Source organism: Paracoccus pacificus (assembly GCF_042680785.1).
GTDB classification, from domain to species: Bacteria; Pseudomonadota; Alphaproteobacteria; order Rhodobacterales; family Rhodobacteraceae; genus Paracoccus; species Paracoccus pacificus.
On record NZ_JBHUEN010000053.1, the window covers coordinates 1 to 56657 of the forward strand.

Annotated in this window: 53 protein-coding genes and 2 tRNA genes (1 of these 55 running past the window's edge); 21 read left to right on the top strand and 34 right to left on the bottom strand. The window is 64.4% G+C overall.

What is annotated here, in order from left to right; genetic code table 11:
• Window positions 1-61: 61 nt before the first annotated feature.
• Window positions 62-937, bottom strand: coding sequence for a hypothetical protein (locus ACFSCT_RS18180; protein WP_379145140.1), 876 nt, complete (start codon window positions 935-937; stop codon window positions 62-64).
• A 57-nt stretch (window positions 938-994) separates the two neighbouring features.
• A tRNA-Gln gene (locus tag ACFSCT_RS18185) sits at window positions 995-1069 on the bottom strand.
• Window positions 1070-1169: 100 nt separating this feature from the next.
• On the opposite strand from ACFSCT_RS18185, the gene ACFSCT_RS18190 reads away from it, so the two are divergent.
• The gene (locus ACFSCT_RS18190; RefSeq protein WP_379145143.1) at window positions 1170-2345 is read left to right on the top strand and encodes a BaiN/RdsA family NAD(P)/FAD-dependent oxidoreductase; all 1176 of its coding nucleotides are present in this window, start codon (window positions 1170-1172) and stop codon (window positions 2343-2345) included.
• Window positions 2346-2361: 16 nt separating this feature from the next.
• Here the strand turns inward: ACFSCT_RS18190 and kdsA are convergent, their stop codons facing one another.
• From kdsA to ACFSCT_RS18205, 3 genes are read right to left on the bottom strand one after another with little or no spacing between them, the layout of a single operon-like run.
• On the bottom strand, window positions 2362-3216 hold the full coding sequence (gene kdsA / locus ACFSCT_RS18195; protein ID WP_379145144.1) for a 3-deoxy-8-phosphooctulonate synthase: 855 nt from the start codon (window positions 3214-3216) through the stop codon (window positions 2362-2364).
• Window positions 3213-5087 (bottom strand): KpsE/RkpR family capsule polysaccharide export protein, encoded by a 1875-nt coding sequence (locus ACFSCT_RS18200; protein ID WP_379145146.1) that lies wholly within the window; start codon window positions 5085-5087, stop codon window positions 3213-3215. The genes kdsA and ACFSCT_RS18200 overlap by 4 nt, the downstream gene beginning before the upstream one ends.
• Window positions 5071-5724, bottom strand: a complete 654-nt coding sequence (locus ACFSCT_RS18205; RefSeq protein WP_379145148.1) for an ABC transporter ATP-binding protein — start codon at window positions 5722-5724, stop codon at window positions 5071-5073. Before ACFSCT_RS18205 ends, ACFSCT_RS18200 begins: the two co-directional genes overlap by 17 nt.
• Window positions 5725-5931: 207 nt before the next feature.
• Between ACFSCT_RS18205 and ACFSCT_RS18210 the strand changes: the two genes are divergently transcribed.
• Window positions 5932-6519, top strand: coding sequence for a uracil-DNA glycosylase family protein (locus tag ACFSCT_RS18210; RefSeq protein WP_379145151.1), 588 nt, complete (start codon window positions 5932-5934; stop codon window positions 6517-6519).
• Window positions 6516-7289 (top strand): SseB family protein, encoded by a 774-nt coding sequence (locus ACFSCT_RS18215; RefSeq protein WP_379145153.1) that lies wholly within the window; start codon window positions 6516-6518, stop codon window positions 7287-7289. The genes ACFSCT_RS18210 and ACFSCT_RS18215 overlap by 4 nt, the downstream gene beginning before the upstream one ends.
• 24 nt (window positions 7290-7313) lie before the next feature.
• Here the strand turns inward: ACFSCT_RS18215 and ACFSCT_RS18220 are convergent, their stop codons facing one another.
• The 8 genes from ACFSCT_RS18220 to ACFSCT_RS18255 all read right to left on the bottom strand — a co-directional run bounded on the left by ACFSCT_RS18220 (window position 7314) and on the right by ACFSCT_RS18255 (window position 16284).
• Window positions 7314-8273, bottom strand: coding sequence for a 2-hydroxyacid dehydrogenase (locus ACFSCT_RS18220; RefSeq protein WP_379145155.1), 960 nt, complete (start codon window positions 8271-8273; stop codon window positions 7314-7316).
• A complete protein-coding gene (gene rodA / locus ACFSCT_RS18225) occupies window positions 8254-9393 on the bottom strand; it encodes a rod shape-determining protein RodA (RefSeq protein ID WP_379145156.1) in 1140 nt (379 codons plus the stop codon). Before rodA ends, ACFSCT_RS18220 begins: the two co-directional genes overlap by 20 nt.
• Window positions 9394-9407: 14 nt before the next feature.
• The gene (mrdA, locus tag ACFSCT_RS18230) at window positions 9408-11354 is read right to left on the bottom strand and encodes a penicillin-binding protein 2 (RefSeq protein WP_379145158.1); all 1947 of its coding nucleotides are present in this window, start codon (window positions 11352-11354) and stop codon (window positions 9408-9410) included.
• Window positions 11351-11890 carry a rod shape-determining protein MreD gene (locus ACFSCT_RS18235; RefSeq protein ID WP_379145160.1) on the bottom strand — a complete coding sequence of 180 codons (540 nt, stop codon included), beginning with the start codon at window positions 11888-11890 and terminating at the stop codon, window positions 11351-11353. The genes mrdA and ACFSCT_RS18235 overlap by 4 nt, the downstream gene beginning before the upstream one ends.
• A complete protein-coding gene (gene mreC / locus ACFSCT_RS18240; RefSeq protein WP_379145162.1) occupies window positions 11883-12872 on the bottom strand; it encodes a rod shape-determining protein MreC in 990 nt (329 codons plus the stop codon). The genes ACFSCT_RS18235 and mreC overlap by 8 nt, the downstream gene beginning before the upstream one ends.
• Before the next feature lie 57 nt (window positions 12873-12929).
• Window positions 12930-13961 carry a rod shape-determining protein gene (locus ACFSCT_RS18245; protein ID WP_379145164.1) on the bottom strand — a complete coding sequence of 344 codons (1032 nt, stop codon included), beginning with the start codon at window positions 13959-13961 and terminating at the stop codon, window positions 12930-12932.
• Between the two features lie 269 nt (window positions 13962-14230).
• Window positions 14231-15793, bottom strand: a complete 1563-nt coding sequence (locus ACFSCT_RS18250; RefSeq protein WP_379145167.1) for a 2-isopropylmalate synthase — start codon at window positions 15791-15793, stop codon at window positions 14231-14233.
• A gap of 224 nt (window positions 15794-16017) precedes the next feature.
• The gene (locus tag ACFSCT_RS18255; RefSeq protein ID WP_379145168.1) at window positions 16018-16284 is read right to left on the bottom strand and encodes a hypothetical protein; all 267 of its coding nucleotides are present in this window, start codon (window positions 16282-16284) and stop codon (window positions 16018-16020) included.
• A gap of 148 nt (window positions 16285-16432) precedes the next feature.
• Between ACFSCT_RS18255 and ACFSCT_RS18260 the strand changes: the two genes are divergently transcribed.
• The 3 genes from ACFSCT_RS18260 to ACFSCT_RS18270 all read left to right on the top strand — a co-directional run bounded on the left by ACFSCT_RS18260 (window position 16433) and on the right by ACFSCT_RS18270 (window position 18147).
• Window positions 16433-17212 (top strand): M48 family metalloprotease, encoded by a 780-nt coding sequence (locus tag ACFSCT_RS18260; RefSeq protein ID WP_379145170.1) that lies wholly within the window; start codon window positions 16433-16435, stop codon window positions 17210-17212.
• A gap of 46 nt (window positions 17213-17258) precedes the next feature.
• Window positions 17259-17597, top strand: coding sequence for a YigZ family protein (locus ACFSCT_RS18265; protein ID WP_379145172.1), 339 nt, complete (start codon window positions 17259-17261; stop codon window positions 17595-17597).
• A 187-nt stretch (window positions 17598-17784) separates the two neighbouring features.
• Window positions 17785-18147: a hypothetical protein gene (locus tag ACFSCT_RS18270; protein WP_379145175.1), complete on the top strand. Its 363-nt coding sequence runs from the start codon at window positions 17785-17787 to the stop codon at window positions 18145-18147.
• Window positions 18148-18153: 6 nt separating this feature from the next.
• Here the strand turns inward: ACFSCT_RS18270 and ilvN are convergent, their stop codons facing one another.
• The 3 genes from ilvN to ACFSCT_RS18285 all read right to left on the bottom strand — a co-directional run bounded on the left by ilvN (window position 18154) and on the right by ACFSCT_RS18285 (window position 21539).
• A complete protein-coding gene (ilvN, locus tag ACFSCT_RS18275; protein ID WP_379145176.1) occupies window positions 18154-18714 on the bottom strand; it encodes an acetolactate synthase small subunit in 561 nt (186 codons plus the stop codon).
• A 63-nt stretch (window positions 18715-18777) separates the two neighbouring features.
• Window positions 18778-20529 carry an acetolactate synthase 3 large subunit gene (locus ACFSCT_RS18280; RefSeq protein ID WP_379145177.1) on the bottom strand — a complete coding sequence of 584 codons (1752 nt, stop codon included), beginning with the start codon at window positions 20527-20529 and terminating at the stop codon, window positions 18778-18780.
• Window positions 20530-20714: 185 nt separating this feature from the next.
• On the bottom strand, window positions 20715-21539 hold the full coding sequence (locus ACFSCT_RS18285; protein WP_379145178.1) for an arginyltransferase: 825 nt from the start codon (window positions 21537-21539) through the stop codon (window positions 20715-20717).
• A gap of 181 nt (window positions 21540-21720) precedes the next feature.
• Between ACFSCT_RS18285 and ACFSCT_RS18290 the strand changes: the two genes are divergently transcribed.
• Both ACFSCT_RS18290 and ACFSCT_RS18295 read left to right on the top strand, forming a co-directional pair.
• The gene (locus tag ACFSCT_RS18290) at window positions 21721-24525 is read left to right on the top strand and encodes a [protein-PII] uridylyltransferase family protein (protein WP_379145179.1); all 2805 of its coding nucleotides are present in this window, start codon (window positions 21721-21723) and stop codon (window positions 24523-24525) included.
• A gap of 114 nt (window positions 24526-24639) precedes the next feature.
• Window positions 24640-25875 carry a PQQ-dependent sugar dehydrogenase gene (locus ACFSCT_RS18295; protein WP_379145181.1) on the top strand — a complete coding sequence of 412 codons (1236 nt, stop codon included), beginning with the start codon at window positions 24640-24642 and terminating at the stop codon, window positions 25873-25875.
• A gap of 371 nt (window positions 25876-26246) precedes the next feature.
• Here the strand turns inward: ACFSCT_RS18295 and ACFSCT_RS18300 are convergent, their stop codons facing one another.
• Complete coding sequence (locus ACFSCT_RS18300; protein WP_379145183.1) at window positions 26247-28442, bottom strand: glycosyltransferase; 2196 nt, start codon at window positions 28440-28442, stop codon at window positions 26247-26249.
• A gap of 70 nt (window positions 28443-28512) precedes the next feature.
• Window positions 28513-29703 carry a glutamine-hydrolyzing carbamoyl-phosphate synthase small subunit gene (gene carA / locus ACFSCT_RS18305; protein ID WP_379145583.1) on the bottom strand — a complete coding sequence of 397 codons (1191 nt, stop codon included), beginning with the start codon at window positions 29701-29703 and terminating at the stop codon, window positions 28513-28515.
• Window positions 29704-29890: 187 nt separating this feature from the next.
• Between carA and ACFSCT_RS18310 the strand changes: the two genes are divergently transcribed.
• Window positions 29891-30349, top strand: coding sequence for a GatB/YqeY domain-containing protein (locus ACFSCT_RS18310; protein WP_379145185.1), 459 nt, complete (start codon window positions 29891-29893; stop codon window positions 30347-30349).
• A 46-nt stretch (window positions 30350-30395) separates the two neighbouring features.
• Window positions 30396-30605 (top strand): DUF3008 family protein, encoded by a 210-nt coding sequence (locus ACFSCT_RS18315; RefSeq protein ID WP_379145187.1) that lies wholly within the window; start codon window positions 30396-30398, stop codon window positions 30603-30605.
• A 38-nt stretch (window positions 30606-30643) separates the two neighbouring features.
• Here ACFSCT_RS18315 and ACFSCT_RS18320 read toward each other — a convergent pair whose 3' ends face one another.
• From ACFSCT_RS18320 to ACFSCT_RS18350, 7 genes are all read right to left on the bottom strand, one after another.
• Window positions 30644-31135, bottom strand: a complete 492-nt coding sequence (locus tag ACFSCT_RS18320) for a DUF2244 domain-containing protein (protein ID WP_379145188.1) — start codon at window positions 31133-31135, stop codon at window positions 30644-30646.
• Entirely contained in the window at window positions 31125-31562 is a 438-nt protein-coding gene (locus tag ACFSCT_RS18325; protein ID WP_379145190.1) for a bleomycin resistance protein, read from the bottom strand. Before ACFSCT_RS18325 ends, ACFSCT_RS18320 begins: the two co-directional genes overlap by 11 nt.
• Before the next feature lie 61 nt (window positions 31563-31623).
• On the bottom strand, window positions 31624-33300 hold the full coding sequence (locus ACFSCT_RS18330) for a cytochrome c oxidase subunit I (protein ID WP_379145192.1): 1677 nt from the start codon (window positions 33298-33300) through the stop codon (window positions 31624-31626).
• 345 nt (window positions 33301-33645) lie between these two features.
• Window positions 33646-34206 (bottom strand): c-type cytochrome, encoded by a 561-nt coding sequence (locus ACFSCT_RS18335; protein WP_379145194.1) that lies wholly within the window; start codon window positions 34204-34206, stop codon window positions 33646-33648.
• Between the two features lie 60 nt (window positions 34207-34266).
• Window positions 34267-34911, bottom strand: coding sequence for a lipoyl(octanoyl) transferase LipB (gene lipB, locus ACFSCT_RS18340; RefSeq protein WP_379145585.1), 645 nt, complete (start codon window positions 34909-34911; stop codon window positions 34267-34269).
• A 31-nt stretch (window positions 34912-34942) separates the two neighbouring features.
• Window positions 34943-35782, bottom strand: coding sequence for an isocitrate lyase/PEP mutase family protein (locus ACFSCT_RS18345; protein WP_379145196.1), 840 nt, complete (start codon window positions 35780-35782; stop codon window positions 34943-34945).
• Window positions 35779-37722, bottom strand: a complete 1944-nt coding sequence (locus tag ACFSCT_RS18350) for a metallopeptidase domain-containing protein (RefSeq protein WP_379145198.1) — start codon at window positions 37720-37722, stop codon at window positions 35779-35781. The genes ACFSCT_RS18345 and ACFSCT_RS18350 overlap by 4 nt, the downstream gene beginning before the upstream one ends.
• Before the next feature lie 252 nt (window positions 37723-37974).
• Between ACFSCT_RS18350 and ACFSCT_RS18355 the strand changes: the two genes are divergently transcribed.
• From ACFSCT_RS18355 to ACFSCT_RS18390, 8 genes are all read left to right on the top strand, one after another.
• A tRNA-Leu gene (locus ACFSCT_RS18355) sits at window positions 37975-38061 on the top strand.
• Between the two features lie 206 nt (window positions 38062-38267).
• Window positions 38268-39371 carry an ABC transporter ATP-binding protein gene (locus ACFSCT_RS18360; protein WP_379145201.1) on the top strand — a complete coding sequence of 368 codons (1104 nt, stop codon included), beginning with the start codon at window positions 38268-38270 and terminating at the stop codon, window positions 39369-39371.
• A 16-nt stretch (window positions 39372-39387) separates the two neighbouring features.
• Complete coding sequence (locus ACFSCT_RS18365; protein ID WP_379145202.1) at window positions 39388-40470, top strand: ABC transporter substrate-binding protein; 1083 nt, start codon at window positions 39388-39390, stop codon at window positions 40468-40470.
• Between the two features lie 113 nt (window positions 40471-40583).
• Window positions 40584-41702 (top strand): ABC transporter substrate-binding protein, encoded by a 1119-nt coding sequence (locus ACFSCT_RS18370; RefSeq protein WP_379145203.1) that lies wholly within the window; start codon window positions 40584-40586, stop codon window positions 41700-41702.
• Window positions 41703-41795: 93 nt separating this feature from the next.
• The gene (locus ACFSCT_RS18375) at window positions 41796-42875 is read left to right on the top strand and encodes an ABC transporter substrate-binding protein (RefSeq protein ID WP_379145205.1); all 1080 of its coding nucleotides are present in this window, start codon (window positions 41796-41798) and stop codon (window positions 42873-42875) included.
• 84 nt (window positions 42876-42959) lie between these two features.
• Window positions 42960-44255, top strand: a complete 1296-nt coding sequence (locus ACFSCT_RS18380; RefSeq protein ID WP_379145206.1) for an ABC transporter permease — start codon at window positions 42960-42962, stop codon at window positions 44253-44255.
• Window positions 44256-44261: 6 nt separating this feature from the next.
• Window positions 44262-45221: an ABC transporter permease gene (locus ACFSCT_RS18385; protein WP_379145207.1), complete on the top strand. Its 960-nt coding sequence runs from the start codon at window positions 44262-44264 to the stop codon at window positions 45219-45221.
• Complete coding sequence (locus tag ACFSCT_RS18390; RefSeq protein WP_379145209.1) at window positions 45218-45649, top strand: hypothetical protein; 432 nt, start codon at window positions 45218-45220, stop codon at window positions 45647-45649. The genes ACFSCT_RS18385 and ACFSCT_RS18390 overlap by 4 nt, the downstream gene beginning before the upstream one ends.
• A gap of 1 nt (window position 45650) precedes the next feature.
• Here ACFSCT_RS18390 and ACFSCT_RS18395 read toward each other — a convergent pair whose 3' ends face one another.
• Genes ACFSCT_RS18395 through ACFSCT_RS18420 form a run of 6 tightly spaced genes read right to left on the bottom strand, consistent with a single transcriptional unit; the run spans window position 45651 to window position 51095 of the window.
• Window positions 45651-46595, bottom strand: coding sequence for an AEC family transporter (locus ACFSCT_RS18395; RefSeq protein ID WP_379145211.1), 945 nt, complete (start codon window positions 46593-46595; stop codon window positions 45651-45653).
• Complete coding sequence (locus ACFSCT_RS18400; RefSeq protein WP_379145212.1) at window positions 46592-47383, bottom strand: MBL fold metallo-hydrolase; 792 nt, start codon at window positions 47381-47383, stop codon at window positions 46592-46594. The genes ACFSCT_RS18395 and ACFSCT_RS18400 overlap by 4 nt, the downstream gene beginning before the upstream one ends.
• A complete protein-coding gene (locus tag ACFSCT_RS18405; RefSeq protein ID WP_379145213.1) occupies window positions 47383-48201 on the bottom strand; it encodes a TatD family hydrolase in 819 nt (272 codons plus the stop codon). The genes ACFSCT_RS18400 and ACFSCT_RS18405 overlap by 1 nt, the downstream gene beginning before the upstream one ends.
• A gap of 13 nt (window positions 48202-48214) precedes the next feature.
• Window positions 48215-49315, bottom strand: a complete 1101-nt coding sequence (locus ACFSCT_RS18410) for a DNA polymerase III subunit delta' (protein ID WP_379145215.1) — start codon at window positions 49313-49315, stop codon at window positions 48215-48217.
• Window positions 49312-49914, bottom strand: coding sequence for a dTMP kinase (gene tmk, locus ACFSCT_RS18415; RefSeq protein ID WP_379145217.1), 603 nt, complete (start codon window positions 49912-49914; stop codon window positions 49312-49314). The genes ACFSCT_RS18410 and tmk overlap by 4 nt, the downstream gene beginning before the upstream one ends.
• Window positions 49915-49925: 11 nt before the next feature.
• The gene (locus tag ACFSCT_RS18420; RefSeq protein WP_379145219.1) at window positions 49926-51095 is read right to left on the bottom strand and encodes a D-alanyl-D-alanine carboxypeptidase family protein; all 1170 of its coding nucleotides are present in this window, start codon (window positions 51093-51095) and stop codon (window positions 49926-49928) included.
• 197 nt (window positions 51096-51292) lie between these two features.
• On the opposite strand from ACFSCT_RS18420, the gene ACFSCT_RS18425 reads away from it, so the two are divergent.
• The 3 genes from ACFSCT_RS18425 (at window position 51293) to ACFSCT_RS18435 (ending at window position 52811) form a co-directional block, all read left to right on the top strand.
• Window positions 51293-51754, top strand: a complete 462-nt coding sequence (locus tag ACFSCT_RS18425; RefSeq protein ID WP_379145221.1) for an SRPBCC domain-containing protein — start codon at window positions 51293-51295, stop codon at window positions 51752-51754.
• A 108-nt stretch (window positions 51755-51862) separates the two neighbouring features.
• Window positions 51863-52636 (top strand): DMT family transporter, encoded by a 774-nt coding sequence (locus tag ACFSCT_RS18430; RefSeq protein ID WP_379145223.1) that lies wholly within the window; start codon window positions 51863-51865, stop codon window positions 52634-52636.
• Entirely contained in the window at window positions 52629-52811 is a 183-nt protein-coding gene (locus tag ACFSCT_RS18435) for a hypothetical protein (RefSeq protein ID WP_379145225.1), read from the top strand. Before ACFSCT_RS18430 ends, ACFSCT_RS18435 begins: the two co-directional genes overlap by 8 nt.
• A 76-nt stretch (window positions 52812-52887) precedes the next feature.
• Here ACFSCT_RS18435 and ACFSCT_RS18440 read toward each other — a convergent pair whose 3' ends face one another.
• The 3 genes in view from ACFSCT_RS18440 to ACFSCT_RS18450 are tightly spaced (at most 13 nt apart) and all read right to left on the bottom strand, a layout consistent with a single transcriptional unit that may run on beyond the window.
• Window positions 52888-55077, bottom strand: a complete 2190-nt coding sequence (locus ACFSCT_RS18440; protein ID WP_379145226.1) for a 3-hydroxyacyl-CoA dehydrogenase NAD-binding domain-containing protein — start codon at window positions 55075-55077, stop codon at window positions 52888-52890.
• 13 nt (window positions 55078-55090) lie between these two features.
• Window positions 55091-56302, bottom strand: coding sequence for an acetyl-CoA C-acetyltransferase (locus tag ACFSCT_RS18445; RefSeq protein WP_379145228.1), 1212 nt, complete (start codon window positions 56300-56302; stop codon window positions 55091-55093).
• Between the two features lie 11 nt (window positions 56303-56313).
• Window positions 56314-56657, bottom strand: partial view of a glutathione S-transferase family protein gene (locus tag ACFSCT_RS18450; protein WP_379145230.1) — the 3' portion only. 283 nt of this gene lie beyond the right edge of the window; 344 of the gene's 627 nt are visible here — the last part of the coding sequence; its start codon lies off the right edge, out of view; its stop codon occupies window positions 56314-56316.

A 56657-nucleotide genomic window follows, 5' to 3' on the forward strand; every position in this document is an offset into this window, starting at 1 on the left:
CCATGCCCCTACCGTCGAACGCCTCCCGCGTCATACCCCGACCGCCGCATTGCTGCAATTTTTAGAGGCGCCCAAGTATTGAAAGCAGGATCGCCAAGGTCTGCCGTGAGGGCTCTAGTTCGAGCGATCGGCGAAGTTCCGTGATCGCTGCGACCGGGTTGGACTGACGCAGCAGGCGTCCACGCGTTCTGTGATAAATGGGATCCCCCTCTTTCAAAGGTTCGATGGGGATTACGGCGTCATCCCTGATCAGCGATAGAATAAGGGGCTTGAGCTGTCGGCTTTGCTGGAGGGTTATCAAGACCGAGTGCCCGGAACCATCATATCTGACCTGGCGCAGATTGGGATATGCAGGCAGCAGCATTTCTTCAACCATTCGCAGGTCGCGCGGCAGGGTGGGGTCAAATATCGCAACTGGAGATTTGGATGATTTTGGGACTGCAGCCAAATCTTCGTGGGAAATTTGCAAACCGGCATAGGCTTTGTTGGCGAATGCCGGCCATGCGGGAAACATCGGCGCGCCACCGATGATGCGCGCATTGATCGACCCGCCATAGTAAAACGCGGCATACCCGCCCAAGGATGGGCCATAACAGACCACATTACGTCGCCGGATGATCGGGGCAACCGCCGCCTTGAACGCGTCGATGGACAGCCCCTGATACTGCGTGCCGTAACGTTGCGCCACATAGATACTATCCCAGCCGTTCTTCGCGGCGAATTCAGTCCCGAAGCCGCTTGGTGTTAGATCTGATGGCTGGCCTCCAAACGTCACCAGACAGACCTTCGAGCGTCGTGCGCCGGCCTGATGGAACGTGATGAGATAGTCGGGATGCGATGCGAGCGTTACGGACGTCGTCAACAGCTGAAAAGCCCCTTCAATGCCCCCAAAACGGGCGATCTTCGAAAAATCGTTTGCTGCAAAAATGGTTGTCACGCACTGCAAAAACGGCTGTCATGCTACACCTCGTTTTTCCAGTATTGAAAAGGAATTTGGCTGGGGCGGTAGGATTCGAACCTACGGTACACGGTACCAAAAACCGATGCCTTACCACTTGGCCACGCCCCAACCGTGCGCGAGTGTTTAGCCAAGCCATCTTGGGGGTGCAAGCCCAAAAAGCAACGATCCGGGCGTTGCCGTGGCCCGGTCCGCCGGCTAATCCGGTGCGATGAAAAACTGTGATGTCGTCATTCTGGGCGCCGGTGCGGCGGGGTTGTTTTGCGCGGGGACCGCCGTGCAGCGGGGGCGGCGCGTCGTGGTGCTGGACCACGCACAGAAGCTGGGCGAGAAAATCAGGATCTCCGGCGGCGGGCGATGCAATTTCACCAATCTGGCAAGCGGGACGGATCGGTTCATTTCGAAAAATCCGCGCTTTGCGGCCTCGGCGCTGGCGCGGTTCACGCCGGCCGATTTCGTGGCGCTGGTCGATCGCGCCGGGATTGCCTGGCACGAAAAGACGCTGGGGCAGTTGTTCTGCGACGGCTCGGCCCGCCAGATCATCGACCTTTTGCTTCAGCGCATGGCCGGTGCCGATCTGATGCTCGAGACCGGTTTTTCCACAGTCGAACGGCTGGACGAGGGGTTTCGGATCGAAACAACGGCCGGTCGGCTGACCGCCCGCTCGGTCGTCGTGGCGACGGGTGGCAAGTCGATCCCGAAGATCGGCGCGACGGGCGTCGGCTATCGTCTGGCCGAGCAGTTCGGGCTGCGGCTGGTCGCGACCCGGCCGGCGCTGGTGCCGCTGACCTTTGCCGAGCAGGATCTGCACATGGTGCGGCCCCTGTCCGGCATAGGGCTGCCGGCGCGCGTCTCCTGCCGTGGGGCGGCGTTCGAGGATGCGCTTTTATTCACCCATCGCGGCCTGTCCGGCCCCGCGATCCTGCAGATTTCCAGCTACTGGCGCGAGGGGGACGATCTGCGCGTCGATCTTTGCCCGGTGCAGAATATCGGGACCGCGCTGCGGCAGGCGCGCGACGGGGCGGGGCGGCAGACGGTGGCGACCGTGCTGCGGCAGTTCCTGCCGGGGCGGCTTGCCGAGGCGATCGTCGATGAACAGGGGCTGGACGGTGCGCGGCTTGCGGATATGTCGAACGCGCGTCTTGCCGCGCTGGCGCAACGCGTGAATCGCTGGAGCGTCCGGCCGGTTGGCTCCGAAGGGTATCGGACCGCCGAGGTCACCCTTGGCGGGGTCGATACCCGTGATCTCGATGCCCGGACCATGCAGGCGCTGAACGTGCCGGGCCTTTATTTCATCGGCGAGGTGGTGGACGTCACCGGCTGGCTGGGCGGGTATAATTTTCAATGGGCCTGGGCGTCAGGGGATGCCGCAGGCAGGGCTGTCTAGCCCGCTAACCAGCTAACTAACCCATGACCGGATCGGATTTCGCCAGCCGGTCGAATTGCATCAATGATTCGATCAGTTTCGGCATCCGGTCCAGATAGATCATGTTCGGGCCGTCCGAGGGCGCGTTGTCGGGGTCCTGGTGGGTTTCGATGAATACCCCCGCGACGCCGACCGAAACGGCCGCCCGCGCCATGACCGGCGCGAATTCGCGCTGACCGCCCGAGGAGCCGCCCTGACCGCCCGGCTGCTGCACCGCATGGGTCGCGTCCATGATGACGGGAAAGCCGGTGCGTTCCATGATCGGCAGGCTGCGCATGTCGGTGACCAGCGTGTTATAGCCGAATGAAGCGCCGCGTTCGGTCAGCAGAATATTGGAATTGCCGGTGCTGGTGATCTTGTCGACGACATTCGACATGTCCCAGGGGGCCAGAAACTGGCCCTTCTTCACATTGACCACGGCGCCGGTTTCGCCGGCCGCCAGCAGAAGATCGGTCTGGCGGCAGAGAAACGCGGGGATCTGGATCACATCCACGACCTCGGCGGCTTTGCGGGCCTGTTCGACGTCATGGATGTCGGTCAACACCGGGCAGCCGATGCGCGCGCGCACCTGGGCCAGCATCTCGAGCCCCTCGTCGATGCCGACACCCCGGCGTCCGCCAAGGCTGGTGCGATTGGCCTTGTCATAGCTCGCCTTGAACACGAACCCCGCGCCGCTGGCCGCGCAGGCCTTGGCCAGCGTCTCGGCGATCATCAGCGCGTGGTCCAGCGTTTCAAGCTGGCACGGGCCCGCGATCAGCACCAGCGGCAGGTCATTTCCGATGCTGACCGGACCGATGGCGACGTCGCGGGCGACGGTTTCCGGCGCCGTCATGCCGAAACCTGTTCGCGCAGGATCGAGACGGTCAGTGACAGCATCAGGTAAATCCCCGAGAAGATCAGAAAGGCCACGATACTGTTCTGGAACGCCTTCGGATAGGTCGGCTCATCCGGCGGTACCGGGGTCACGTTGATCGACAGGTAACGCACCTGCTTCTGCGCCTCGACCCGGGCCAGTTCCAGCTGTTCCGCCGCCGAGGCGAGGAGCGTCTGGCGCACGGTCAGATCGGCCTCGGCGATCTTCAGCGCGCCCGCCATCGCGGCGATCGAGTTGCGGCCCTCGGCATCGGCGGTCAACTGGGAACGCGTGTCCTGCAACATCTCTTCCAGCCGCACGATATCGCCGCGCACCCCGGCGACCCGGCTTTGGTTGGGCCGCGCGTTGCTAAGCAACTGGCCCAGTTCCAGCCGCTTGCTTTGCAGGTCGGCCTCCAACGTGCTGATCCGGCTCATCACGATGCCGCCTTCGGCCGTCGGGTCCAGAACGCCCTGCTGCTTTTGCAGCTCCAGCACCTTTTCCTGCGCCTGCGCGACCCTTGTCTCGGCATCGTTGTAATTGTCCTGCGCGCCCTTCATCTGGTCGCCGCGCAGCCGCAGCGTCAGCTTGTCGACCTGTTCCTCGGCATAGCCGATCAGCGCCAGCGAGAATTGCTCGGACAGTTTGGGATCGGGGGCCTGAACCTCCATCTTGATGATCCCTTCCGAGGGATCAAAGCCGATTTTGACCATCTTCTGGTAAAGCTTGTAGGTTTCCTCATTCGTCGCGTTTTCCGGCAGACGCAGGATCGGGTCGATCGCGGCGTCCGAGAAGGTGCGGCGGAAACCCATGTCCGCATCAAGCCGCAGCATCGCATCGCGCGAGCTCAGATAGTTCTGCACGCTGATCGGATCGGTCATCGCGGCACCCGCCGCGCCCCGCGACAATATGCCGGCGCCTTCGCTGCCCGCGCCGCCCATGTCGGCCGACTGGATCGTATATTGCGATTCCGTGGCGTAAAGCGGCGTTGCGACGTTGAAATAGTAATAAACTGCCAGCGCCGTCGGAATGAACACGAAAAAAGTCACGCGTAACAGCAGCATGGCCAGACGCCACCGCCGGCGTTTGGCGATGTCGCGCTGAATTTTCAGGATTTCCGCCGCCCGACGTTCCTCGGTCAGCGTTTCGCGGGGCGGCAGTTGCGGCGCGCGCTGCGGCGCGATCTGGCCGATGGGCCGGCTTTCGGCGGGCAGCGTTTCGGTACGCCGGGCGACCTGATTGCCTTTGGTCGTAACCAGTTGATTCGATTCCGGTTTCTTGCCGGATCTTTCCGCCTCAGCCGCGACCAGTTGATGAATCGCGTCGCGGTGGAACGGGTCGATGCCGCGGCGGCGCAACAGAACCACGGCCTCAAGCTCGGATTCCGTGTCGATGCCGTTCTGCGCGGCGATCCGCAGCGCCATGCGCAGTTGCCGCGCGGTCAGGTTTTCGGCACGGACGGCGGCGATCGCCTCTTCGGTGACGGTGCTCTGGGGGGGCTGACCGGGCGATCCGCCGGCGTCGCGGGTCGGGAAATGCATATCGGCAAAGCCGTCTTCTTCGCCGGTCTGATTGAAATAATCCGCGCCTTGCTCGGCCGAGGCGGGGGGGCCGCCGGGTTGGCCGCCCTGTTGTCCGCCGTGCTGTCCGGCCGGATTCTCCGGCGCTGCGCGATCCTCGGGCCGCTGCTGCGCCTCGGGCCGCTGCTGATCGGGTGCCTGCGACGCCTGTTCGGGGGTGTTGGCCGCGTCGGCAGACGCCGCCGGCGCTGTTTCGCCGTCGCGTTGCGGGTTGGCGGGCGCGTCGCTGCGCCGGATACGGAATACGCGGGCCTTAGGCGGTATAGTCATAATATTGCTTGGCCTCGTCGAGCGTTTCGAACTGATACAGCCTGCCATCGCGCAGAACCGCGGCGGAGCGGCAGAATTTTTCCAGCGTGCTGGGTTGATGCGAGACGATGATCACCGTCGCGTTCTTGAGCCGCTCAAACAGAACGCCGCCTGCCTTGCGGTTGAATTCGGCATCCGTCGATTGCGGCATGCCCTCGTCAATAAGATATATGTCGAATTCCAGCGCGAGCAGCAGCGAAAACGTGAACCGGGCCCGCATCCCGGCGCTGTAGATGCCCAGCGGCTGGTCGAAATATTCGCCGATATCGGTCAGCCAGCGGCAGAAGGATTCGACGTAATCGGGCTCCAACCCGTACAGCTTGGCGATAAAGCGCGCGTTTTCGGTGGCCGAGTGGCGGCTGACGATGCCACCCATGAACCCGAGGGGAAACGACACCCGGCAGGTCGAGCGGATCGAGCCTTCATCGGGCTTTTCCAGACCGCACATCATGTTGATGATCGTGGTCTTGCCGGTGCCGTTCGGCGCCAGAATGCCCAGCGAGTTCCCGAGATTCACCCGGAAAGAGGCGCGGTCAAGGATCACCTTGCGTTGCGTGCCCGTCCAGAACGACTTGGAAACATTGTCGAATTCAAGCATGACACCATGCCCCCGCCATCTGCGGAGCCCGTGCGGCCTGTGCCAGGCGAAACACCAGACTGATCAACGAAAATCCATGATCGCAACCCAAAACCAAGCGCCTACATAGGATTTCGGCGCAGTACTGTCCACTCTATCGCGCAAATGCTTTAGATTCTGTTACTCGAGAACTGTTGATCGCCCTCAAACCGGCACTAATTGCAAAGCATGCCCAATCTGCCCGACCAGATACGTGCCTGCCGGCTTTGCGCACCGCGGTTTGCCGTGACCGCCACCCGCCACAGCCCCGCGCCGGTGGTGTGGTATCGGACCGGGGCACGCATCCTGATCGTGGGGCAGGCGCCGGGCATGCGGGTGCATCTGGCCCAAAAGCCCTTTGCGGACCGCTCGGGCGAGCGGTTGCGGGCATGGATGGGGGTGGACGAAAAGGTATTTTATGACCGCGACCGGGTGGCGATCGTGCCCATGGCCTTCTGTTTTCCGGGCTATGATGCAAAGGGCGCAGACCTGCCGCCGCCGCCGATCTGCGCGCAGACCTGGCGGGCGCGGGTCATGCAGGATCTGGGGCAGGTATCGCTGACCCTGCTGGTCGGGGGTGCGGCCCAACATTGGCATCTGGGCGCGCGCGCGCCGGTCTCGAAGGCCGTGGCCGGCTGGCGCGACCATGCGCCCGACGTCTTTCCCTTGCCTCACCCGTCGTGGCGGAATACCGGATGGCTGAAGCGAAACCCGTGGTTCGAAGACGAGGTTCTTCCGGCGCTGCGGGCACGGGTTGCAGAGGTGCTTGAGCAATGACAGAGACGACCGCGCTGGATGCGCTTTGTTCGCAGCCCTTCGCCACGGCCTCGGATTCCGATCGCGCGCGGATCCTATCGCGGCTTGCGGATACGCCGCTGTTCGCCGCGCTCGGCGAAGAACCGGCGGGCGACACCGTCACGTTCCGCATCTTTGATCTGGCCGATGGGCCGTTCGCGCTGGCCTTCGATGTCGAGGAACGCCTGTCGACTTTCCTCGGCGGCCCGGCGGATTTCGTCGAGTTGCCCGGGCGCGTGCTGGCCGGGCGTCTGGGCGCGGCGGATACCGGCATTCTGATCAACCCCGGCCATCCGTCCGAGATGATGCTGCCCGCCGAGACCCTGCGCTGGCTGGCGCAGACCCTTTCGCAGGCGCCGCTTGCAGCAGAGGGGCAAGCCACGCAATATCGCCGGCCGGTGGCGCCCGCGCTGGTCGAGCCGCTTTCGGTCCGGCTGGCGGATATGGCGGGGCTGGCGCGTGCCGTCTGGCTGGTGGGGTCGCGGTTTCAGAATGACACCGGCGCCGGGCATCTGCTTCTTGTCGAGGGCGCCGCACCCGCCCAGCAGGACCGCATCGCTAAAGCGCTGGCCGAAACATTGGCGTTCCTGCCCGAGGTGCCGGGTGGTGTCGACATCGCGTTCACCGACCGGGTGCCGGCAGCGGTGGCGAAACTGGGGCTGTGCTTTGAATTGCCCCGACACGAAGTCCCGAGCCCCGTGGCTTCCATGCCACCCGGCAGCGACCCCGACCGGCCGCCACGGCTGCGCTGAACGCGTGGGGCGGCGCCCGTCGCCTCAATACCCCCGGTCGCGATCGACCAGATGCAGGAACGGTTGGCCGTCGCGCAGCCGGACGAGGTTTTCGGCCACCACCGTCGATGCGGTCGAAGGCTTGGTTTCGGCCGCGATATGGGGGGTGACGGTGACGGCGGGATGGTGCCAGAACGGATGCTCGGGCGGCAGGGGCTCGGTGCGGAAAACGTCCAGAACGGCATGCCGGACATGGCCGCTGTCCAACGCCGCCAGCAGCGCGTCATCGCTGATCAGCGGACCGCGTCCGGGGTTCAGGATCACCGCGCCCTTGGGCAGCATCGCAAGCGTGCTTTCGTTCAGCAGGCCGCGCGTGCCCGGCGTGTCGGGCAGCAGGGTGATCAGGAAATCCGCGCGCGACAGCGCCAAAGGCAGGGCATCACCCGCCAGCATCTCGACCCCGTCAACGCTGCCGCCGCCGCCGCGCCCCGAGGCCGACCAGCCGGTGACGCGGAACCCGACCGAGGCCAGCATGCCCGCCACCGCGCCGCCCAACTCACCCATTCCGGCGATGACGACATGCCGGTCAGACGCAAGGGGCGGCACGACGCGGTGCCGCCAGACGCCGTCCTGCCGATAATTGTCCATGCCCAGATGAAAGCGCAGCACCCAGCCCAGGCACCATTCGACCATGCTTTGCCGCAGCCCCGGATCGACCATCCGCGCCAAGGGTTGGGTCAGGGTGCGGTCGCCCACGATCCGCTCGACCCCGGCCCACAGGCTTTGCACCAGACCGACGTTCACATAGGGGGTGAAATCCTTCACCGGGCCGGTCGGGGCATAGATGATCGCGTCGACCTCGGCCGGATCGGCGAAGCTGCGCGACAGATCGACCTTCAGCCCGCGGGCCGCAAAGGCCGCGGAAAGGGCGCTTCGCCATTCCTCCCAATCATCGTCCCGGGCGGAAAAAAGCGCGCGCAGCGTTCTATCTTGGTCTGTTGACATGAGCGGATTGTACCATTCCAAAGGCCATGAGCAGGATCATCATCGCCGTACCACCATAGCTGACCAAGGGCAGCGGCACGCCGACGACAGGCATCAGCCCCATCACCATGGACATGTTCACCGCGAAATACAGAAAGAAGGTGGCGGCGACACCGATGGTCATCAGGCTGGCAAAACGGTCGCGGTTGGTCAGGGCCGAATAAAGGCAGAAACCGACGATAAGGGCGTAAAGCATCAAAAGCGAGAAGGCGCCGACAAAGCCGAATTCTTCGGCCAGCGTGGTGAAGATGAAATCCGTGTGCTTTTCGGGCAGGAAGTTCAGCCGGGACTGGGTGCCCTGCATGAAGCCCCGGCCGGCCCAGCCACCGGAACCCAAGGCGATCTGCGCCTGGGTAATGTTATATCCCGCGCCCAGCGGATCGCTTGACGGGTCAAGAAAGGTGTCGATGCGGCGGAACTGATATTCGTGCAACAGCGCCCAGTCGGTGCCGCGGCTTTCCATCACCGTGAACACCAGCCCCACGACCAGCGCGATGACGGCGGCGAAATACCACAGGCTGACACCGGCGGCGAACATCACGATGCCGCCGCCCGCGATCAGCATGATCGCCGTGCCAAGGTCGGGTTGCGTGACCACAAGCCCGGTCGGGATCAGGATCAGCAGGACCGGGATCAGCACCCAAAGCGGCCGCGATACCTTGGAAATATCAAGCCAGTCGTAATAGGCGGCCAGCGTCAGAACCAGCGCGATCTTGGTCAGTTCAGAGGGTTGCAGCCGGAGCGGCCCCAGTTCAAGCCAGCGTTGCGCCCCCATGCCGATGTCGCCGATCAAGTCCACCGCGACCAAAAGCAGCACGCAGACCACCCATGACACGACCGAGATCGAGCGCCAGAACCAGATCGGAACGAAAGCCAGCGCGAACATCGCGACCATCCCGGCGCCGAAGCGTTCCATCTGCGGTTCGGCCCAGATCGAGGCGCGGCCGCCAGCGACCGAATACAGCATCAGAAAACCGGTGCAGGCGACGGCGGTCAGCAGAAAGACCAGCGGCCAGTTCAGATACAGGATCTTGCGGAACCCGGTCGGCGTCGTGGTGACCTTGTAATCAAGATAGCTCATCCGCGACGCCCCCCTCAGGCCCGGTTCCGGGCGACCGGCTTCGGCGCCTCGGGCGCGCGCAGGTTCATGGTGGCGCGCTGCGCCTCGATCTGACCGCGCTGGCCGGCCGGATAGGCCGACAGCGGCGGCAGACCACCCGCCAGCGCAAACAACAGGATGTCGCGGGCGATGGGCGCGGCCACCGCCGAGCCGCCGCCGCCATGTTCGACCACGACCGAAACCGCATAGCGCGGCGCCTCGACCGGCGCATAGCAGACGAAAAGCGCGTGGTCACGCCGGTTCCACGGCAGTTGATCGTTCGAGATGACGCCGCGCGCGCGTTCGGCGGCGGTGATGTTGCGCACCTGACTGGTCCCGGTCTTGCCGGCCATGCTCCATTCCGGCGCGACGATCCGGGCGCCCCGCGCCGTGCCGCGCGATCCGTTCATCACCAGATCCATGCCCTGACGCGCCAATGCCAGATGCTGGGGTTTCAGGCCCAGTTCGGGCGCCTCGGCCACGGGAACCGGAACGCCGTCGATGGACCGTACCAACCTTGGCGCGACCGCACGGCCGGTCGCCACGCGCGCGGTCATGATCGCAAGCTGAAGGGGCGAGGCCAGCACATAGCCCTGACCGATGCTGGCGTTGAGCGAATCCCCGATCACCCAGTCCTGATCGTAACGCTGTTTCTTCCACGCCTTCGAGGGCGCGATCCCCTCGGCGATGGCGGACATGGGCAGATCATGGCGCACGCCGATGCCCAGCCGCTTGGCCATGTCGCCGATGGCGTCGATACCGACCCGTTGCGCCAGTTCGTAATAGAAAACGTCGCAGGACAGTTCCAGACTGTTGGGTACCGCGACACGACCATGGCCGCCGCGCCGCCAGCAGTGGAATTTGCGCCCGCCAAGGTCCAGCGATCCCGAGCAATAAAAGCTGTCGCCCGGCTTCACCGCGCCTGATTCCAGCCCGGCCAGCAAGGTCACCATCTTGAAGGTCGAGCCGGGCGGATAGACGCCCTGCACGGTCTTGTCGGCCAGCGGCCGATGGTCGTGGTTCATCAGCGCGCGATATTCGGGCCCCGAGATGCCGCGGACGAACATGTTCGGGTCAAAAGTGGGCGCCGAGGAAATCGCCAGAATGTCACCGTTCTGCACATCCATCACCACCGCCGCGGCGCTTTCGATGCCAAGGCGCTGAGCGGTGTAGTTCTGAAGCGCCGCGTCCAGCGTCATCTGAACCGTCGCGCCCTGCTGGCCCTCTTGCCGGCTCAGTTCGCGCATTTCGCGGCCGGCGCTGTTCACCTCGACCCGGCGGTTGCCGGCCTTGCCGCGCAACTGTTCCTCAAGCTTGGCTTCGACGCCCACCTTGCCAAGCTGAAACTTCGGAAGCCGCAGCAGTGGATCGGGGTTTTCCATCTTGGACAGGTCATAATCCGAGACCGGTCCGACATAGCCCAGCACATGGGCGAAATCGCCGCCGCGCGGATAGATGCGCGACAGCCCGACCTCCGGCGTGATGCCGGGCAGCGCCGGGGTGTTGACCGCGATGGAGGAAAATTGCCGCCAGGTCAGCCGGTCGGCGATGGAAATCGGCGTGGTCGGGCTGCGGCGCTTGATCTCGGCCAGAATCTGCGCGGTCTGATAATCCGTCATCGGGATGATCCGGCGCAGGCGCGCGATCACGGCTGATACGTCGCCGGCCTCTTCCTCGGTCAGGGTGACGCGGTAATTCTGCTCATTGCCGGCGATCAGCGTGCCGTTGCGGTCAAGGATCAGTCCGCGCGCGGGTGGCAAAAGCCGGATCTTGATCGAATTGCCGTCGGCCAGCAGGCGGTATTCATCGGCGTGCTGCAATTGCATCGAGCGCAGGCGAAAGCCCAGAATGCCGACGACACTGCCCATGATCGCGCCCAGCATCAGCCCCCGGCGCGAGATGCTGCGCGTGCTTTCGACGATGTCCTTGGGCGACTTCTTCATCCCCTGACCCTCTGCATTTCAGCCTCGGCCGGGGTGATCCGCCGCAAGCCGATCAGCCAATGCGCCGCAAGTACCACCACCGGATAAGCCCCGACCGTCGCCAGATATTGTAGCAGGCTTTCGCCCAAAGATCCCTGCGGCGTAAGCGAAACGGCCAGCGCGAAACGCCGGGCCAGCAGCATCACAGCAAGGATCAGCGCGATCCTCGGCCACTCCAGCATGAAAGGCAAATCACGCCAGCGCGGTTCGCGCCCCCGCAGATATTCCGTCGCCACCACGACGATCGCCGCCCAAAGCCCGATGGGCTGCAACAGGATGATGTCGGCGACCAGAAAGGTCGCGGCGATCAGAAGCACGGGCACCTGCTGGGGGCGGCGCAGCACCCAGGCCATGGTCAGACACAGGAAAATATCCGGGCCGGGCCACGAGATCCGGCCGGGGGCCAGCGGGATCAGCCGGAAGAACAGGCAGATGAGGAACAGCAGGACGAACAGGATCTGGCCGGCAAGGCGGCCGCCGCCCTGTCCGTCAATCATTCTCCTGCCCTCCGCGCTCGGTGGTGCCGGGGACGGGAACGGGCGGCGGCGCAAGCTCGGCCGCGGCGGAATCGTTCTGCACCGGGGCCGCGCCCGCCATCGGCAGGACCGGGCCGATGAAATCGGGCGCCAAGGGCGGGATCAGCGCGCCGGTATCCTGCAGGACCTCGGCCGGATGGGTGCGCAGCACGCGCAGGAATTCCAATTGCCCATAATCCGCCGCCATCCGCACCCGCAGGCGCCCGTCGCTGCCCTCGGCCACCTGACCGACCAGCAGCCCGGGCGGAAACACGCCGCCATCGCCGGAACTGACCACGCGGTCGCCGGCGCGTACGTTTTCCGGCGATTCGAGAAAATCAAGCAGCGGAAGCTCGGTATTGTCCCCGGTCAGGAACGCCCGCTGCCCCGAGGGCTGGATGTTGACCGGCGTCCGGCTGGACGGGTCGGTCAGCAGCATGACCCGGCTGGTCCGTTCACCCACGCCCGCGATGCGGCCGACCAGCCCGATCCCGTCCATCGTCGCCCAGCCGTCGACGATTCCGTCCCGCGCGCCGACGTTCAGCAACACCGATTGCCGAAAGGCGGTGCCGCTGTCGGTCATCACGACGCCCGTAACCGAGGTCAGTTTCGGATCAATCCGCACCTTGTTCTGGGCCAGCAGCTTGGCGTTTTCCTGTTCAAGCTGGACGGCGGCCTCTTTCCACGCCGACATTTTCTGAAGCTCACGCCGAAGCTCTTGATTCTGCTCATAGATCCGCGCGTAGGATTGAAAGCCCGCGATCATGCGCGAAACCTTGGTGACCGGGGTCAGGGCCCATTCGAACGAGGGCACGAAACGGTCGACGAAATTCGCCCGCATGCGTTCGGCACGCGGGCTGTCGATGCGCCAGAACAGGAACAGGCCGATCAGGACCAGCACCAGCAGCGCGATCAGCACGCGCCGCAGCGGAGTGGCGAAATCAGCGCTGTTCTTGCCTGCCATCGTCGCATGTCCTGACTGCCGGGCCTTGGTCGATCATAGGATCAGAGCGCCGGCGCGTCAGCTTTCATAGTCGATGACGTGGCGAAGCTGCTTTTCAAACTCCAGCGCCTTGCCGGTGCCAAGCGCCACGCAGCTCATCGGTTGATCGGCAAGCGTGATCGACAGGCCGGTCTGTTCGCGCAACGCAAGGTCCAGATCGCCCAGCATGGCGCCGCCGCCAGTCAGCATGACGCCGCGATCGACGATGTCGGCGGCCAGATCGGGGGGCGTCGCCTCCAGCGCGACCATCACCGCCTCGCAGATCTGCTGCATCGGCTCGGCCAGTGCTTCGGCGACCATGGCCTGGTTGATCTCGATTTCCTTCGGCACGCCGTTGATCAGATCCTTGCCGCGCACGTTCATGGTGGCGCCGCGCCCGTCGTCGGGCATCCGTGCGGTGCCGATCTGGGTCTTGATCCGCTCGGCCGCCGAATCGCCGATATGCAGGTTCTGGTGCCGGCGCAGATAGTTGATGATCGCCTCATCCATGCGGTCGCCGCCGATGCGGACCGAGCGGGCATAGACCACATCGCCCAGCGACAGGATCGCCACCTCGGTGGTGCCGCCGCCGATATCCACGACCATGCTGCCGGTCGGATCGGTGATCGGCATGCCGGCCCCGATGGCCGCCGCGATCGGTTCGGCGATCAGCCCGGCGCGGCGGGCGCCGGCGGACAAGACCGACTGACGGATCGCGCGCTTCTCGACCGGGGTCGCGCCATGGGGCACGCAGACGATGATCTTGGGTTTCGAGAAGGTGGTGCGCTTGAACACCTTCTTGATGAAATGCTTGATCATCTGCTCGGCGCTGTCGAAATCGGCAATCACGCCTTCGCGCATCGGCCGGATCGCCTCGATGCTGCCCGGGGTGCGGCCCAGCATCATCTTGGCGTCCTCGCCCACCGCGAGGATCTGCTTTTTGCCATCCTTGACGTGATAGGCGACGACCGAGGGCTCGTTCAGGATGATGCCCTTGCCCTTGACATAGACCAGCGTATTGGCCGTGCCCAAATCAATCGCGATATCGGTCGAAAACAACCCGCCGAACATGCCTGTATCCTTTCGCGCCGGTTTGCCCGGCTTGCTCCATATGCAAAGCGATGCCGCCGGGGGAATCGCCCGGTGCATGCCGCTGCCCCATATAGAAGCCCTGCAGACAAGGCGAAAGCCCCCTGTGCCTCTTGGGTGGAACTGCGCCGGCGGTTTGCCGGTCGCTGTTGCAGGGGCGCCAGCCGGGAGCGGTCGCGCGGGTAGCGGTCAGCCAAAACGCGATGGGCCGGGCGGCACGCGCCCGGCCCATTTTCCAGCGTGAAATCAGATCAGTGGGAATACATGCTGATCTGCTTTGCGTCGCCGTCCTTGCCCATCTGGGCCCGGCGCACGATCAGATGGTTCAGCGCCCCCACATAAGCCTTGACCGAGGCGAGGATGGTGTCGGTGTCGGCCGCCTGTCCATTGACGATGCGGCCGTCCTCTTCCATCCGTACCGAGACCGTCGCCTGCGCATCGGTCCCCTCGGTCACGGCGTGGACCTGATAAAGCTGCAGGCGCGCGTCATGCGGAAAGATCTGCTTCACGGCGTTGAAACAGGCATCAACCGGTCCGTCGCCGGTCGCATGGACGGTTTTCTCCTCGCCGTCGACCGTCATGGTCAGGTCGGCCGATTGCCCATCGCTGCCGCAGACCACGCGCAGATGCTTGACCTGAAGATGATCCTCGCCGGTGTTGGCGGCGCTGTCCTGCATAAGCGCGATCAGGTCGTCGTCGAAAACCTCTTTCTTGCGGTCGGCCAGCGCCTTGAACCGCACGAACACGTCCTTGAGCTGGTTGTCCCCGACCTCATAGCCCAGATCGCGCAGCTTGGCGCGAAGCGCGGCGCGGCCGGAATGCTTGCCCATGGCGATATTGGCCTCGTTCAGGCCGATATCGGCGGGGCGCATGATCTCGAAGGTTTCCACATTCTTCAGCACGCCGTCCTGGTGGATGCCGGATTCGTGCAGGAAGGCGTTCTTGCCGACGACCGCCTTGTTGAACTGCACCGGAAACCCCGAGACCTGCGCGACCCGCCGCGAAAGCCCCATGATCTTGGTGGTGTCAAGGCCGGTGTCGAAGGGCATGATGTCATGGCGCACCCGCATGGCCATCACCACCTCTTCCAGCGCGGTGTTGCCGGCGCGCTCGCCCAGACCGTTGATCGTGCATTCGATCTGCCGCGCGCCCGCCTCGACCGCGGCAAGGCTGTTCGCCGTCGCCATGCCAAGATCGTTATGGCAATGGGTCGAGAAGATGATCTGATCGGCACCGGGCACACGTTCAAGCAGCATGCGGATCAGGGCGGCGCTTTCGCGTGGCGCGGTATAGCCGACCGTATCGGGAATGTTGATCGTCGTCGCCCCGCATCTGATGGCGATTTCGACCACGCGGCACAGATAATCATGTTCGGTCCGGGTGGCGTCCATCGGCGACCATTGCACGTTGTCGCACAGATTGCGGGCATGGGTGACGGTCTGCTCGATCCGCTCGGCCATCTGATCCATGTCGAGGTTCGGAATCGCGCGGTGCAGGGGCGAGGTGCCGATAAACGTGTGAATGCGCGGCTGTCGCGCGTGTTTCACCGCCTCCCAGCAGCGGTCGATATCCGGTATCTGGGCCCGCGCAAGACCGCAGATCACGCTGTTCTGCGCCTGTCTGGCGATGTCCGAGACGGCGGCGAAATCCCCCTCGGAGGCGATCGGGAACCCGGCCTCGATGATGTCCACACCCATCTCGTCCAGCATGGCGGCGATTTCCAGCTTTTCCGCATGGGACATGGTGGCGCCGGGGGACTGTTCCCCGTCGCGAAGCGTGGTGTCGAAAATCAATACGCGATTCTTGTCTGTCATCTGTCTGTCTTTCAGCTGCTTGCTTGTGCTTCCCGGGCGCTGACCATCTGAGCGGCGGCCCGGAAGACCCGCTCAGCGCAGCGTAAGAAGCAGCAGGCCACGCAAACCGGAACGGCGGCGCGCCGGGGCGGCGTCCGTGCTCTGGGTCAAGGCGATGATGCTGTTGCGTGACATGGCCGTCACTATAGGCAATCCGCAGACGATGAAAAGACGGAAAAAACCGCCTAAGGTGCGGGTTTTCCCACGCGGCGGCGTTCCATGCGATAATTGCCTTCGGGCAAGTCCAGCGCCGCCCGCAACTCGTCAAGCTGCTCCATAGTCAGCACGATCCTGACGACCTCGCTTCCGGTCTCGTCCGATTGCTCAATCACCACCCGGTCGTCGAAGCTGAGGATGGTCACATCCTCATTCAGCGGGCGCTGTTCGCCCGGGGGCAACTCGTCGATCAGTGTGATCACGGTGGCATCGAATTCATGCTCGATGGTGAACATCGCCTTGCCCTTTCCATATCCGCGTTGCGGCGGCTTCAGCCCAACATCTGCGTGATTTCGACAGGGCGCAAGGGTCGCGGGACTTTTCCCTTGCGCGCGGCAACGCTAGTCTGCGGCGAACCGGGACACAGGGCGCAGGTGATCGAAGATGAGTTTTCAGCGGATCATGACTGCCGCGGCCGTGCTGGCTGCGGTATCGGCACTGGTCGCCTGTACGCCTTTGCCCACCGGCCCGACCGGCTATCCCGCCCAGCCGCCGATCCCCACGGTGCAGGTGCCAGTTGCGAATCCGGTGCGCAGCGCGCCGCCCGCCTCGGCACGCATGGCGGCGCGGAACTTCATCACCGTCCTGAACCGGATGGAACCGGCGGTCGAGCGTGAGTGCATGCGCCGCCGCACCAGCGCGATCAGTTGCGATTATCTTTTCGTCGTTGACGATCGCCCCGCGATGCCGCCGAACGCCTTCCAGACCGTCGGTGACGACGGCCGTCCGGTCGTCGGCTTCACGCTGGCGCTGATCGCGCAGGCCCGCAACCCCGATGAGCTGGCCTTTGCCATGGGGCACGAGGCCGCCCACCATATTTTGGGCCATATCCCGCAGCAGGGCCGGGCGGCCACCGCCGGCGCGATCCTGATGGGCGGGATCGCCGCGGCAACGGGGGGCGATGCGGGCGCGGTGCGCTCGGCGCAGAACATGGGGGCGCAACTGGGGGCGCGGGTTTATTCCAAGAACTGGGAGCTGGAGGCAGACAGGCTTGGCGCGATCATTGCGCTGAACGCGGGCTATGATCCGGTGCTGGGGGCCGAGTTCTTCCGGCGCATCCCCGATCCCGGCAACCGGATTCTCGGCTCGCACCCCGCGACGGCCGAGCGCATGGCCGCCGTGACCCAGGCGGTGCAGGACGTGCAAAGCGGCCGTGCCCGCTGATCGTCCCGATTCGGCTGCGGCAACCCTGCCGCTAATCTTGCGGGACGTGATTCGGGACCGGGGCTCACGTTACGCGGTATCCGCCGCGCCGGCCATTGATGCTGCCGAGGCAAAGGCCTTCGTGCGTCACCTGTGTACCGACCGCAAATTCGCCCGTGCAACACATCACAGTTGGGCCCTTTTGCCCACGGATCAGCAACCGATCGCGGATGACGATGGCGAAGCCGGCGCGGGTGCGATCATCGCCCAGATGCTGGTCCGGGCCGGATTATATAACCATGTGGTTGTGGTAACGCGCTGGTATGGCGGTAAAAAACTGGGCGGGGACAGATTTCGCCACGTCCGCGACTCGGTTCGTATCCTGCTGAAAGAGCTTGGTTTATAACCACCCGACCCGTAATGATCCGCGCTGATTGGCGATCAGTCCGGCTTTAACCTGAAGTTGTAGAATTGTGCCATATGAGACGGTTTTTGATCCGGCATTAATTTTTTAGTTGCCAAGGTTAATATTGCAGACAATTGTCGCAATTGCACGAACGGGTGATCCCGGCGTGATCTGTGGGGGCTTGTATATGATCGGCGTGATTGTCTGGAGTAACGCGAGCCGCCTGAAGGCCGTGGTGTGGTGCGAAGATCAGGGCGCGCTCGCCTATCTCAACGGCACGGACAATCTGCTGGGCGATCGCTGGCCGGTTGCGGGCGACATGGTCGAACTCGACAGCGAAAATCGCGACGGCCTTCGTTATGCGCTGGCGGTCAGGCTGGTCGGCGGATGCGGCTGTCCCGATCTGCCCGAACGTCTGCGCAGCGCTGCGCCTAACGCCAAGCCGGCGGCGCGCGAAAAGTCACCGGCGTTGCGCCTTGTCGCCAGTAACGAGACGCCGCGAACCCAGCCACAGATAAGCAAGATCTGCAACGGCTTCGCGGCAAGCTGAATCCGGTCAGATGCCCCGGGACAGCGCGGCCACGCCGGTCCGCGCCATGTCGCTTAAACCAAGCGGCCGCATCAGTTCGGCCAGCGCATCCAGCTTTTCCGGCGCGCCGGTTATCTCGAATACAAAGCTCTGCAAGGTGGAATCGACGACTTTCGCCCGGAAAATCTCGGCGATCCGCAGGGCTTCCAGACGTTTTTCTCCGGTGCCCGCGACCTTGAACAGCCCCAGTTCCCGCTCGACCGAGGGTCCTTCGACGGTCAGGTCATGCACCTCGTGCACCGGGATGATGCGGCCAAGCTGGGCCTTGATCTGCTCGATCACCTGCGGGGTGCCGCGGGTCACCACGGTAATCCGCGAGCGGTGCCCGCTGTGGTCGACCTCGGCCACCGTCAGGCTGTCGATGTTGTAACCGCGGCCGGAAAAAAGCCCGATCACCCGGGCCAGAACGCCCGCCTCGTTATCGACCAGAACGGCCAGCGTATGCTTTTCCTCGACCGAGGAGTGGGGGTCGCGCAGGTCATAAGCCGAATGGCTGGAGGCGCCGCGCTCGATTTTCAGTGCCGACATGGGATGTCTTCCTTGTCAAATATCCTCGGGGGTCCGGGGGCAGACAGCCCCCGGTGCCTTGCATCACACCAGAACCGATCCGGCCCCGCCGATCGCGCCCGCGACGGCCGCGTCGCCCAGCAGCATCTCGTTATGCGGCTTGCCCGAGGGGATCATCGGGAAGCAGTTCTCGTGCTTCTCGACCAGGCAGTCGAAAATGACCGGGCCGTCATAATCCAGCATCTCCTGAATCGCGTCATCCAGCTTGGCGGGATCGTCGCAGCGGATGCCCTTGCAGCCGAAGGCCTCGGCCAGCTTGACGAAATCGGGCAGGCTTTCCGACCATGACTGACTGTAACGCTCGCCATGCAGCAACTGCTGCCATTGCCGCACCATGCCCAGACGCTCGTTGTTCAGGATGAACTGCTTGACGGGCGCGCGGAACTGCACCGCCGTGCCCATTTCCTGCATGTTCATCATCCAGCTTGCTTCGCCGGCGACGTTGATCACCAGGGCTTCGGGATGGGCGACCTGAACGCCGATCGAGGCCGGCAGGCCATAGCCCATCGTGCCAAGCCCGCCCGAGGTCATCCAGCGGTTGGGTTCGTCGAAATTCAGGAATTGCGCCGCCCACATCTGATGCTGGCCGACCTCGGTGGTGATATAGCGGTCGCGGTCCCGGGTCAGCGCCTCAAGCCGCTGAAGCGCGTATTGCGGTTTGATGATCTTGTCCGAGTTGCGATAGGCAAGGCAGTTCCGGGCCTTCCAGCCCTCGATCTGCGTCCACCATTGCCGCACCGCCGCCGCGTTCGTCTTGCGTCCGCGCGATTTCCAGATCTTGATCGCATCTTCCAGAACATGGCCCACGTCGCCGACGATGGGCAGATCGACATGCACGACCTTGTTGATCGACGACGGGTCGATGTCGACATGCACCTTGATCGAGCCGGGGCTGAAATCGGCGATCCGCCCGGTGATGCGGTCGTCGAAACGCGCGCCGAGATTGATCATCAGATCACAGCCATGCATGGCCAGATTGGCCTCGTACAGCCCATGCATGCCCAGCATGCCCAGCCAGTTCTTCCCCGACGCCGGATAGGCGCCAAGCCCCATCAGCGTCGAGGTGACGGGAAAGCCGGTCGCGTCCACGAATTCGGTCAGCAACTGGCTGGCGCCGCGACCCGCATTGATCACGCCGCCGCCGGTGTAGAAAATCGGCCGTTCGGCCTTTTCGATCAACTCGACCAGTTGCGTGATCGCGGCGGTGTTGCCCTTGGTCGCGGGCTGATAGCGGATGCTCATCTCTTTCGGGCCCGTATAGGTGCCGGTCGCGAATTGCACATCTTTCGGCAGGTCGATCAACACCGGCCCCGGGCGACCCGTCCGCGCGACGTGAAAGGCGCGGTGGATCGTCTCGGACAGGGTTTCCGTGTCCTTGACCAGCCAGTTATGCTTGGTGCAGGGGCGGGTGATGCCGATCGTGTCACCTTCCTGAAAGGCGTCGGTGCCGATCAGGAAGGTCGGAACCTGACCGGTCAGAACCACGATCGGGATCGAATCCAGCAGCGCGTCGGTAAGGCCGGTCACCGCATTGGTCGCCCCCGGCCCCGAGGTCACCAGAACGACACCGACCTTGCCGGTCGAGCGGGCATAACCCTCGGCCATATGGACGGCGCCCTGTTCATGGCGGACCAGAACGTGCTGAATGTCGTTCTGCTGGAAAATCTCGTCATAGATCGGCAGTACGGCGCCGCCGGGATACCCGAATACGGTATCCACCCCCTGATCCCTCAGGGCTTCGACAACCATCCTTGCGCCGGTCATGGTCCGGGACATCCGCGCCTCCTGTTCGGGCTGATCTGTAATCCGCACGGGCGCCACCGGCCCCATGCTGCGACGCCGCAATCTATGGGGGTGCCGTGACCGGGTCAATGCCGAAATTTCAGTTAAATGACAAAAAAACGGCTATTTTTGTACTAAAGTTACGTTTTGCGATAATCACGGGTAACTTTATTCCAAAATTACCGGCTACCCGGCAAGTGGATTCGCGCCACCTGCTCAACGATGGGATCGACCGACAGCGGGTGCGATTCAGGCGAGTGGCTTTCGATGTCGCCGATATCCTGCCAAACGCCGCCCTTGTAGATATCTAGGGCGCTGAAATTCGCCTTGTATCCCATCTTGCGGCTACCCGGGACCCAATAACCCAGATAGACGAAGGGAAGCCCCGAACTGCGGGCGATTTCGACGTGATCCAGAATGATCTGCGTGCCCAGACTGCGGTCGCGCTGATCGGGGTCGTAGAAGCTGTAGACCAGCGACAACCCGTCATCCAGAATATCGGTCAGGCAGACCGCGATAAGCTCGTTCTGATCGCCTTGGGGGCGCGCGCTGTCCCGATATTCGATGATGCGGGTGCGGACCGGCGATTCCTCGATCATCGCGGCGAATTCGAAAATATCCATATCGGCCATACCGCCATCGGCGTGGCGGCGGTTCAGATAGCGGCGGAAAAGATCGAACTGTTCCTCGGTGGCCCAGGCGCTGGTCGCGGCGCGCTCCAGCGTGGAGTTGCGGCGCAACACCCGGCGCTGCGCCCGGCTGGGGATGAAATCGGCAACCCGGATGCGGGCGGACATGCAGGCCACGCAGGCCTCGCAGCTCGGCCGGTAGAGAACGTTCTGCGAGCGGCGGAAACCCTGGCGGGACAGGGCATTGTTCAACTCGACCGCACCGTCGCCCTGCAAAGCGGTGAACAGCTTCCGCTCGGCCCGCCCGTGCAGATACGGGCACGGTTGCGGGGCCGTGACATAGAATTGCGGCGCGTTGGACAGCGTATGGCGCATTCTTTAGTCCTGAAAGCAGGGGTTGGTCGGGGTCACGTCTCGGTTTCGCCTGAATTTAGACAATCTGGTTCGGCACACCATTTGTGGTCAACCCCCAGTTGCCTCAAGCTGTGCTTTCGGGCAGGTGCGGGGCACGCAACGGGCGGTTGACCGCCCATGCGCAGGGCTTAGGGTGCCAGATATGAGCTTTGCTGACCAGATTTCCCGGCTGCCTGTCGCGATCGACCGCGAGCGCGGCGCCGATGCCGCGGCGCTTTTCCCGGGCGCGGCACCGGCTTTGCGGGATCTGGTCAATGGCGCGGCGGGGTCCAGCCCCTATCTTGCCGGGCTGATCGCACAGGAAAGCGAATGGCTGCCCGCGGGGCTGGAGAATGCCGCAAATCTGGTCGGGGTCGAAACCGACGGGCTGTCCCGGTTGGATCCGGATGCCCTGGGCTCGGCCCTGCGACGGGCCAAGCGCCGGGTGGCGCTGGTCACGGCCTTGGCCGATCTGGGCGGCGTCTGGACGTTGGAGCAGGTGACCGGCGCGTTGACGGACCTTGCCGACCGCGCCACCGATCTGGCGCTGCGGGTGCATCTGGCCGAGGAATATCGCCGCGACAAGCTGCCCCGGGTCGATGCCGATGCGGGCGGTCTGTTCGCGCTGGCCATGGGCAAGATGGGCGCGGGCGAGTTGAACTATTCCTCGGATATCGACCTGATCGTGCTTTACGACGACGCGCTTTATGACGACCCGGCCGAGGCGCGCGCGGCGTTGATCCGGATCACCCGCAAAGCCGCGGCGACGCTTTCGGACATCACCGCCGAGGGTTACGTCTTTCGCACCGACCTGCGGTTGCGCCCCGATGCGGCCGTCACCCCGGTCTGCCTGTCGATGTCGGCGGCCGAGGCCTATTATGAGGCCGAGGGCCGCACATGGGAACGCGCCGCCTATATCAAGGCACGACCCTGTGCCGGTGACCTGAAGGCGGGCGCGCGTTTCCTGACCGCGTTGCGGCCCTTTGTCTGGCGGCGGCATCTGGATTTCGCGGCCATTCAGGATGCCCATGACATGCGGCTGCGCATCCGCGACCACAAGGGCCTGAACCGCAGGCTGGACGTGCCCGGACATGACATGAAACTGGGCGAGGGTGGTATTCGCGAAATCGAGTTCTTCGCCCAGACCCGCCAGCTTATCGCCGGTGGCCGTGATCCGGCGCTGCGGGTACGCGGCACGGTCCCCGCACTTGCCGCACTTGCCGCGCATGACTGGCTGCCCGCCGATGTCGCCGCCGAACTGACCGACCATTACCGGGCGCATCGCGAGGTCGAGCATCGCATCCAGATGGTGAACGACGCCCAGACCCACAAATTGCCCACGACCGAGGAAGGGCTGGCCACCGTCGCCGCGCTGATGGGGGAAACCGATGTGCAGGGCTGGGCCGATGCCCTCAAGGCCCGTCTGGCCCGCGTCGAGGAACTGACCGGCGCGTTCTTCGCGCCCTCGCAGCCCGGGACCGGGCCGGTGCGGCCGCAGCTTTCGGCGGTATCCGAGGCGCTGATCAAGGGGTGGCGGAATTATCCGGCCCTGCGCTCGGAACGCGCGCGGGCGTTGTTTCGCCGGATCGAGCCCGAGCTTCTGACCCGCATGGACCGCGCCGCCCATACTGACGAGGCGCTGCGCCGGTTTGATGCCTTCTTGGCGGGATTGCCGGCCGGGGTGCAGTTGTTTTCGCTTTTCGAGGCCAATCCGCAACTGATCGACCTGATCGTCGACATATTCGCGACCGCCCCCGGGCTTTCCGAATATCTCTCGCGCCACCCGGGCGTGCTGGACGCGGTTCTGGGCGGTGCCTTCTTTTCGCCCTGGCCGGGGCCCGAGGCGCTGCGACAATCTCTTTCCGAAACGCTGGCGGCGCGGCTGATGGCCCCTGACGGCGGTTACGAGCGGGCCTTGGACGAGGCGCGGAAATGGGATCACGAATGGCATTTCCGCATTGGCGTGCATCACCTGCGCGGGCTGGTCGACGCGGCCGAGGCCGCCATTCAATATGCCGATCTGGCTGATGCGGTTCTTGGCGCGCTGTTCCCCATGGTCGCCGATGAATTCGCCCGCCGCCACGGGGCGCCCCCCGGACGCGGTGCGGTCTTGCTGGGGATGGGCTCGCTTGGCGCGCGACAGCTTAACGCGGAATCCGACCTTGACCTGATCATGATCTATGACGCGGCGGGCGAGGAAAGCTCGGACGGGTCAAGGCCGCTGGCGCCGCGTCCCTATTACGCCCGGCTGACGCAGGCCATGGTCACGGCGCTGACCGCGCTGATGCCCGAGGGGCGGCTCTACGAGGTCGATATGCGTCTGCGGCCCTCGGGGCGCGGCGGGCCGGTCGCGACCTCGATCCAGTCGTTCCGGGATTATCAGCTGACTGAGGCATGGACCTGGGAGCATCTGGCGCTGACCCGCGCAAGGGTGGTCGCGCTATGCGGCACGGGCGGTACCGAACTGGCCGCCGAAGTCGAAGCGATCCGGCAGGAGGTGCTGCGCACACGCGGCGACGATCCCCGGATTCTGCCGGATCTGGCCGAAATGCGCGAGCGCATCTTTGCGGCCAAGCGCATTGACGGCGCGTGGGAGGCCAAGGTCGGCCCGGGACGTTTGCAGGACATCGAACTGCTCGCCCAAAGTTTTGCGTTGCGCGCGGGTTCGGGCGCACGCGGCACCCGGCAGCAGATCGCGGCGGGCCAGCGCGCCGGGCTGATCGACCGCGACAAGGGCGAGGCGCTGGCGCAGGCGCTGCGGCTTTTGTGGCGGCTTCAGGCCGGCACCCGTCTTCTGACCGAACGTCCTTTGGACATGGAGGCGATCGGCCCCGGCGGTCAGGCGTTTCTGCTGCGCGAAACCGGATTCGACGATCTGGACGGGCTGGCCGCGCGTCTGACCGAGGTCACGGGTCGCGCGGCGGGGATCATCGACGCGGAACTGGGCACGGCGGCGACCCCGGTCTGATGGACGAACGTCTGACGGGCGATCACGACCGCGCGAGCAGGCCGGACCCGAACCGCGCCCCGACGGGTTGGGTTTGGTGACATCCCGACAACCCAAACCCAAAGGATTTTCCCGATGTTCCTGTTCCGCGCCCTGCCGATTGCGCTGATGGCCACCGCCGTGCCGGTTGCCATTTTCGCCCTTCCCGCCGCCGCCCAAGAGACCGCGCGTCCCTCGGCCGAAACCCAGGCGCCGAACGCGGAATATAAGCCCGCCTTCCCGGGGCAGACCCGCGCGCCGCTGCCCGCCCGTCCCACCGAGATCAGGCAAGAGGTCATCGCCAAGGACCTGCCGCAGCTTTGGGCGATGGAGTTTCTGCCCGATGGCCGGATGCTGGTCACCGCCAAGGCCGGCGCGATGCATATCATCACGCCCGACGGGCAGATCGGCCCCGAAATCGCCGGTGTGCCGAAGGTTTCGCAAGCGGGGCAGGGCGGGTTGCTCGACGTGGCGCTGGCGCCGGATTTTGAACAGTCCGGGCAGATCTACTTCAGCTTCGCCGAGCCGCGCGACGGCGGCAACGGCACCTCGGTCGCGCGGGGCAGGCTGGTGCAGGACGATGCCGGCGGGGGTAAGCTGGAGGATGTGGCGGTGATCTTCCGCCAGATGCCGACCTATGACGGCGACAAGCATTTCGGGTCGCGGCTGGTGTTCGCGCCGGATGGCAATCTGTTCGTGACGGTCGGGGAAAGGTCGGACCAACAGACGCGCGTTCACGCCCAGGATCTGGCAAGCGGGTTCGGCAAGGTGTTCAGATTGCAGCCGGATGGCAAACCGGTGCCCGATAATCCCTTTGTCGGAAATGCCGACCAGCTCCCCGAAATCTGGTCGCTGGGTCACCGCAACACCCAGTCGGCCGCGCTGGACGGGCAGGGCAGGCTGTGGGTGGTCGAGCATGGACCGATGGGTGGGGACGAACTGAACCGCCCCGAGGCCGGCAAGAACTATGGCTGGCCCGAGGTGACCTATGGGCTGGAATACAGCGGCGCGAAAATCGGCGACGGCCAGACGGCGATGTCGGGAACCGAACAACCGGTCTATTACTGGGACCCGGTGATCGCGCCCTCGGGGATGGCCTGGTACGACGCCGACGCGATTCCGGAATGGAAAGGCAGCTTCCTGATCGGCGGGCTGGTCAGTCAGGGCGTCGTCGTGGTGCATCTGGCCGACGACAAGGTGGATTGGGAAGAGCGGATCCCGGTCGAGGCCCGCGTGCGCGACGTCAAGGTCGGACCGGACGGCGCGGTCTATGCGGTGACCGAGGCCCGCGGCTCCGGCGGATCGACCATCGTCCGGCTAAGCAAGGGGTGACACGGGGGCGGGCAGAATTATCCCGATGCGTCGCGCGGATCCGCGCCTGAGTCTGCGCGGGTGATCAATACCACTGGCCGGTCAATGATTGGCCGGTTCCCCGTTTGGGGCGCGGAAAGGATGCTCCGGCGATGATTGCGTTTTCGCCGGATTCTGGATTCGGCTTGTGGATCATGCTCATAGCTCATAGCTCATAGCTCATAGCTCATAGCTCGCGGCTCATGGCTCATCGCTCCATGAGGCATGAGTCATGGGGGCGCGTCTGGGGGCCATGCGTCACGGGTCCGCGGCGCTGTGGGGCGGGTCCTGTCGCAAGCTGCGGGTTGGGGCGTGACGCCGGGCGCGACCGGCTTAGCGACAAAGCCCTCCGTTCAGCGGCGCGTATTGATGCTGCCGCGAAGCTCCAGCGTCGGGGCGGGGACCATGGCGGCCACCGGCAGGACCGCGGCGGCCTCATCACCGGCGCCGGACGGCACGGCGATCAAGGCGGGATCGGGGACCGCGCCTGTCATTGCACCCTGCGGCACGCGAAGCGGGATCAGCGCCTCCATCACCGGCGCCGGCGCGGTCGGTTCGGTGCTCTCGGCCTCGTCATAGACGCCGTGTTCGGTCTTGTCCCAATAGAAGGGCTTCGCCACGACCTCATAGATCGCCTTCCAGCCGGCGAGACAGCCCAGCGGAAAATAAAGATGCATCGTCGGCACCCAAGGCAGCAGATGGCGGTGCGCGCGCCCGCGGGTCGCCCATGCCGCCACCACCATGTTCAAAAGCTCCGAGGCGACGAACAGCGTAAACATGAGCGCCACCGCATATCCGCCCAGCAATCCCGCCAAAGGCGCCTGCATCGGGTGGGGCAGGCCAAGCGACAGCACCCAGAAGCTCCACAGCACCGGCGTCAGCAGATATTGGGTGACCGAGGCGAAAAGCTGGACCTGAAGCCCCAGAAAGCGCCGCCAACCCAGATCGCGCCACAGGCCGACCGGGTCGCGCATATGCACCCCCCAGGTCATCACAAACCCCTTCAGCCAGCGAGAACGCTGCTTGATCCACGGCAGCGTCCGGCAGTTGGCCTCTTCCAGGGTGACGGTGTCGATGATCTCGGTCCGCCAGCCGCGCCGGACCAGACGAACGCCCAGATCGGCATCCTCGGTCACGTTCCAGGCGTCCCAGGCGCCGACCTTTTCAAGCGCGTCACGGCGAAAGAACAGGGTCGTGCCCCCCAAAGGCACCACCAGCCCCATCCGCGCCAGTCCCGGCAGATAAGACCGGAACCACGCCGCGTATTCCATGGTGAAGCAGCGCGCCAGCCAGTTTGTGCGCGGATTATAGTAGTCCAGAATGCCCTGAAGGCAGGCCACATCGGGCGCGGCCCCGGCAAAACCGGCGGCGACCTTTTGCAATTGCTCGGGCTCGGGCCGGTCCTCGGCGTCCCAGACCCCGATGATCGTGCCGCGGCAGAAATTCAGCGCATAGTTCAGCGCCCGGGGCTTGGTGCGCACGGGCCCATCGGGCACGGTGATGGTTCGGATCCAATGCGGCAACCGGGCCCCGTTCAAAGCCGCGCGCGTGACTAGGTCGGTTTCCTCGATCACGATCAGCACGTCGGTCAGTTCCCGGGGATAGGTCAGCCGCGACAGCCGTGTGACCAGTTTTTCCAGCACGTCGCTTTCGTTGAACATCGGCACCATCACCGAGATCACCGGAAGCTGTGGGGGCCGCGCTTTGGTTCCCGGCGCATCCGCATCCGCATCGCCGGCGGCGCGGCGGTCGCGTTCCCGCCGATCCGACAGTGCCGCGCTGAAGGACATGAGCTTCAGCGCCATGCAAAGGATCAGGGACAGGGTCGCGATCGCGGTCAGCACCGCGAATACCCCGACCGGCGAGATCAGCAGCCCCGCCGCCGCCAGCGCCATCATCGTCACCGCGATGCCGCCGGTCAGCCGCTCATCCCGCGTGCGGCAGCTTTCACGGGCGGGCACGCGGGTTTCGGCCTGACGGATCAGTGCGGTCTGGCGCTGGCGCAGAAGCGATTCGTGTATCTGCCGCTCGGACGCAAGGACCATGCGCAGCCGGCTGAACCCGGACGGCAGCCGGGCGCGGATCTGGGCGAACTCATCGGGGCGGGCGGTGGCGATAAAGGTCACACCGCCGACCCGCCGCCACGGGACGAAGCCGCCGGACAGGCAGACATCGGCCCCGACCTGATCGACAAGCCGCGTATCCGGGGGCGTCGCCTGCAGATCGACCGTCGAGGTGCGCCACTGTCGCGACAGGGCGTGGGCCAGCGCATGCTCGGTAACCCAGCCCTGGGCCAGCAAAATCTCACCCAGACGGACGTTCTGCCGCTGGCGCATCATCACGGCGCGCAGCAGATTGCCGGGATCGACCGCCCCGTCCTCAAGCAGGATTTCACCCAAGGGGCGCTGATCGCGCGGGCCGAAAGTCGCGGCGACGGGGCGATCGGTCGGCCGCGCCAGCCGCGGCCGCATCGGCGCGACGGCGACCGGCACCACCGGCATCTGCGGTTGAATGTCAGCCTTGCGATTCGATTCGGCAGGTCCGGACATGGGCAAAATCCAAAAGGTTGCCCGCCGATCCTGACATCTGATTCGTTAAATCGAGGTTAACGACCCGTCGTCACGCGGTCGGACGATTGCCGCCCGACATGCCCCCCCGACGCGCCCGCATCGCATCGGCGAAGCGGGTGAACAGATAGCCGCTGTCCTGCGGGCCGGGGCTGGCCTCGGGGTGATACTGGACCGAGAACACCGGCCGGTCGGCCACCCGCAACCCGCAGTTCGAGCCGTCGAACAGGCTGATATGGGTCTCGATCACGCCTTCGGGCAGGGTCTGGCTATCGACGGCGAACCCGTGGTTCATCGAGGTGATCTCGACCTTTCCGGTCTCCATGTCGCGGACCGGATGGTTGGCGCCGTGGTGGCCGTGGCCCATTTTCACGGTCTTGGCCCCCAGCGCCAGCGCCAGCATCTGATGGCCAAGGCAGATGCCGAAAATCGGCATGTCGCGCTCCAGCAGCGCCTTGATCATCGGCACGGCATAGGCGCCGGTTGCGGCCGGATCGCCGGGGCCGTTCGACAGGAACACGCCCTCGGGCGCGTGCGCCAGAACCTCTTCGGCGGTGGCGGTTGCGGGCAGCACCGTCACTTCGGCCCCCGACGACGCCAGCGAGCGCAGGATGTTGCGCTTGGCGCCGTAATCCAGCGCCACGACCTTGAACGGTCTGGGCTCGGGGTTCGTGCCGAACTGTCCGGGCCACGCCCACAGCCCTTCGTCCCAGCGATAGGATTGAGTGCAACTGACGTCGCGGGCCAGATCCAGCCCCACAAGACCTTTCCAGCCACGGGCGCGCGCGATCATCGCCTCGATGTCGAAATTCCCCGCGGGATCGTGGGCCAGCACCACATGCGGCGCGCCTTGCTGCCGGATGGCGCGGGTCAGGCGGCGCGTGTCGATGCCGCCGATGCCGATCCGGCCGCGACGCGCCATCCAGTCCTGAAGATCCCCGGTCGCCCGCCAGTTCGACGGGTCGGTCGGATCCCATTTGACCACGATACCGCTGGCCACCGGATCGGCGGCCTCGTCGTCCTGCGCGGTGATGCCGGTGTTGCCGATATGGGGGAAAGTAAAGGTCACGACCTGCGCCGCATAGCTGGGGTCGGTCATGATTTCCTGATAGCCGGTCATCGCGGTGTTGAAGACCAGTTCGGCGACGCATTCCCCGGTGGCGCCGAAACCCTTGCCATAGAAAACCGTGCCGTCGGCAAGCGCGAGACAGGCGGTTGGCTTTGGCGTCGGCGCGGACGACATCGGCATGGCGTTACCCCAAGGTGGCGAAGATCGGCGGGACACTAGTCCCCGGCCCCGGCAGGGTCAAGGTGCCCGGCCCGTGCAAAGGCGGCTCGGGCGGCAGAAATGGAACCCGGACCCCACGGCGCTGGTTGACCCCAAGCGCGGAATCGGCCATCGCCGTGGCGGTCAATTGATAGGAAGCATGATGGAACTGCGCCAACGTATCCTTGCAGACACCAAAGAGGCGATGAAATCCAAGGATTCCGCCCGGCTGTCGACGCTGCGACTGATCACGGCCGCCTTCAAGGACCGCGAGATCGCCGGTCGCGGCGATGGCGGCGGGGATGAGCTGTCATCCTCGGATCTGCTGGATATTCTGGGCAAGATGGTCAAACAGCGTCAGGAATCCGCCCGCGCCTATGAGGAAGGCGGCCGGCTGGAACTGGCCGAGAAAGAGCTGGAGGAAATCCGTATCATTCAGGAATATCTGCCCCGGCAGATGGACAGCGCCGAGGTCGAGGCCGCAGTGTCCGCGGTGATCGCCGATCTTGGCGCCGATAATGTGCGCGACATGGGCCGCGTCATGGCCGAGCTGAAATCGCGCCATCTGGGACAGATGGATTTCGGCGCCGTCGGGCCGCTGGTCCGCGCGCGCCTGATGTAACCGCACGGATGGCCGCTTACGGGCGGCCGGACAAAGGAGGAAGCCGATGCCGGCACGATCCAAAGCCCAGCAGCGGGCGGCAGGGGCGGCGCTTTCCGCCAAGCGCGGAGAAACCAAAGTCAGCGACCTGATTGGCGCCTCTCGCGAGATGTATGACAGCATGACCGAGGCCGAGCTGGAAGAACTCGCCTCGACCGATCTGGACGGATTGCCCGAGCATGTCGAGGACGATCCGCCCAAGAAGGGACGCGGTTAAGGCCCCAGCGGTCTGAATGCGGCGAAAGCGCCGCCGCGCTAGCCGTGGCGCCGCCGTGTCAGTTGCTGTCGTAGTTCCGCCGCAAGCTGGCGCCGTTCCTCGGGCGAGAGGAAGGCGCCGAGTTCCACCGCGCGCTGGCCGTCGGTCAGGGTCAGGTAATCCTCGACCGGGCCGTCGCGCAGATTGACCCGGACCCAATGCGGATTGGCCTGCCAATGCCGATCGGGGCGGCCGGGATCTTTGCGGGTCAGGCTCAGCGCATCTTCGCGGATCACCAGAAGCTCCTGCGTTTGGCCGCCACGGTAACTGTAGCGGATCGCCCACCAAAGCGCCGCGACCGCGATCGCCGCGAACGGCAGCAATCCCCACAGCGCCGGCGTCCCGACCAGCGCCAGCATCGGGATTGCCAGCATGACGGCGGTGATCCCGATCACCCAGACAAATCCGGTGACGGGCAGGGACCTGTGCGGCCACAGGTTCAGGCGGGTGACGGCTGGCCCCGTCCCGCTGTCCTGCCAGCTATAGGGCACGGGCGCGCACGGCCGGACGCCGCCCCAGAGTTTCGGCGAAACGCAGCAGATAACCATCGGGATCGGCGACGATGAACTGCCGCTGGCCGACTTCATCATCCCCGGCCCGATACCATTTTTCCTCGACCGGAAGATACAGCGGATAGCCGGCGGCGTGCAGCGCCTTCAGCAGGGGCGCGAGCGCGGGAACCTCGATCTCAAGGTTCATGCCGCGCCCGAAGGGACGGTCCGTCGGCGTCAGGGTCTTGTCAAAGTTCCGGCCGACCCGCAGCCCGTCGATCATCAGCCGGATATCGCCCAGGGACAGCATGGCGAAATCCTCCTCGGGGCGGTCATAGACCACCTGCCAGCCCAGCAGATCGCAATAGAACCGCTTTGAGGCGGCAAAATCGGTGACGTTCAGTTCGGGGATCATTGTGACAGGCATGAGGGGCCTTTAACGAAAACGGCCCCGGAGTGATCCGGGGCCGAATGCGGTTTTTCGGAACTTAATGTGCGTGGCTGCGGTCCCAATCCTCGCGCTTGGGCAGTTGCTCGAACGTATGTTCGGGCGGCGGCGAGGGAAGCGTCCATTCCAGCGTGTCGGCGTATTCGTTCCAATAGTTGTTCTCGGTCACGCGCTTGCCGAAGAAGATCGTGTAGAAAACGATGCCGATGAAGAACAGGAACGAGGCGAAGGCGATATAGGCGCCAACCGACGAGAACCAGTTCCAGTAGGCGAATTCCACCGGATAGTCGATATAGCGGCGCGGCATGCCCTGACGGCCAAGGAAGTGCTGCGGGAAGAAGATCAGGTTCGACCCGATGAACATCATCCAGAAATGCAGCTTGCCGGCCCATTCCGGGTACTGGCGGCCCGACATCTTGCCGATCCAGAAATAGATCCCGGCGAAGATGGCAAAGACCGCGCCCAGCGACATCACATAGTGGAAGTGCGCCACCACGTAATAGGTGTCATGATAGACCCGGTCCAGCGGCGCCTGCGACAGCACCACGCCGGTCACGCCGCCAACGGTGAACAGGAACAGGAAGCCGAAGGCCCAAAGCATCGGCGTCTTGAACTCGATCGAGCCGCCCCACATCGTCGCGATCCAACTGAACACCTTGATGCCGGTGGGCACCGCGATGGTCATGGTCGCCAGCATGAAGTAGCTTTGCTGGGTCAGCGACAGGCCCACGGTGTACATGTGGTGCGCCCAGACGACGAAGCCCAGAACCCCGATCGCGATCATCGCCAGAACCATCGGCAGATAGCCGAAGATCGGCTTTTTGGCGAAGGTGGCGATCACGGCCGAGATGATGCCGAAGCCCGGAACGATGATGATATAGACCTCGGGGTGGCCGAAGAACCAAAGGATGTGCTGGTAAAGGATCGGGTCACCGCCACCGGCCGGGTCAAAGAAGGCGGTGCCGAAGTTGCGGTCCATCAGCAGCATGGTGATGGCGCCCGCCAGAACCGGCAGAGCCAGCAGGATCAGCCACGCGGTCACGAACACCGACCATGCGAACAGCGGCACCTTGAACAGCGTCATGCCGGGGGCGCGCATGTTCAGGAATGTGGTGATGACGTTGATCGCGCCAAGGATCGACGAGGCGCCAGAGACGTGGATCGCGAAGATCGCCAGATCCATCGAATAGCCATCCTCGACCGTCGACAGCGGCGGATATAGCACCCAGCCCACGCCCGAGCCGCGCTCACCCCCTCCGCCCGGCGCAAAAAGCGAGGCGAGAGCAAGGCAGACACCGGTCACATACAGCCAGTAGGACAGGTTGTTCAGGCGCGGGAAGGCCATGTCCGGCGCGCCGATCTGCAACGGCATGAAATAGTTGCCGAAACCACCGAACAGCGCGGGGATGACGACGAAGAACATCATCAGGACGCCGTGATAGGTGACCACCACGTTCCAAAGATGGCCGTTCGGCGTACAGACCGAGCTTGGATCCGCGATGAAGCGGGTGCCTTCCATGCACATGTACTGGACGCCCGGATATTGCAGTTCCATCCGCATGAAAACGGTGAAACTGACCGAGATCAGACCGACGAGACCGGCCGTAAACAGGTAAAGGATCCCGATGTCCTTGTGGTTCGTTGACATGAACCAGCGGGTGAAGAACCCGCGCTTGTCATGGTGGTCGCCCTGCCCATGAACGGCTGCGTCTGCCATATGCTCGATCTCCTTGACGTTCGGCTGGCCGGCTGGCGACCGGCTGACTCGGTTCATGTTTTACGCCACAATTCCGCGATCGGCAATCCGCCGGTACCCGCGTTGTGGGCCGAATCTGCAACACTTGGCGCTGTTTAGGGGGGCGATGTTAACCGGTTAATCGCGATCCCGTGACGCCCCTGTGGCGGATTGTCGCACCCCCTTGAGTCGGGCGGGCGCCGCCTTGCGCCGCAGGGATCATGAATCGCCAAGCCGTCGGTCTGCGCGCGACGCGCGTCGAGCCGGCCACGCCTGAACCGCCCCGGTCGATGAAATCGGCGGGGCGGCGCTTTTCGGGCTGCCCGATCAGTTCGCGGGGGCCGCAGGAGCAGGGGCGGGGGCCGCAGGAGCAGAGGCAGCAGGGGCCGCGGGAGCAGCAGCCGGCGCGGCCCCTGCACCTGCCGCCGGCGAGTTCTGGGCCAGGAATGCCGCCACATCGGCCTGATTCTTGTTCAGCTTGAAGGTCATCTTGGTCTTCAGCTTGGGGTCGCCCAGCTTTTCCTCGGTGTATTTGTTGGGGTCGGTCATATAGGCCATCAGGTCTTCCTGATTCCAGACCTCGCCCGCCTCGCCAAGCTTCACCAGGGCATCCGAGTATTTGAAGCTTTCGACGCTGCCCGCCTTGCGGCCGACGACGCCGCCCAGATCGGGGCCGGTCTTGCCGCCCTTGACCACGACTGTGCCGTCGGCACCGGTGATCGAGTGGCATGCCTTGCATTTGCGGAATTCTTTTTCACCATTGGTGGCGTCACCTTGGGCCCACGCGGAACCGGCCAGGATCATAAATGCGGCCGATGCGGTGAATAGGGTCTTCATGGCGATGTCCTCTTTTGAACTTGCTTCGTGGTCTTTGTGCCGGACCGGCATGGTCCTGCGGCTGTACCTATCACTGAACCGCTTGACTCAGAAAACAACCCCTAACGCATATCATGGAAAGATTGTTTCAAAGCTGTGGCGCAAGGCCGCATCAAGATCGTGTAACCCGACCGGCAAACCCAGATCGACAAGGCTGGTGACGCCGTGGTCAGATATGCCGCAGGGCACGATGCCCGCATAATGGCTCAGGTCGGGCTCGACGTTGATCGAAATGCCGTGAAAGCTGATCCAGCGGCGCAGCTTGACGCCGATCGCGGCGATCTTGTCCTCGCGCATGGTCCCGTCGGGCAGGGGGGTCTTGTCGGGCCGCTCGATCCAGACGCCGACGCGGCCGTCGCGGATATGACCGCGCAGCCCGAATTCGGCCAGCGCGGCGATGACCCAGTTCTCCAGCGCCTTGACGAAGGCCCGCACGTCGCGGCCGCGCCGGTTCAGGTCCAGCATGACATAGACGACCCGCTGGCCGGGACCGTGATAGGTATATTGCCCGCCGCGCCCGCTGGCATGAACCGGAAAGCGGGCATCAAGCAGATCTTCGGGCCGCGCGCTGGTGCCCGCGGTGTAAAGCGGCGGGTGTTCGACCAGCCAGATCAGTTCCGGCGCCGCGTCGGCGGCAATGGCGGCCACCCGCGCCTCCATGAAGGCGACGGCGTCGCCATAGCCGGTCAGGCCGTCGCTGATCTTCCATTCCACCATGCCGCGCAATGTGACCGCAGCGGCGGCAAGGTCAATCCCCCCTGCGATCCGACATGAGCGCGTCGATGGCGGCGCCGGGCATCGCGCGGGCGGCATAGGAAAAATCACCCTGACCCCTTATCGCGGCGGCGGCGCGCTGCAACTCTCCCATCGCGGCGCGCATCAGGCTGCCGCCGGTGCTGATCCGCCGCGCCCCGGCCGCGGCCAGTTCGTCGATGCGCAGCGCCGCCCCGGACAGGCCCATGAGCACGTTCACCGGCTTGTCCACCGATGCGCAGACCCGGCGGATCGCGTCCGCGTCCGTCAGGCCCGGCGCGAAAAGCACATCGGCACCCGCCTCGGCATAGGCCTGAAGCCGGGCGATGATGTCGGCGAGTTCGGTCTGGCCCCACAGCAGACCATCGGCCCGGGCGGTCAGGACAAAGCCTGCGCCCTTCGCGACCTCGGCCGCCGCCCGCACCCGATCGGCCGCCAGCCCGATTTCAAAGACCGGCGCGGCGGCGTCCTCAGTCACATCCTCGATGGAACCGCCGGCCAGTCCGATCGCGATCGCCTGCCGGATCGTCTCGGCGCAATCCTCGGGCGCGGGGCCGAAGCCGTTCTGCAGATCGGCCGAGACCGGCAGATCGGTCGCGGCGACGATGGCGCGGGCGTTTTCGATGATCGCCTCGCGGGTGATCAGACGGGCCAGATCCTGAAGCCCCGCCGAATAGGCATAGCCGGCGCTGGTCGTCGCCAGCGCCGAAAAACCCATCGGCGCCAGAATCCGCGCCGAACCCGCGTCCCAGACGTTCGGCATCACGAAGATCCGGTCGTGGAGTTTGCGAAACTGCGCGCGTTTGCCGGCCGGGTCGTCAGGATGCGTGGTCATTCTTTCTCCGACAATTTGGTGGCGCGGGTTTTGGTGGTGCGGGTTCGGGGCGGGGCGACCGCCCGCGCATCTTGCGGCGAGCATTCGACGCCCTTGATCGGTGCCACCCGCTTGCTGGCGATCATCAACTGATCCTTGCCGATTCCCATGCGTTCCTCAAGTTCACGCTCGAGCATGCCGATCTGGGCCTTGTCTTCACGGGAATAGGCCATTGCAAGCCTGTCGAGCATTGAGTCGACCAAATCGCGGACCTGCGGGTCCATCGGTTCCCATACATCGGGTGGCAGGATGACACGCACTGCCGGCATCTCTGCATGCTCGATCTCTGCCTTCAACCTGGAAAGGCAGTTTCGGTAAGAATCGTGGAACGTCTGGGGATATTCATAGGCCAGCCCGCGCAGTCGAAAGGAATCGTCCGTGATGCCGAGGCCAACCGATGTTTCGATTTGCAGTTGAAACCGGAAATCCAGACGCCCGGCGCCGGCCCTGTTCCTGACGCGAAGCTCGACATAGCCCTCCATAGCCATCAGATCGTAATCGACCTTGACCATGCCGTCACGTGTGTCGACCCCCAGATCGGGGCGCGGGAACCCGATTGAGTTGAACCAGATATCCGCCGTGCCAGAGCCGGGGTTCAGAATAACGGTGGGGCCACCCCGTTCGCTGATGACACAGCTTGCCAGAGATATTGGCGTAATAGAGGCATCGTTATACCGGATGCGGGCCTCCTGAACGTATTCGGTTTCCCTATACATCCACGTTCCGCTTCGGCACAGCTGGCCATCGAAGTTCTGAAAGCCAATTCTTCGGATACGACTGGACTGATCGCTAACGGTGATGCTGGTTCGTTCACCGGTCGGGACGATACGGACGGTAATATCGTCTCCTTCGGGATCCCATGCTGTGATCTGACACTCTAATTCGTCGCCCATCACATTGCCTAGACGCATCGGCTCATCCAGCCGCATCAGAGCATGCAAGGCAATATGGGACACATAGTCGACCCTGCCCCATGTTGGTGGATCACCTTCTGACGCGCTGAATTGCTTGGTCAGAATCAGATGAGGGCGGATCAGACCCGTGTCCCAGAATCTGGCGCGGCGATACTCCAGGACATAGCGGTTGCGGCCACGTTCGACGATCAGCGCCTTGGGTATCACAGGCGGCCGGCGATTCATGAAGACGCTTCGGCTTAGTATTTTATGCTCCTCGCCTTCCGGCGGAATTCGGGTGGCCGGGCTGCCTCTGATTGCGCCGGCTCGCTTGCCCGTGATCCATCCGCGATCCAGTGCCGAGGCGGCGTTCAGGCTGGGCCCACGCCGTGTCAGACTGGGATGGGGGTCGTCGTTATCCGAGACGTTCGGACCGTCGGGACCTTCGGGTAGCTCCGCGGGTGTGTAGCCATAACCGCCCGGAGAACCCATCACACATAAGGGGTGCCCATATTCCCCGGTCGGGCCGTAGGGATGTCCCAAGCCTATCGTATGTCCAAGTTCGTGCGCGATCGTTTGCCAGGCGCTGTCTCCGAAGACGATTCCGTAATTAAGGCTGCGATCATCGACCATCATATATGAAGCAGCGGCCCGAATCCGGGACTCGAAATTGCCGGAGACCACCACCATGACTGCATCATATTGGCCGAACCACAGGCCTCGCCGGCGGTAGTCACGCACGGCGTAGGTCGCGAGCGTGTGATGCGCCATGTCTCCATCAGAAAATGCCGGTGGTTCGGGGGCATCGTACATCAGCCACTCGTAGACTTGGCCTGTCACAAGCAGATGTCCGTCGCTTTGCCAGGACCAGTAGTTGCTAAGGCCGTCGCTGCGGTCAAAGAAAAGCCGGCGATAATCTGCGGCATTTCCCAAGCCATCAGGAGCCATCTTCGTGCGGTCGCCTTGGGGGTGATACATCAGCAGAACGGCAAGGTTGAAAATTTCCATGACCAGACCTTTCCTTGTAAACAACCGGAAATGGGGATGCGCGGGGGCCGCGTGGTCCGGGCCAGCCCGAACGTGTAGACGCCCGGCACAGCCGCCTTGGGCACAGCCTTATGGTGCTGATCTTCCTCAATCTGCGCCGCTTGGTCATCATTCACTCGCAGTAGCCCGGGCGCGGGAACTTGCCTGCCGCCAAACCGAAAAAACCCCTTTTCAAGGCGCGCGGCCTCGGCTATCAGGCGGTCCTGCCCGGATGCGGTCGTGGCGGAATTGGTAGACGCGCAGCGTTGAGGTCGCTGTTCCTTAACCGGAGTGGAAGTTCGAGTCTTCTCGACCGCACCATTTTTCATCCAGTGGAAAGCAGGCGGACAGCCGAAGCGGTTTCCTGCACGCCGGGCAGGCAGCCCCCGCGCGCCACATGGGCATGTCGCAAACCTGTCATGACACGCCGCAAGCGAACCCTATTGCCGGTTGCAATCGCGTATCAGCTTTGCATAGTCTGAACCTGCGCAAACAACCAAAATCAAAATTACAGGGAGCCAGCGCAATTGACATCCGCCGCCCGCGACGATGGGTTCGTCGTCTTTGATCACGTACAGAAAAGCTATGACGGTCAAACGCTTGTCGTCAAAGACCTGAACCTCTCGATCGGTAAGGGAGAGTTCCTGACCATGCTCGGCCCATCCGGATCGGGCAAGACGACCTGCCTGATGATGCTGGCGGGATTCGAGACCGCCACCCATGGCCAGATCATGCTGGATGGCCGCAACATCAACGATGTGCCGCCGCACAAGCGCGGCATCGGCATGGTGTTTCAGAATTACGCGCTGTTTCCGCATATGACGGTTGGCGAGAATCTCTCGTTTCCGCTGGAAGTGCGCGGCATGTCGAAGGATGAGCGCGCCGCGCGGGTAAAGCGGGCGCTGGACATGGTGCAGATGGGGGCTTTCATCAACCGGCGCCCGGCGCAGCTTTCCGGCGGCCAGCAACAGCGTATCGCACTGGCCCGGGCTCTGGTTTTCGACCCGCAACTGGTGCTGATGGACGAGCCGCTTGGCGCGCTGGACAAACAGTTGCGCGAACATATGCAGTTCGAAATCAAACGCTTGCACGACAATCTTGGCATCACCGTGGTTTATGTCACCCATGATCAGGGCGAGGCGCTGACCATGTCGGACCGGATCGCCGTGTTCAACGACGGCCGCATTCAGCAACTGGCCACCCCGTCCGAGCTGTACGAGCGTCCCGGCAACAGCTTCGTTGCCGGTTTTATCGGTGAAAACAACGCTTTGCCCGGCACTATTGAGCAACTGTCCGAGGGTCGCGCCCTGGTCAAGCTGGTGAATGGCGATGTGATCGACGCAACCCCGGTGAACGTCACCGACGTCGGGCAGCAGACCTTGGTCTCGATCCGGCCCGAGCGGGTCGAGTTCAAGCCCGAGATGATGCCGCCCGGCGCCCATACGGTCGAGGCCGAGGTGCTGGAGCGGGTCTATATGGGCGATATCCTGCGGACGCGGTTGCGTGTCGGCGGCAGCGATGATTTTGTGATGAAATGCCGCAATGCGCTGGGCCAGACCCAGCTGGAGCCCGGCCAGAAGGTGCGCATCGGCTGGCATCCGCAGGATGCGCGGGCCCTCGATCCGATCTGAAACAGGAGAAGTAACCATGAGACGCTTTCTTGTACTGACGACCGCGATTTGCGGCTTTGCCGGCGCCGCCTATGCGCAGGATCAGGCCCTCGACCTGCTGTCATGGGGTGGGGCGTACGGCAAAAGCCACGTGCAGGCCTATGCGCTGCCCTTCGAGGCCGAGACCGGGATCAAGGTCAACGTGTCGGATGCCGACAACCCCGCGACGCCGCTCAAGGCGCAGGTCGAGGCGGGAAACGTGACCACGGATGTGGCGTCGGTTGAATATGCCGATGCGGTGCGGCTGTGCGACGAAGGGCTGCTGGAAAATATCGACGTCGGCATCCTGACCGCAGGCACCGACGGTACCGCCGCGACCGAGGATTTCATCGAAGGCGCGGTGACCGATTGCTTCGTGGCGACGGATGTCTATTCGATGGTCATGGCCTATGACGACAGCAAATTCCCCGACGCCAAGCCCTCGACCCCCGCCGATTTCTTCGACACCGCCAAGTTTCCCGGCAAGCGGACGATGCGCAAGGGCGCCAAGTTCAATCTTGAATACGCCCTGCTGGCCGATGGCGTGCCCGCCGACAAGGTTTATGAAACCCTCGGCACGCCGGAAGGTGTGGATCAGGCATTCGCCAAGCTGGACACGATCAAGAACGACGTGATCTGGTGGGAGGCCGGGGCCCAGCCGCCGCAGCTTCTCGCGGATGGCGAGGTCACCATGGCCTTCGCGTTCAACGGTCGTATCTTCGACGCAGCTACGTCCGAGAAGAAGCCGTTCAAGATCGTCTGGGACGGACAGATTTACGAAATGGAAGGCTGGGTGATCCCCAAAGGCGCGCCGCATCTGGATAACGCGCTGAAATTCGTCGCCTTCTCGACCGGATCCGAACCGCTGGCCCGGGCTGCGGAGTGGATCAGCTACGGTCCGCCGCGCAAATCCTCGGGCAAGCTGGTCGGCAAGTTTCAGGGCGATGACAGCGTCGACATGGCCCCGAACCTGCCGACGTCCGAGGCGAACCTGAAGAACGCGCTTGCCTCGAACCTCGATTTCTGGGTCGACCATGACGCCGAACTGAACGAGCGGTTCAACGCATGGCTGGCCAAATAGGCCTGCGGTAACGACACGGGCGCCGCGCGGCAGGCGCGCGACGCCCGAACCTTGACGCGATACCTGCCCGAACCCGTGCGACGTGCACCGGGACGGCCGAAACCGGAAGCAGAATGATCGTTAGCCCGCCGATATCTCCGATACGTCACACCGCCCTTGCGGCGGCGATCGCATGCGGAATCGGTGGCTTTTCCGGCGCGTCGGCGCAGACGGCCGAGGCGATCACCGTCTATTCCTGGGGCGGCACGTTTTCGGCCGCGCAGGTGCAGGCGCTGAACCAGCCCTTTACCCGTGAAACCGGCATTGCGGTCAAGATGGTGGACGCCGACGATCCGGCGATTCCGCTCTTGGCGCAGGCGACGGCCGGGAACGTGACCATGGACGTGGCCAGCGTGGGCCTTTCCGACGCGCTGCGGCTGTGTGACGAAGGGCTGATCGAACCGCTGGACGATCTGGCCCTTGCCCCCGCACCCGACGGGACGCCTGCGGCGCAGGATTTCATGGACGGCACGCTCAGCGACTGCATGGTGCCGACCGATGTCTATTCGACGGTGCTGGCGATGGACAGCAGCCGGTTCCCCGGCGACAAGCCCGCGACGGCCGCGGATTTCTTCGATATCGAGAAATTTCCCGGCAAGCGCGGCATGCTGAAACAGCCGCGCTTCACGCTGGAACTGGCGTTGCTGGGCGACGGGGTGCCCGCCGATCAGGTCTATGATCTGATGCGCACGCCCGAAGGCGTGGACCGCGCCTTCGCCAAGCTTGACACCATCCGCGACCAGATCATCTGGTGGGACGCGGGCGCCCAGCCGGTCCAGCTTTTGGCCGATAAAGAGGTCAGCCTGACCCAGGCCTACAACGGCCGCATCTTCAACGCCGTGATCGAGGACGGCCTGCCCTTCGCGATCATCTGGGACGGCCAGATCTATGAGTTCGAGGGCTGGGTGATCCCCAAGGGCGCGCCCCATCCTGAAGCCGCGCGCGAATATGTCGTGCGGACGACCTCGGCCCCGGCGCAGGCGCGGTTTTCGGGGATCATCAGCTATGGTCCGACGCGCAAATCAGCCTCGGCGCTGATCGGCATGTACAAGGACGGAAAGAACGCCATGGCGCCGCATTTGCCGACCGCCGAGGTCAACATGAACAACGCGCTTGCCTTCGATGTCGGCTTTTGGGCCGACCACGACGCCGAGTTGGGCGAGCGTTTTGCCGCCTGGCTTGCCAGCGGCTGAAAGAACCGGGGTGACCGGGCGCAAGATCCGGGAAACCCGTAACACGTCTCTGCCGGACCAAACCGGGCGGCGGGGCATAACAGGGAGCTGAAGATGAAGAAGACCCTCATACTGACGACCGCGCTTTGCGGCATGGCGTTCACCGCCAATGCGCAGGACAAGGAAGTCAACGTTGTCTCATGGGGCGGTGCCTATGAGAAATCCCAGGTCGAGGCCTATAACAAGCCGTTCGAGGCCAAGACCGGCATCAAGGTCAACATGATTGCCGCCGACAACCCGGCCACGCCGCTGAAGGCGCAGGTCGAGGCCAATAACATCACCGGCGACGTGTTCGATATCGAGGTCAGCGACGCGATCCGTCTGTGCGACGAAGGCGCGCTTGTGGAAATCAACCCCGCCGATCTGCCCGCCGCGCCCGACGGCACCCCCGCCGCCGAGGATTTCCTTGACGGGGCGCTGCGCGATTGCGCCGTCGCCAACATCTTCTGGGGCACGGTCATCGCCTATGACAAGACCAAGTTCGGGGACAAGGCGCCCAAGACGGCGGCGGATTTCTTTGACACCACGAATTTCCCCGGCAAGCGCGGATTGCCGAAGAACCCCAAGCGGACGCTGTATCTGGCGCTGATCGCCGACGGCGTGCCGCCCGACCAGATCTATGAAAAGCTCGGCACCCCCGAAGGCGTGGATCAGGCATTCGCGAAACTCGACACGATCAAGAAAGACGTTGTCTGGTGGGAGGCCGGCGCCCAGCCGGTGCAGCTTCTGGCCGATGGCGAGGTCACGATGGCGACCGGCTATAACGGCCGCTTCTTCGACGCCATGGTGGCCGAGGGCAAGCCCTTCGAGATCATCTGGGACGGGCAGTACATGGATCTGGACATGTTCGCGATCCCGAAAGGCTCGCCCAACCCGGAAGCGGCGATGGAGTATCTGAAGTTCGCGACCGATACCCAGCAACTGGCGGAACAGGCGAAATACATCGCCTATGGCCCGGCGCGCAAATCCTCGGCCGCGCTGGTCGGGATGTATCAGGACGGCAAGACCGAAATGGCGCCCTATATGCCGACCAACCCCGAATACATGACCACCGCCGTCATGGACGATCCGGAGTTCTGGGCCGACCACGACGCCGAGATGAGCGAGCGTTTCAACGCCTGGCTGGCCAGCTGACCCCGGCCGTCCGATCACGCAAACCGCCATCCCGTCCGTTTGTGACGGGGTGGCGCATCCCTTCCCGCAGGACCGTACAGTATCATGTCATTACCGCTCGATCCGCATGCAGCCATCGCCACCGAAGCCTCGGGGGGGCGCCCGACGGCGCCGCTGACCACCGCTGACGGGCGGCCGCTGGCCCGTGCGCTGGCGCGTTCGTCGCGGCGGGCGCGGTGGCGTGCCTTCCTGCTGGTGCTGCCGCTTTTGATGTTCATTCTGCTGACCTTCGTGGTCCCGATCTTCCAGATGCTCAGCCGTTCGGTTCACAACAACGGCTTTTCGGCCAATATGCCGCAGGTATCGGCATGGTTCGCCGAAAACCCCGGCGTCGCGCCGGACGAGGCCGCCTATGCCGCGCTGGTCGCCGACATCGTCGCCTCGGCCAAGGCCAAGACCATCGGCGTGGTCGGCACACGGATCAATTACGACGTCGCCGGGACGCGATCACTTTTCACCTCGACCGGACGCAAGGCGGATGAGCTGAAGCCGCCCTTCATGCAGTCCCTGCCCGAGGTCAACGCGAAATGGGCCGACCCGAAAATCTGGGGCGCGATGCGATCGGCCTCGACGCCCTACACGGCGAATTTCTATCTTGCCGCGCTGGACCGAACCCATGACGACAAGGGCAATATCGTTCAGGTCGCGCCACAGCAGCGGATCTATATCACGCTGTTCATGCGCACGCTTTTCCTGTCGGCGCTGATCACCCTGATGACGTTCGTCCTTGGTTTTCCGGTGGCCTATCTGCTGGCGAACCTGCCGCTGCGCTATTCCAACCTGCTGATGATCCTTGTGCTGCTGCCGTTCTGGACCTCGCTTCTGGTGCGCACGACCTCGTGGATGGTGATCCTGCAACAACAGGGCGTGCTGAACAGCCTGATGGTGGCGCTGGGGATCATCGACGACAATGGCCGTATCCAGATGATCTATAACCAGACCGGCACCATCGTGGCGATGACCCATGTCCTGCTGCCGTTCATGATCCTGCCGCTGTATTCGGTGATGCGCACGATCAACCCCAGCTATGTCCGCGCCGCCCGCAGTCTTGGCGCGACAAGCTGGACCGCATTCCGGCGCATCTATTTCCCCCAGACCCTTCCGGGGCTTGGGGCGGGGGCGTTACTGGTCTTCATTCTGGCGGTTGGCTACTACATCACGCCCGCATTGGTCGGCGGCGCTTCGGGGCAACTGATCTCGAACATGATCGCCATGCATATGCAGGAGACGCTGAACTGGTCGATGGCGGCGGCGCTGGCGTCGCTGCTGCTGGCGGGAGTGCTGGTTCTTTACTGGGTCTATGACCGTCTTGTCGGCATCGACAATCTGAAGCTGGGGTAACCGAACATGGCGCTTCCGACATATGCAACACCGCTGGAACGGGTCTGGCACTGGACCTATCTGGTCATTTGCACGCTGATCTTCATTTTCCTGATCGCGCCGATCCTGATCATCATCCCGCTGAGCTTCAACGCCGAGCCGTTCTTTACCTTCACCTCGAAGATGCTGGCGCTTGATCCGGAGGGCTATTCGCTGCGCTGGTATCGCAACCTCGCGGCCTTCGGCACCTCGAACCCCGATGCGCCGACCTGGGCCGATACCTTCGCCAACGCGACCTGGGTGCGGGCGGCGAAGAATTCGCTCATCATCGGCTTCTTTTCGACCCTGATCGCGACCGTGTTGGGCACGCTGGCGGCACTTGGCCTGTCCCGGCCGGAAATGCCGGGGCGGCGGCTGATCATGGCGATCCTGATCTCGCCGATGATCGTGCCGATCATCATCACCGCGACGGGGTTGTTCTTCTTCTACTCCTCGACCTGCGTGCCGACGAACAGCTGGCTGGGCGAGTTGCTGCGGCCGGTGCTTTCGTCGCGTGGCTGTCTTGCCAACACCTATCTGGGCGTGATCCTCGCCCATGCGACGCTGGGCATTCCCTTCGTGATCATCACCGTCACCGCCACGCTGATCGGCTTTGATCACTCGCTGTCCCGCGCCGCCGCCAGCCTTGGCGCCAATCCCCGGACGACCTTCTTCCGGGTGATCATGCCGCTGATCCTGCCGGGCGTGATCTCGGGCGCGCTGTTCGCCTTTGTCACCTCGTTCGATGAGGTCGTGGCGGTGCTGTTTCTGGCCGGCCCCGATCAGCAGACCATCCCCCGCCAGATGTGGAACGGCATCCGCGAGCAGATCAGCCCGGCGATCCTTGCCGTCGCCACATTGCTGGTCATCGTCTCGATCGCGCTTCTGGCAGTGGTCGAACTGCTCAGGCGGCGGGGTGAGAGGTTGCGCGGCATCACGCCCTCTTGACCCTGAAAGGCCGTCTTACTTACCCTTTGGTATTCTCTCATTTCAGCGCCATTCAGGCGACGCGCTGGCTGGACGAATTTCATCGCATCGCACGTCCGGGTGCGACGCTTATTCTGACGACCTATGGTCGCGGTCATATGTCGTATCTTTTCGGTGCAGATCCCGAAAACCTGCCTGCGGGGCACCGTGCGCAGCGACAGATGATTACCGAATGCGGCGGACCGTCGGAAATTACCCGCATGTTCGAATTGGGCGAGATGATGTATTTCAGCGTAGGAAACGCATTCGGCGCCTATGACTATGGCCACGCTTATGTCGGTGAAGAATTCGTACGCCGGATCTGGGGCCGGAAATTCGATGTGGTCGAGGTTGTCGACGACTATCAAAAACTGGAACAGATGGCGGTGGTTCTGCGAAAACCGGGTTGATTCACGGCAGAACGCTAAGCCAGAACCAGATCGTCAGGATCGAAACCGTGGTCGCGATCAGAACCGATGAAGCCGCGACCCGTTTGCCGACGCCGTAAATGCTTGCGAACAGATAGGCGTTGACCCCCGGCGCCATCGCCGCCGTGACGACGGCCGAACGCATTCCCGCCGCGCCCAGCCCGAACAGATGCCCAAGGCCAAAGGTGATCGCCGGATGCAGGACAAGCGAGGCACCGCAGACCATGGCGATGGCCCGCATCTCGCCTTCGGGGCGATAGCGGTAAAGGATGCCGCCCAGCCCGAACAGCGCCGCCGGAAGGGCCGAGCGGCTCATCATCTCGACCGCCGACCAGACGGTTTCCGGCACCGACAGGCCCAGTTGGATCAGCACGTTGAGCGCCAGACCGCTGAGAATGCCGATGACCAGCGGCGTATGCAGCACGCCCGACAGCGCCCGCGCCGCGACCCGGCCGATGCCGATATCCTCACCCCGGGCGCGGGTGAACTCCATCAGGGTGATGCCGAATGTGTAAAGCAGCGGCGAGTGGATCGCGATGATCGCAAGGTTCCCCGACAGGGAATCCGGCCCATAAGCCCGTTCCATGATCGGCAGGCCCAGCAGAAGCGAGTTGGAGAACAGGCAGGCAAAGCCGATCGAGACCGCATCCTCGGCCGGGCGGCGCAGCACATAGCGGGTTCCCAGCCAGCCGACCGTAAAGGCGGCGAAAGCGCCGATATAGAACGGCAGCAGCAGTTTCAGATCGAATTCGGCGCCAAGATCCATCTCGGCCATGGATTTGAACAACAGCACCGGCACGGCGAAATTCTGGGCAAAGCGCATCAGCCCGTCGACGGCGCTTTCGCTGAACCACCCGCGCCAACTGACCACCCAACCAAAGCCGATCACCAGAAAGACCGGCAGGATGACGGTGAACAGCGCGCTCATCCGGGGATCTCGATCTGCATGCCGTCATAGGCCGGGAAAACGCCGGCGGGCAGGCTGGTCAGCAGCGTCGCATAATCAAGGTCGATATGCATGTTGGTGATGATGCCGATCTCGGGCTCAAGCCGCGCCATCCATTCCAGCGTCAGATCAAGATGCGCGTGGCTTGAATGCGGCCGCGGGCGCAGCGCGTCGCAGATGAACACCTTTGCGCCCGCGATGATCTGCCACGCGGTTTCGGGAATTGCCTTGACATCGGGCAGATAGACCAGCGATCCGACGCGATAGCCCAGTGCCGGGAAGCCGCCGTGATCGACCGCGAAGGGGATCATTTCGACCGGGCCGCCGGCGCCCTTTATGGTGAACGGTCCGTCGATCAGGTTCAGCGCGCAGACCGGCGGATAGGCCGACCATTCGGGGGTGCGGAAGATGTAACCGAAACGCTCCTGCATCACCTCGGCGGTGGCGGCGTCGGCATAACCCTGCACGATGGCCTGATTGTTGAAGGCGACCTGACGCAGGTCGTCGATGCCATGCAGGTGGTCGGCGTGGGAATGCGTCCACGCCACCCCGTCCAGCGTCGAGGCGCCCGCGTCGAGCAACTGGCCCACCATGTCGGGGCCGGTGTCGATCAGCACGGTCGTGGTGCCGCCGTCCGCGATCTTCTCGATCAGCAGCGCGCAGCGGCGGCGGCGGTTCCGGGGTTCGGCGGGGTCGCAGGCACCCCAGTGGGGGCCGATACGCGGCACCCCGCCGGACGATCCGCAACCAAGGATCGTCGCCCGCATCATTACCTGACCCCGCTGGCCTTGCTGAACAGCCGGTCGAAGTTGGCCGAGGTCAGGGCGGCGAAATCGGCATAGTCCATGCCGAACACTTCGGCGCCGCGGCGGGCGGTATGGGCGGTATAGGCGGGCTCGTTGCGTTTGCCGCGAAAAGGCGGGGGCGCCAGATAGGGGGCGTCGGTCTCAACCAGCACCCGGTCAGGGGGGCAGGCCGCGAAGATGGCGCGCAATTCGGCGCTACGTGGAAACGCCGCGATGCCCGACATGGACAGGTAGAACCCCAGATCAATCGCGGCGCGCGCCAGCCCCTCACCGCTGGAAAAGCAATGCATGACGCAGGAATAGGCGCCGGCGCGATGTTCTTCGCTAAGGATCCGGGCCATGTCGTCATCGGCATCGCGGGCGTGGATGATCAGCGGCAGGCCGGTCTGGCGCGCAGCCTCGATATGGATGCGCAGGCTTTCGGCCTGCTGGGCAGCGGATTCGGCGGTATAGTGATAATCAAGTCCGGTTTCGCCGAAGCCGACGAATTTCGGATGCGCCGCAAGCGCGACCAGCTCCGCGACCGAGGCCATGGGTTCCTTGGCGACGCTCATCGGATGGGTGCCGGCGGCATAGAAAACGCCGTCATGCGCCTCGGCAATGGCGCGGACCGCGGGTTCGTTGCGCAGCGCGGTGCATATGGTGACCATGCGGGTCACGCCGGCCTCGCGCGCGCGGGCGACGATGGCCGGAAGCTCGCCGGCGAAATCCGGGAAATCGAGATGGCAATGGCTGTCGACGATGGCGGGCGGTGTCCCGGTCGGCGGGGTTTCGGTGGTCATCAGTGGCCTGTGGTCATCGCGCGGGAACCTGCGCCAATGTCGTCAGCATATCCATCACCAGCGCCGAAGGGTCAAGGTTGACCGCCCGGCCGGCGCGCACCCGCGCGCCCAGATCCGCCTGCGCCGAGGCCCAGGCCCGCGCGGCGCGGTCATCGGGGCTGATCCGCGCCATCAACTGTGCTTCGCCCCGTGCCGCCTGCTCCAGCGGCGCGCCGATCAGGCCGGCGCGGGCGGTGCGGGACAGGAACAGATCCAGAAGCGTCACCACCAGATCGAACGGGTCGCCGTCGGCTCCGGGCCGCCCCGCCGCCGCGTCGGCCAGCGCCCGCGCGCGCGGCCGGTCGAAATCGGGCAGGCGGCCGAAAAGATCGACGATGGACTGATAGACCGGCAGGCCGTCCTGACCGGCCAGCCGCAGCGCTTCGCCCACCGAACCGCCGGCGAGGGCGGCGAGCGCCTCGGCATCCTTGCCGGGCTCGGCCCCCGCCTGCGCCATCGCCTGCGCCATCTCGGCGGGGGCAAGCGGCGCCAGCCGCAGCACCCGGCAACGCGAGCGGATCGTCGGCAAAAGCCGCGCGGGCTGATGGGCGACCATCAGGATCACCGCGCCGGCCGGCGGTTCCTCCAGCATCTTCAAAAGCGCGTTCGCGGCGGCGGTGTTCATGTCATCGGCGGCGTCGATGATGGCGACGCGATGGCCGCCCTCGGCCGCCGAAAGGTGGAAGAAGGACAGCAGCGTGCGGATCTCATCGACGGTGATTTCGGCCCGCAGTCGCTTGGTTTTCTCATCCCACGGCCGGCGCGTCAGGTGCAGGCGCGGCTCGGACAAGGCGGCCAGACGGCGGGTGACGGGATCGGTGCCATCGACCGCCAGACCGGGCAGGGCGGCGCTGGCCTGATCCCCCAGCAGCTTGCGCGCGATGGCCCAGGCCAGGGTCGCCTTGCCGACCCCGCGCGGACCGGTCAAAAGCCAAGCGTGATGCAACCGGCCGTGACCCATCGCGTCGGCAAAGCTGGCGATCGCCTCGTCCTGACCGAAAATCTGCGGGGTATGGCGCGGGTGGGGCGCACCGGGAACCCGGTCGGGTTCCGGGATGTCGGTGTCGTCGCTCATCCCAGCGCGGCCAGCACGCGGGCCGCGACCGCCGCGGGGCTTCCCGCCCCGTCGATCATCCGGACGCGTTCGGGAAACTCGACCGCGAGGGCGCGAAAGCCCATCTGCAGGCGGCGCTGAAAATCGGGGCCCAGCCGCTCGAACCGATCTTCGATGCTGCCGCGGGCGTGGCTTCGATCAAGCGCCCGGTCCGGGTCAAGGTCGATGACGAAGGTCAGCGCGGGCTCAAGCCCGATGACGAGCCGGTGCAACTCATCCACCAACTCGCGCAACGCGGGGCCGCGCGCGACGCCCTGATAGACGCGGCTGCTGTCGGCAAAGCGGTCGGTGATCACGGTTTGCCCGGCCTCCAGCGCCGGGCGAATCCGGCGCTCGACGTGATCGCGACGGGCGGCGTTGAACAACAAAAGCTCGGTTTCCGCCGACCAGCGGTCGGCGCCGCCTTCGACCAGAAGCCGGCGGATTTCCTCGGCCCCCGGGCTGCCGCCGGGTTCGCGCGTCAGGACGACCTCGCGTCCTTCGGCGCGCAGATGATCGGCCAAAAGCCGCGCCTGTGTGGATTTGCCGGACCCGTCGATGCCTTCAAAACTGATGAACATGCCGGGCAGGATCAGCTTCCGACCGCTGTCCAGGCCTTGGTGCCAAGCCGGATCGCCGCGCTTTTCATGCGGCCGACAAAGCCCGCCTCGGACACATCCTCGGCCGCGATCAGCGGGATCGAGCTTTCGCCGGTGCCGGGCACGTTCAGCACCAGATCGCCCAGCTTGTCGCCGGCCTTGATCGGGGCGGGAATGGGGGAGTCGTAGACCGCCTCGGCGGTGATGCCGGATTCGGCCGCGGCCGGGATCAGCACCCGTACGCCGTCCGCCGTGGTCAGCGGCACCGACGATTTGACGCCCAGCCAGACCGGTGCCGAGGCGACGGTCTGCCCCTTTGGCACCAGTGTTTTCATGCTGAACTGCCGGAACGCCCAGTTCACGATGCGCTCGGCCTCTTCGGCGCGGGCCTTATCGCTGGGCAGGCCCGAGATCACGAAGATCACCCGGCGGCCGTCCTGCACGGCCGATCCGACCAGACCATAGCCCGCTTCGATAGTGTGGCCGGTCTTCAGCCCGTCGGCGCCGATGTTCTGTTTCAACAGCGGGTTGCGGTTGAAACGGTTGGCCGGCGCGCGGTTGTCGTAACGGAATTCCTTGACCGCGAAATTCTTGTAAAGCTCCGGGTAATCCTCGATCAGGCGCAGGGCCAGAACGCCAAGGTCGTGGGCGGTCATGCTGTGCCCCGGCGCGGGCCAGCCCGAGGCGTTCTTGAACTGCGAATTGGTCAGCCCCAGACCCTTGGCGCGTTCGGTCATCTGCGCCGCAAACGCCTCTTCGGAGCCCGACAGACCTTCGGCCACCACCACGCAGGCGTCATTGCCTGACAGCACGATGATCCCTTGGATAAGCTCCTCGACCGTCGGGCGGTCCTTTTCGTTCAGGAACATGGTCGATCCGGCCATTTGCCGGGCCTTGGTCGACACCGGCAGGCGGGTGTCCATGTTGACGCGCCCTTCCTTCAGCGCCTCGAACAGCATGTAGATCGTCATCAGCTTGGACATCGACGCCGGCGGCATCGGCTGATCGGCGTTCTTTTCCATCATCACGGTGCGGGTCGAGACGTCATAGACCCACGCCTCGCGCGCCTGAGTGTCAAAGGCGCGGGCGGCCGTGGCAAAGCTCAGAAACAGCGCGATTGCGATGAAAATGCGCGAGACGATGGGCATCCGGGCGTCGGTCATCGGGATCCTGTCCTTGGTGGCGGTTTTGCGCTTGGGTTATTGCCCATGCGATACAGGAACGGGCGGAAAGCCGCAACTTTCCGCGCGGGCGCCGTGCCGAAGATTTGAAGCGGATCGGTGCATCCACGACACGATTGCCTCGGCGGTTGCGGCGGCGCATGCTGGGGGCGTCCGAAACCTTGGGTATAGGAGCTGCCATGTCAGAGATCACCGACAAGGATATGGGCTTTGACTTCGCCGTCTTTATCGACCGTCCCGTCGAACAGGTCTATGAGGCCGTCGCCGACCCCGCCCAGCTTTCCAAGTATTTCACCACCAACGGCGCCAAGGGCCGGCTGGAAACCGGCGCGACGGCCACCTGGGATTTTGCCGATTTCCCCGGGCCTTTCCCGGTGCGTGTCATTCGCGCGGAAAAGCCCGGGCTGATCGAATTCGCCTGGCCGTCGGACATAGAGGGCGCGGATGAGACGCGGGTGACATTCCGGTTCGAGGATCAGGACGGCCGCACCCGCGTAAGCGTCGCCGAAACCGGCTGGCCGGCAACGCCTGCCGGGCTGAAAGCGGCGCTGGGGAATGCCTATGGCTGGGCGCATATGCTTGCGGCGCTGAAGGCGTGGCTGGATCATGGGATCGTGCTGCGGCAGGGCATGTTCCGCTGATCACGCCCATGCGGATGCCCCCCTTTGCGTCCGTGCCGACCTGTGCCAAGGATGGCGTGACGGGATGGGGTGGGGCGGTCGCGTCAGGACGGCCCAAGGGGGGCGCGCGTGGACAGAAATCCGACCGGCAAGGCAGCGGCGCTGATCCTTGGCTATGCCCTTATCATCGGCTTCGTCGATTGCGGCGTGCGTTTCATCGCAAGGGAAATCAGCCTGTGGCAATTCCACCTGCTGCGCGGCCTGATTGCGCTGCCGTTGATGATCGCCGCGGCCCGTGCGCTGGGTTTCCGGCTTTGGCCGCGCAACCTGCGTCCGGTCGTCGCCCGCAGTCTGGTGCAGGGCTTTGCGATGCTGCTGTATTTCGGCAGCCTTGGGTTTCTGCCGTTGCCGCAGGTCGTGGCCGGGCTGTTCACGGCGCCGATCTTCGTGCTGCTGATCGTGCGTCTGGTCTATGGCGACCCGATCGGCCCGGTGCGGATCATCGCGGTCGGTCTGGGCTTTGTCGGCATATTGCTGGCGCTGCGACCGTTTCAGAACGGCGGCATCTCGATGCTGATGATGGTCCCGGTCGCGGCCGGGTTCTTCTATGGTCTGGCCAATATCGCCACCCGCCGCTGGTGCGAGGGCGAGACGGCCGAAACCCTGACCTTCGGATTTTTCACCGCGCTTGCCCTGTCCGGCGTCATCGGGACGCTTTACCTGCTGATCTGGCCCGCGACCCCGGCCGGCGGCCCCGCCGCGTTTCTGCAACATCCGGCCGCGATGCCTTCGCCGACCGTCTGGGCATGGGTCATTGCGCAAGCCATCGGCTCGGTCGTCGGGGTGACGATGATGATGCGGGCCTATCAGCTGATCGAGACCAGCCGCGCGGCCGGTGCTTGAATATGCCATCCTGCCGGTCACGGTCGGCTGGACCTGGCTTCTGTTCGGAGAGTTGCCCGACATGCCGACGGTGGCGGGGATCGTCCTGATCATCGCGGCCGGGCTGATGATCGTGCTGCGCGGCTCGACGGCCGAGGATCGCGGCGCGCCCGAATCCGAGACCGTGTTGCCGTGACCGAAAAGAAAGGCCCCCGTCAGGGAATAGGGGCCAATCAGGTTTCATGCGCCGATGCGGCAGGGGGCGCCCGCGATCACGCCGCTTTCTTGGACGGCTGTCCAAACCGGCCATAGAAGGTCTGGCCCTTCTCGGCCATCTCGCGCAAAAGCTTCGGCGCCTTGAAACGATCGCCATAGGCCTTGGTCAGATGATCGCAGATCTCGACCGCGCGAGGGGCGCCCACCATGTCAAGCCAACTGAACGGGCCGCCCGACCACGGCGCGAAGCCCCAGCCGAGGATGGCGCCGACATCGCCTTCGCGGATATCCTCCAACACGCCTTCCTCGAGCGCGCGGACGGCCTCCAGCGACTGGATGAACATCAGCCGGTGCTGAACCTCGGTCAGTTCGGGCTGATCGGCGCTTTCAGGCCACGCCACCGACAACCCGTCCCACAAGCCGCCGCGCTTGCCGGCCGCGTCATAGTCGTAAAAGCCGGCATTCGCCTTGCGCCCCATACGGCCCTGATCGGCCAGCTTGAAGATCACCTCGTCTACCGCGCCATCGGGGTAGGCATCACCCATCGCGGCTTTGGTGGCCTTGGCGATCTTGACGCCCAGATCCAGCGAGATTTCGTCCATCAGTTGCAAGGGGCCAAGCGGCATCCCCATCATCTTGGCCGCGTTTTCGATAAGGGTCGGATTGACACCCTCGGCCAGCATGCGGACGCCTTCGTTCAGATAGGGAATGATGCAGCGGTTGGCGTAGAAGAAGCGTGCATCATTGACCACGATCGGCGTCTTGCGGATCTGGCGCACGAAATCCAGCGCCTTGGCCACCGCGCGCGGGCCGGTCTGTTTGCCCTTGATGATCTCGACCAGCATCATCTTGTCCACGGGGCTGAAGAAGTGGATGCCGATGAACTGCTCGGGACGGCTGCTGGCCTTCGCCAGATCGCTGATCGGCAGGGTCGAGGTGTTGGTGGCGAAGATCGCGGTCGGCGGAATCGCTGCCTCGGCCTTCTTCGTCACCTCGGCCTTGACCGCGGGGTCTTCGAACACCGCTTCGACGATCAGGTCGCAATCCGCCAGCGCCGCATAATCGGTGGTGGCATTGATGCGGCCCAGCACTTCGGCCTTCTTCTCCTCGGTGGCTTTCTTGCGGCTGATCGCCTTGTCCAGCAGGTCCGCCGAATGCGCCTTACCCTTGTCGGCCGCTTCCTGTTTGGCGTCGATCAGCACCACCTGAATGCCGGCCATGGCCGAGACATAAGCGATGCCCGCGCCCATCATCCCGGCGCCGAGGATGCCGACCTTCTGGACCTTCTCATCGGGCACATCGGGGCGGTTCGCGCCTTTTTCCAGCGCCTCCTTATTGATGAAAAGGCTGCGGATCATCGCGCCGGACGAGGGGTTCATCAGCACATTGGTGAACCAGCGGGCCTCGATCTTCAGGGCCTGATCGAAGGGCACCATCGCGCCCTCATAGACCGCGCTCAGCAGCGCCTTGGCCGCCGGATAGACGCCGAGCGTCTTGCCATGGACCATCGCATTCGCGCCGACGAAGGTCATGAAGCCCGACGCGGTATAAGGCTCGCCCCCCGGCATCTTGTAGCCCTTGGCGTCCCAGGGCTTGACGATATCGGCGTCTTTGGCTTTCAGCACCCAGTCGCGCGCGGCGGCGACCGGATCCTCGACCACCTCGTCGATGACGCCGGCGGCTTTCGCCTTCTTCGGATCGTTCAGCTTGCCTTCCAGCAGCAGCGGTGCCGCGCCCATCGCGCCCAGCTTGCGGACGAGGCGCGTGGTGCCGCCGGCGCCCGGAAAAATGCCGACCATGATTTCCGGCAGGCCGATCTTGGCCTTGGGATTGTCGGCGGCAAAGATGCGATGCGTGGACAAAGGCAGTTCCAGCCCGATGCCGAGCGCCGTGCCGGGCAGCGCCGCCGCAATCGGCTTGCCGCCCTTCATGGTCTTCGGGTCCATGCCCGCGCGCTCGATCTTGCGCAGGACGCCATGCAACTGCATGACCAGCCCGAAGATCGCCTCGGCCCCGCCCTGTTCCTTCATCGAACCCAGCACGTTCAGGTCCATGCCGGCGGCGAAATCGGGCTTGCCCGAGGTGATGACGATGCCCTTCACGGCTTCGTCCGCCAGAGCATCGTCGATCAGCCCGTCCAACTCGCGGATGCCGTTTTCCGACAGCACGTTCATCGACTTGTTCGGCACATCCCAGGTGATGATGGCGACGCCGTCGGCGTCTTTCTTCATGGTGAAATCGGTCATTTCGGAACCTCCCCTACACCCGCTCGATAATGGTGGCCGCGCCCATGCCGGACGCGACACACAGCGTGGCGAGGCCCACGTTCTTGTCCTGCCGCTCCAGTTCGTCCAGCAGGGTGCCGATGATGATGGCGCCGGTGGCCCCCAGCGGGTGGCCAAGCGCGATCGCGCCGCCATTGACGTTGACCTTGCCCGGATCGACCTGAAACGCCTGCATGAAGCGCAGGACGACCGCGGCGAAGGCCTCGTTCACCTCGAACAGGTCGATGTCGGAAATCGACATGCCGCTTTCGCGCAGGATTTTTTCCGTCACCGGCACCGGGCCGGTCAGCATGATCGTCGGATCGGTCCCGATCTTGGCATTGGCGCGGATGCGGGCGCGGGGCTTCAGGCCGAACTGCTCGCCGAATTCCTTGTTGCCGATCAGCACCGCGCCGGCCCCGTCGACGATCCCCGAGGAGTTGCCGGCATGGTGGATATGCTCGATATGGTCGAGATGCGGGTATTTCAGCATCGCCACCTTGTCGAAGCCCGGCATGACCTCACCCATGTCCTTGAAGCTGGCCTTCAGCTTGGCCAGATCCTCGGTTGTGGTGCCGGGGCGCATGTATTCGTCGTGATCGAGGATCACCAGCCCGTTCTGGTCGCGCACCGGAACGATGGATTTGGCGAAGCGGTTATCGGCCCAGGCCTCGGCGGCGCGGCGCTGCGATTCCACCGCCAGCGCGTCGGCTTCCTCGCGCGTGAAACCGTATTCGGTGGCGATGATGTCGGCGCTGATGCCCTGAGGCACGAAATAGGTCTTGAAGGCGACCGAGGGATCGACGGCGATCGCCGCCCCGTCGCTGCCCATGGCCACGCGGCCCATCATCTCGACGCCGCCGGCGATATAGCCGTTGCCGCCGCCGCCCTTGACCTGATTGGCGGCGAGGTTCACCGCCTCCAGCCCCGAGGCGCAGAAGCGGTTGATCGACAGGCCGGGAATGGATTCGTCCAGATCCGAGGCCAGCACCGCCGAGCGGGCAAGGCAGCCGCCCTGTTCCTTGACCTGCGTGGCATTGCCCCAGATCACGTCCTCGACCGCATGGCCTTCAAGGTTGTTGCGTTCCTTGACGGCGTTCAGCAGACCCGCCGAAAGCGTCAGCGAGGTGACTTCGTGCAGGCTGCCATCGGGGCGGCCCTTGCCGCGCGGGGTGCGCACGGCGTCATAGATATAGGCGTCTGACATGGGTCCTCCTGTTACGCCCGCTCGGATGGGTTGCCGGGCATCAGATCGTAGGGATGTTTCCAGCCGGGCAGGGCTTTGAGCCCGTCCAGCCAGCGGTCGATATTGGGCCATTCGGCGCGATCGAAACCGAAGGGTTCCGGGTAGAAAAGGTAGCCGCAGCAGGCCGCATCGGCGATGGTGAACGTATCGTCAGCCACCCAGTTACGTCCCGTCAGATGGGTGTCGAGCGTCCGGTAAGCGGTCTTCAGCCGCGCCATCAGGAAGTCGATCACCGGCTGTGGACGCTTTTCCGGCGGAATGAAGTTTTGCAGGAATCGGGCGGTGCCGATCTGTCCCGACAGCTTGTGATTGTCGA

Bases quoted from the DNA above. Each gene is read 5' to 3' on its own strand.
- ACFSCT_RS18190 (WP_379145143.1), top strand. From the start codon at position 1,170: ATGAAAAACTGTGATGTCGTCATTCTGGGCGCCGGTGCGGCGGGGTTG.
- ACFSCT_RS18235 (WP_379145160.1), bottom strand. From the start codon at position 11,890: ATGATTGACGGACAGGGCGGCGGCCGCCTTGCCGGCCAGATCCTGTTC.
- ACFSCT_RS18405 (WP_379145213.1), bottom strand. From the start codon at position 48,201: ATGACCACCGAAACCCCGCCGACCGGGACACCGCCCGCCATCGTCGAC.
- ACFSCT_RS18270 (WP_379145175.1), top strand. From the start codon at position 17,785: ATGATCGGCGTGATTGTCTGGAGTAACGCGAGCCGCCTGAAGGCCGTG.
- ACFSCT_RS18220 (WP_379145155.1), bottom strand. From the start codon at position 8,273: ATGTCAACAGACCAAGATAGAACGCTGCGCGCGCTTTTTTCCGCCCGG.
- ACFSCT_RS18345 (WP_379145196.1), bottom strand. From the start codon at position 35,782: ATGACCACGCATCCTGACGACCCGGCCGGCAAACGCGCGCAGTTTCGC.
- mrdA (WP_379145158.1), bottom strand. From the start codon at position 11,354: ATGAAGAAGTCGCCCAAGGACATCGTCGAAAGCACGCGCAGCATCTCG.
- ACFSCT_RS18310 (WP_379145185.1), top strand. From the start codon at position 29,891: ATGGAACTGCGCCAACGTATCCTTGCAGACACCAAAGAGGCGATGAAA.
- ACFSCT_RS18295 (WP_379145181.1), top strand. From the start codon at position 24,640: ATGTTCCTGTTCCGCGCCCTGCCGATTGCGCTGATGGCCACCGCCGTG.
- ACFSCT_RS18440 (WP_379145226.1), bottom strand. From the start codon at position 55,077: ATGACCGATTTCACCATGAAGAAAGACGCCGACGGCGTCGCCATCATC.
- ACFSCT_RS18400 (WP_379145212.1), bottom strand. From the start codon at position 47,383: ATGATGCGGGCGACGATCCTTGGTTGCGGATCGTCCGGCGGGGTGCCG.
- tmk (WP_379145217.1), bottom strand. From the start codon at position 49,914: ATGTTCATCAGTTTTGAAGGCATCGACGGGTCCGGCAAATCCACACAG.
- ACFSCT_RS18375 (WP_379145205.1), top strand. From the start codon at position 41,796: ATGAAGAAGACCCTCATACTGACGACCGCGCTTTGCGGCATGGCGTTC.
- ACFSCT_RS18370 (WP_379145203.1), top strand. From the start codon at position 40,584: ATGATCGTTAGCCCGCCGATATCTCCGATACGTCACACCGCCCTTGCG.
- ACFSCT_RS18365 (WP_379145202.1), top strand. From the start codon at position 39,388: ATGAGACGCTTTCTTGTACTGACGACCGCGATTTGCGGCTTTGCCGGC.
- ACFSCT_RS18410 (WP_379145215.1), bottom strand. From the start codon at position 49,315: ATGAGCGACGACACCGACATCCCGGAACCCGACCGGGTTCCCGGTGCG.
- ilvN (WP_379145176.1), bottom strand. From the start codon at position 18,714: ATGTCGGCACTGAAAATCGAGCGCGGCGCCTCCAGCCATTCGGCTTAT.
- ACFSCT_RS18280 (WP_379145177.1), bottom strand. From the start codon at position 20,529: ATGTCCCGGACCATGACCGGCGCAAGGATGGTTGTCGAAGCCCTGAGG.
- ACFSCT_RS18315 (WP_379145187.1), top strand. From the start codon at position 30,396: ATGCCGGCACGATCCAAAGCCCAGCAGCGGGCGGCAGGGGCGGCGCTT.
- ACFSCT_RS18395 (WP_379145211.1), bottom strand. From the start codon at position 46,595: ATGAGCGCGCTGTTCACCGTCATCCTGCCGGTCTTTCTGGTGATCGGC.
- ACFSCT_RS18380 (WP_379145206.1), top strand. From the start codon at position 42,960: ATGTCATTACCGCTCGATCCGCATGCAGCCATCGCCACCGAAGCCTCG.
- ACFSCT_RS18300 (WP_379145183.1), bottom strand. From the start codon at position 28,442: ATGTCCGGACCTGCCGAATCGAATCGCAAGGCTGACATTCAACCGCAG.
- ACFSCT_RS18330 (WP_379145192.1), bottom strand. From the start codon at position 33,300: ATGGCAGACGCAGCCGTTCATGGGCAGGGCGACCACCATGACAAGCGC.
- kdsA (WP_379145144.1), bottom strand. From the start codon at position 3,216: ATGACGGCGCCGGAAACCGTCGCCCGCGACGTCGCCATCGGTCCGGTC.
- carA (WP_379145583.1), bottom strand. From the start codon at position 29,703: ATGTCGTCCGCGCCGACGCCAAAGCCAACCGCCTGTCTCGCGCTTGCC.
- rodA (WP_379145156.1), bottom strand. From the start codon at position 9,393: ATGAGCTATCTTGATTACAAGGTCACCACGACGCCGACCGGGTTCCGC.
- ACFSCT_RS18335 (WP_379145194.1), bottom strand. From the start codon at position 34,206: ATGCCGGTCCGGCACAAAGACCACGAAGCAAGTTCAAAAGAGGACATC.
- ACFSCT_RS18245 (WP_379145164.1), bottom strand. From the start codon at position 13,961: ATGTTCGGCGGGTTGTTTTCGACCGATATCGCGATTGATTTGGGCACG.
- ACFSCT_RS18350 (WP_379145198.1), bottom strand. From the start codon at position 37,722: ATGGAAATTTTCAACCTTGCCGTTCTGCTGATGTATCACCCCCAAGGC.
- ACFSCT_RS18325 (WP_379145190.1), bottom strand. From the start codon at position 31,562: ATGCCTGTCACAATGATCCCCGAACTGAACGTCACCGATTTTGCCGCC.
- ACFSCT_RS18385 (WP_379145207.1), top strand. From the start codon at position 44,262: ATGGCGCTTCCGACATATGCAACACCGCTGGAACGGGTCTGGCACTGG.
- ACFSCT_RS18255 (WP_379145168.1), bottom strand. From the start codon at position 16,284: ATGTTCACCATCGAGCATGAATTCGATGCCACCGTGATCACACTGATC.
- ACFSCT_RS18425 (WP_379145221.1), top strand. From the start codon at position 51,293: ATGTCAGAGATCACCGACAAGGATATGGGCTTTGACTTCGCCGTCTTT.
- ACFSCT_RS18210 (WP_379145151.1), top strand. From the start codon at position 5,932: ATGCCCAATCTGCCCGACCAGATACGTGCCTGCCGGCTTTGCGCACCG.
- ACFSCT_RS18215 (WP_379145153.1), top strand. From the start codon at position 6,516: ATGACAGAGACGACCGCGCTGGATGCGCTTTGTTCGCAGCCCTTCGCC.
- ACFSCT_RS18205 (WP_379145148.1), bottom strand. From the start codon at position 5,724: ATGCTTGAATTCGACAATGTTTCCAAGTCGTTCTGGACGGGCACGCAA.
- ACFSCT_RS18285 (WP_379145178.1), bottom strand. From the start codon at position 21,539: ATGCGCCATACGCTGTCCAACGCGCCGCAATTCTATGTCACGGCCCCG.
- ACFSCT_RS18445 (WP_379145228.1), bottom strand. From the start codon at position 56,302: ATGTCAGACGCCTATATCTATGACGCCGTGCGCACCCCGCGCGGCAAG.
- lipB (WP_379145585.1), bottom strand. From the start codon at position 34,911: ATGGTGGAATGGAAGATCAGCGACGGCCTGACCGGCTATGGCGACGCC.
- ACFSCT_RS18420 (WP_379145219.1), bottom strand. From the start codon at position 51,095: ATGACCGACGCCCGGATGCCCATCGTCTCGCGCATTTTCATCGCAATC.
- ACFSCT_RS18260 (WP_379145170.1), top strand. From the start codon at position 16,433: ATGAGTTTTCAGCGGATCATGACTGCCGCGGCCGTGCTGGCTGCGGTA.
- ACFSCT_RS18200 (WP_379145146.1), bottom strand. From the start codon at position 5,087: ATGACTATACCGCCTAAGGCCCGCGTATTCCGTATCCGGCGCAGCGAC.
- ACFSCT_RS18290 (WP_379145179.1), top strand. From the start codon at position 21,721: ATGAGCTTTGCTGACCAGATTTCCCGGCTGCCTGTCGCGATCGACCGC.
- mreC (WP_379145162.1), bottom strand. From the start codon at position 12,872: ATGGCAGGCAAGAACAGCGCTGATTTCGCCACTCCGCTGCGGCGCGTG.
- ACFSCT_RS18250 (WP_379145167.1), bottom strand. From the start codon at position 15,793: ATGACAGACAAGAATCGCGTATTGATTTTCGACACCACGCTTCGCGAC.